This is a genomic window from Hymenobacter lapidiphilus, assembly GCF_013377885.1.
In the GTDB taxonomy this organism is placed as follows: Bacteria; Bacteroidota; Bacteroidia; order Cytophagales; family Hymenobacteraceae; genus Hymenobacter; species Hymenobacter lapidiphilus.
Genome location: NZ_JABKAU010000026.1, coordinates 1 through 57671 on the forward strand (window position 1 = coordinate 1; position 57671 = coordinate 57671).

The following is a 57671-nucleotide window of genomic DNA, read 5'->3' on the forward strand; positions in this document are numbered from 1 at the left end:
ATTGAGTAAACTGCTAGCAGCTGCCCAGCACCAGGTGCTCGTAGGCCCTTGCGGGGCTGGAGGAGTCTAAGAAACTCGTCTACGATTCAAAGTTTACGAAACGCGCCGAGGGGATGAGTTTCGTAAACTCGAAACAGACGCCTTTCCCGGGCGTGAGCAAACAGGATTTTGGGCGCATTAGGAAAGAGCGAATAGTCCCGACCTCATCTGGGTTGTGTCCTTTCACATAATTCATCTTATAATCCCGACCTTGGAAAAGTGATAGTTTTAAATTTGTTACTAGTCCCCTTTTAACATAGCATTTTATCGGAATATTTTTTTATAGGAGCAAACTTCTAACTACCAGCTCGGGAGACAAGCAACCTTATTACCTGCGACGAATCCTTATCATCAATTAATCACTCGACCTAGCTCTCAGTAGCCTTTTCCGCATGAAGAAATTATTACTGCTGCTTGTTCTTCTGGTAAGTGGGACCGCTCAGGCCCAACAGCCGCTGGGGGTGCCCGCTCTAGATCAGCTCGTGACGGCTCTCAACACTAAGTCTGTAGCGCCCCTTCAACCTTACCTGACGCCCGAAACCCGCATCGGTACTCTACCCGCCGCTTATACGGGCCAGGTATTGGCTCAAGTGTTAGCACAGGGCGCACCGGTTGAGAGCAGCCGCCTAGTGAGCCAGACGCCGGAAGGGGGCAACATGCGCTACGTGTGCGCCTTTACCCATAGAGGGAAATTGGTGCCAAAAGAAGTTGATATGCTGCTCTCGCCGGAGGGCAAATTTCTGGAACTTAACTTGGTAAAAGCGGAAGCCAAGCGGATTGACACTCGCTTTGGTCCCCAGGACTTGACAACTCCGCCTAGTGTTGAGGCACCCATGCGGTTAGTCGGTGGGCTTATCGTTGTGGAAGCTGAAGTAAATGGCCGGCGTGGGGCCTTTGTGTTGGATTCGGGGGCCCCGTCGCTACTGCTCAACCAACGGGAGTTCGCGGCGCCTGGTAGTCAGGCTACTCTCTCGGTGGGCGGCCCGCAGGGGGTTAATGGTACGGTAGGTGGGGCCTCATACTGCGCCGTTCAGCGCTTTGACTGGGCCGGCATCAGTTTCCAGAATAAGGAGACGTTAACGCTTGACTTGGCTAAGATCGAGCAGAAGCTAGGCGGCACCGTGCTATTGGGCATCATCGGCCAAAACCTACTCAGCCAGTACGCCCTCACACTAGATTACCGCGCCGGCCGGGTGCAGTTGCGCAAGCCGGGCACTCCTGATACCACCGTCGCCCAGCCTCTCTTGCGCTTGCCGTTCACGCTACGCGGGCATCTGCCAGTGATAGAAGCCATGGCGGGGTTCTCGTTACAACGGGGCGAAAAATTACGCTAAGCCATTGCAGCCGTCGGCGCGACCGCCTGTCCTGGTTGGCGCAAGGGGCGTAAGCCGTTGCGGAGCAAGGTTTCCTGCTCGGCGAAGGTGTATTTGCCCAGCCGGTTGATGTGCTCGAAGCGGGCGGGGGAAAGATGGACCAAGTCCTCGTCGTGCACGGGATAGCCTTCGGCCCGCAGCTGCGCAATCACTTCCTGCATGTACACGGTGTTCCAGACGACCACGGCGTTGGTGAGCAGATTCAGGCAGCCCACCACTTCTTGTTGGGCTTCTTCCTGTTTGCGGCGCAGTACCCCGTCGCCCCCGAACCAGAGCCAGCTGCGCAGCGCGTGCAACTGCTCGCCTTTGTTGAGCTGCGTGTTGATTTTGCGGCGCAGGGGCTGGTGCAAGAGGTAGCGCAGGATGAAAATGGTTTTCACCAGCCGGCCGTATTCCTGCAAGCCGTAGGTCAATTGATGCTGCCGGGGATAAGCTTGAAGCTTACGGATGAAGAGCGAAGCCGTCACGTAGCCCCGCTTCAGGGAGCCGGCGACGCGCACCAAGTCTTCCCAGTGGCGGGCCAGGTAGTCGGGATTTACCTGCCCGGTAAATTTAAGGGGTGGGTAGGCCACGTCCAGACCCTTGACTTTGCTCAGCTTCTGGTCGGCAATGTCGCGCAGGCGGGGCGTGAACTCCAGGCCCAGCAAGTCGAAGAGGGCAAACACCAGGTCGGTGTAGCCGGCCGTGTCGGTGGTGTGCTCCAGGATTTCGAGCTCCGTTTCGTTGCCCAGGATTTCGTCCAGCACATACGTGGCATCGCGCTCGGTAGCGGCGATGACCCGGCTGCCGAACTGGGCGTATTGGTCGGCCGTGTGGGTGTAAAATGTGACGCCGCGGCCGTAGCCGAAGTACTTGGGCAGGGCCCGGGCGTTGTGCACGGCCCCGGAGACAGGAAAACGCTGGCCGTCGGACGAGGATAAGGTGCCGTTGCCCCAAAAGGCTGCCAGCCACTGCCGGTGCTGGTAATTGACCAGCTGGGTGGTCGCCGGCCGTAGCGTTTCCTCCCGCAGGCAGCTGCGGGCCGTCCACCACAGCGCCTGGTAGTCGAGGCCGGTGCTCTGGGCCATGTCGGTGAGTGGAATCGTGCAGCCCAGGGCCAGTAGGCTGGCGTAGCGCAACGTGGCGTGCTGCACCTGGCGCGGGGCTTGGCCCTCCAGCGGCCGCAACTGGGGCGCAAACTGGGTCCAGCCGTCCACTTCCACCAGCAGGTCGGTGAGCTCGACGCGGGGCAGGCGGCGCGTGATTTCCTCCTGCAAGGCCCTGACCGAAGCCGGTAACTCTTCGGCCTGCAGGCGGGGCACGACCAGGCGGCCGGCGGCCTCGTCAAGGTAACTCCCGTGGCCGCTGCCGAGCAGGGCCTCGACCTGGGGCAGGAGCTCTTGTAACTCGGCGATGCGCTGGGCAATCCGCTCCACGGGCTGGGCGGGTAAATTGAGTTGCTGGCAGGCATCGGCCCGCACGGCCGCCCATTCGTTGGCCGGGAGCAGGTAGCTTTCCAAGGGGGCGTACTGACGCGAGTCGGGTAAGTACACGTCCCCCGAGCGCAACCGCTCCCGGAGCGTTGTGAGCACGCCCAACTCGTATGCTTGGCGGTGGCCACCGGCCGTCGCCGTTTCGGCAGCCCACACGAACTTAGAGCGTGTTTGGGAATTGGCTAGGGCAAAAAGAAACGAGCCAGTAAGTTGCGACGGGAGTTCCTAGGCTCCGATTCGCATTATGGTTGACGGCTATCAACCCCTTACTGACTCGCAGTGGCAAGTTATTGCGCCGCTGCTACCGCTGCAACGTAAGCGGCACTTGTGTTTGCGCCAAGTCGTTGATGCCTTGCGCTACATATGTCGCACGGGCTGCCAATGGCGCAGCCTGCCGGCTTGTTTTCCGCCCTGGTCGGCGGTGTACTACTATTTTGCCCGTTGGCAAAGCACCGGCATGCTGCACCGATTGAATGAGGCCAGCAACCGCGCTGACCGGCTGGCGAGTAAGCGTTTGCCCACCCCGTCGCTAGCCCTGGTCGACGCGCAAAGCGTCAAGTTGGCCCCGCGCCTGGGCCAGCAGCGGGGCCTCGACGCCCACAAGCGTGTCAACGGGCGCAAACGGCAGGTGCTCTGCGACACGGGCGGGCGCATCTGGTGCGTGCATGTGCACGCGGCCAACGGCCACGACAGCCGGGCAGCGGTGCCCCTACTACCCCGCCCCACGCAGCTGCGCCCCGCCTGGGCCAGCCGGTTACGCAGGGTGCTGACCGACAAAGCCTACGGTGGCCAATTCGCGCAGCACGTGCAGGAGCTGGGCTGGCAGCATCACGTGGCCAGTCGGCCGCCTAGTGCCACGCGTGGGTTTGTCCCAGTGGCCCAGCGCTGGGTCGTGGAGCGTACCTTCGCCTGGCTCAATTGCTTTCGCCGGCTCGCCATGGATTACGAGCGCACAACGGCCAGCCATGCTGCGTGGCTGCTGGTCGCCAACTTGACCATGACCTTGCGCCGAGCAACAGCCAACTAATTCCCAAACACGCTCTTAGTCCAGGTAGGTGTTAGAAAGGCTTGCGGCACGTCTTCGGGCAGCTTGCGCCGCTTTCCGGCTTGCAAGTCGGCCACCAGCGCAAGCGCTTGGGCGAAATCGTCGCCCTGGTAGGCGTGGGCAAAGTGGAGCTGCGCGAGCAGCTGGCCGGAAAACTGCTTGACGCTGGTGTAGCGTTCGGCGAGGAAGGCCAGATGGGAATGGCGGCTGGGCTGCAACAGGGCCTGGCTCACTTCCAGGGCTGTGAGCAGGGCCTCGCGGGAGAGGGTTTTGTAAATCATGGCCCGTAGGTCCGGCCCCGGTACGTCCTCTTCGTCCACGACCAGGCGGGCCGCTTCGCCCAGGGTCAGCAGGGCCTGGTCTTTGGCGGCGGCCATGCGCTGCTGGTAGGCGTCGAGGTCGCGGCGCGCTTTGGCGGTGGCCCCTTCCCAGTACTGGTCAAATAACTCGACAACGGCGTCGGTCAGTGCCAGCAGGCTCTCGCGCAAAAAGGCCACCAAGGCGGGGTAGCGCTTTTCCGGGCTCAGGCGCTGTAAATAGCTGTTACGCCGCGCCCGTACCAAGCGGGCCAGGCGCTTTTGCCGGTTGATGTGCAGGCCGCTGGTGTCCCAGGCCGGCACCCCCAGCTGCTGGAGAAAGGCTAGTTTTGCCAGCGCCTGCGTCAGGGCGAGGGGGCTGGCCGTGGTTGCGGCCTGGCACAGCCAGCGGTGCCGGGTGCGGGCGGCGGGGGTGTCGTCGGGCACCAGCAGCGCGTCGAGCGTGGCCAACAGACCGGGTTGGTCGAGCAGCGGGCGTAGGCGGCGGAACGATTCGCGGTGCGCCTGCTCGGCCAGGCTGCCCACCAGCCGTTCCAGCGTGCCGATGGCCGGGCGCAGCAACCGGTGCTGGCGCAGCTTTTGGCAGGCCAGGTCCAGCAAGAGCCGCTCGTTGTCGTGTTCGAGGGCCCGCTCCAACAGCCACGGTTCCAGCCACCCTTGTTCCAGGGGCGTCCACTTGCTCCAGCCCAGGTGCTTGAGGGCCGCCTGCAGGTGGGCCGTGCGCGTGGCCTCCCGGCTGCCGTACCCGACCAGGTCCACGAACGCGCCGTCGGCGAGCTGCCCGGCCACGAAGGTCCGCAGCTCCGCGGGCACGTGCATCGCCCACTCATCGGGCAGGTAGCCCAGGTAGCGCAACAGGCCCAGGTGCAGGGCCACCCCCAGCCGGCTCGTGGCCCCGCGAAAGGTGGCCACAAAGTCCCGGTCCGCTTCGCTCAGGTGAAAGTGCTGGCGCAGGTCGCGCTCGGCGATGGTGGCCGGCATGCGCTGGTAGCGTTGGCGCTCGGCTTGGGTAAGAAAATCAACAGGCATGTGAGATGGCAACTCGTCGCGGTACTACGGCGCATGCTCTTTTACTTCGGGGCACTTCCGTTCCGGACTTTCAATGAGGGTCCAATCGTGCCCATGCGTTGCCGAATTAGACTACGCGGGAGAAGTTTTTGTCGCTTTACCGCGCCGTCTATACAATTGTGGGGTCGTGAGCCAGTGTTTGAGCCGGGGCACCGCCCCAAAACCCATGCAGGGCACCAGCAGGCTGGTGACAATCAGGCCGGGCCGCCTAGCCGCTACCGCCGGTGGACCCAGCGATTAGCACTATTTTGTCCGCGAACGTAGGCAGGCGTATTCGCTCGAAAAGGGCGAAGGAAGCGGGCGGCTACAATGCTTTTTGCACGAAGACGTCGTTGACGGTGATGCCTTCTAGGGCCATGCCGTGGCCGAGCTGCTCGGTGAACTTGCGGCGCAGCTCCCAGTTGAGGGCCTGCCGGGTGTAGCGCAGGGTAAGGGGCGGCAGCTGGCTAAGGTCCTGGGCGATGGCCCGGGCCCGGGCCAGGAGCGCCTCGTGGCTCGGCAGCACCTCGGCCACGATGCCCCACTCCAGCAGCTGCTGGGCCGTGAACTGCTGCTGGAGCCACAGGTAGTGCTTGATGCGCACGGGCCCCAGCAGCTCCTGCCAGATGACCTGCACGCCGTCGCCGGGCACGATGCGGCCGGGCAGGTGCCCGGCGTCGCGGAACAGCACGTTGTCGGTCGCCAGCAGCACGTCGCAGAGCAGGGCCAGCTCGTTGTGAAACAAGACGGGGCCGTTCAGGGCCGCGATGATGGGCACCTCGAGTTCGAGGTGACGCAGCCCCAACAGCTTGCACCGGGAGTAGTACTCATCGAATCCTTCGGGCGTGCCGCTCTCGGCCGGGTTGCCCAGGTCGGCCCCGCCGATGAACGCGTCGCCGGTTCCGGTCAGAATCAGCACCCGGTTCTCGCGGTCGGCCCCGATGTGGTAGAATAGGGACAACAAATCCTCGTACACCGACAGCGCAAAAATGAGCGGCCCGCCATCGGAATGAAGTTGCGCGGTGAGGATGCCGTTGTCCGTGCGCGAAAGGCGCACGTGGCGGTAGCGGTGCTGGTACTCGGCGAGCGTAACCCGGCTGCTGCGGGCGTGCGGGGAATCGGCAGACGACATGGGGGACAGCGAAGAAGTGAAAAGAAAAAGGAGACGGGAGAACAGCTTCCGCCGGCCGCAACGGGACCCGGCCGGCCTAGGGGTAGTGGATTTCCAACGGCTTCACGGCCAGCTGCATGTGCGGAAAAAAGGGCAGGGTGGCGAGGACGGCCGCGGCGGCCTGCTCCGTGGGCGCCCGCACCACGAGCCAGCCGCGCGAGCGGTCCGTGGCCAGCAGGACCTGCTCCAGGTGCGGGCCCGCCAGCAGGTGTTGCGCCTGGGCGCGTTCCGCCGGCGCCTTTGCGGGGTCCGGGAGGGTTTTCCAGGTGAAGGCAAACAGGTAGCGTTCCATGCGGGCGGGGAAGGGCGGAAAGGCGAAACGGACACGCGGGTGCGGGGCGCGGCCAGAAAGAGGCAGGGAGGTCGCCGTTTCCAGCGGGCCGAAAAAAAGGCTTTTCGCTCCGCCCAAGCGCCTGGTTGAGTTCAAGCCGAGAAGGCTACCCTGGCGTGGTGAGGACCAGTTTGCCCCGCACGTGCCCTTGCCGACTCAGGTCCAGCGCCTCCGCCGCGGCGCTCAGGGGAAAGGTTTGCTGCACGTGTACCCGTAGCTGGCCGGCGTCCAGGAGCTGGCCTATTTGCTGCAGCTGGCTGGCATCGGGCACCACCAGGAAGTTGGCGGCCCGCACGCGGTGCTGCAGGGCCTGCTGCTCGTTGGCTGCGCCTACGGCGGACACGAAAAACCCGCCTTTTTTCAGCACCGCCCACGACTTGTCGGCCGTGGCCCCACCCACCGTATCCACCACCACGTCCACCGCGGGCAGGGCGCGTTCAAACGCGGTGCGGCCGTAATCGATGAACTCGTCCACGCCTAACGCCCGCACGAAGGCTTCGTTGCGCCCGGAAGCGGTGCCGATGACGTAGGCCCCCTTCCATTTGGCCAGTTGGGCGGCAAACAGGCCCACCCCGCCCGCCGCCGCGTGCACCAGCACCCGCTGCCCGGCCTGCACGTTGGCGTAGTCAAACAGGGCCTGCCAAGCCGTGGTCGCGGCTACGGGGACCGCCGCCGCCTGCTCGTGCGACAGCGAGCGGGGCTTGCGGGCCATAAAATCGGCGGGCCCCGTGATGTATTCCGCAAACGTGCCGTCGGCCACCACGCCCAGGCTGCCGTACACCGCGTCCCCGAGCTGGAAGGCGTGGACGCCTGGCCCCAGGGCGGCCACCACCCCGGAAAAATCGCAGCCGGGGGTTCTCGGCCGGGTGGAGGAGGCGTGGCTGAGCATTTTCCAATCGACCGGATTCACGCCGGCCGCCAGCACGTGCACCAGCACCTGCCCCCTGCCCACGGCAGGCATGGCCTTGTCGGCGTAGTGCACCGATTGCGGCCCGGTAGCGAGGATGGCTTTCATGACCGGGTCAGCAAGGGGGTGGTGGCAAAGGGATTCACGGGTTGGAAGGCCTCGGCGTGTTCCAACAGAAAGGCCCCGAGCTCTTTCGGCGGGCGCCCCAGCAGGCGGCCCAGGTCGGGGCGCACGCGGTCCACGACGCCCCCGGTCCGAATTTCCTGGTTGAATCCCTGAATGGCTTCCTGCAGCCACCGGGGCACGCCCGCTTCCTGTAACTGCGCGGCCACCTGCTCGTCGCTGAGCGGTTGAAAGGCAACGCGGCAGCCCAGCAGCAGCGTGAGCAGGTTGGCTACCTCGAACCAGGAATAGGCCCGGTTGCCGGTCAGGGCGTAGGTTTTGCCGGCGTGCCCTTCCGTGGTTAGCACCGTAGCCGCCGCATCGGCGACATCGGCGGCATCCACGAAGGCCTGCCGCCCGTTGCCGGTCGCGGCCCGCAGCAGCTGGTCGTGGCAAATGCTCTGCTGGTGGTCCCGGAACAGGTTTTGCATAAAAGAGGTGGGGCGCAGGATGGTATACGCCAGGCCCGACTCCGCCAGCTGCCGGTCCGCTTCGGCGTGCCAGCGCGAGAGCCGGATGCGCGGCTGGTCGGCCCCGCCTTCCGAATGCCGCACGATGTACGGCACCCCGGCGGCGCGGGCCTGCCGGAGCACGGCTTCGGCCACTTCTGCAAACTGCTCCACCACGGGCATGACCCAGAAGAAGCGGCTCACGCCCTGGAATACCGCCCGGGGAAGCTCACTCGTCGTCATATCGGCTTCGGCCTGCTCAATGCCGAGGGCGTCCCATTCCGGGTGGGGCGTGGCGGTGCGGGTAAGCACCCGCACCCGGTGGCCGGCGCGAGCGAGCTGCGGGGCAAGCAGGCGCCCGACCACGCCAGTGTTAAGCAACAGGACGTTTTTCATGACACGCAGGAAAAAAGATGAGAAAGGAGTTGAGAAGCTTAGCGATGGGGCCGCCTAATTCGCCGGGCCGGGTGGTCCGGCCCGCATTTACCGATTGGCCAGCATTTGCTCGTAGCTGTGCGAAAACAGCTCCAGCACGTTGCCAAACGGGTCGTAGCAGTACACCAGCTTGAACTGGTCCTGGTCCTGAATGGGGCTCCACACCTGGCTGATGGGCCGCCCCCCGGCCGCCAGAATGCGGGCCAACAAGCCTTCCACGTCCGGGTGGGTGAAGGCCAGGTGCCAGGGGCCCGGCTTGTAGTACAGCTCCTCAATGGGCGACGCCGCCGGGGTGGCCGGGTCCAGGAACTGGAACATCTCCAGGCCGATGCCATTGCCCATGGCGACCTGCGCGACGCGCGTTTTGCGCATGGTGGCCCCGGCAATGTCCACGTATATCTGGCCGGCCAGGCCCGCCTGGCCCTCTACTTCGTAAGGGCCCATCAGGACCGTGAAGCCGAACAGCTGCTGGTACCAGGCCAACGCCTGGTCCAGGTCCGGTACGTTCAGGCCCACGTGGTTGAAGGCGACGGGATACGCCGCCCGGGGCGCGTCGGGGGTATTGGATGGATTTTCCATGGGTATGGATAGGAGTAAAAAAAGGGTGAAGGCAGTGGATGAATCGGCCTTACAGGCCTTCGATGAGCTGGACCACGGTGCCGTCGGGGTCGTGCAGGCAGACGGAGCGGACCCCTTGGCCAAAGGCGGCGATGTCGCTTAGAAATCCAATGCCCTGGGCCTGCAGCTGCTGCACGGTCTCGTCCAAACCTTGCACCACCAGGCACAGGCGGGCCCAGCCCACGTGGTTGAGGGTGGAATAGGGCGCGCCCACCGGGGTGGGGTCCAGCCACTGGCACAGGTCGATTTTCATGTTGCCCGTGCGGCCGGGTGGGGCTAGGTGCACGACCCGCAGGTGCCCGGCCGGCAGCTGAAACGCCTGCGCAATGCCGGGGGCATTCAGCTCGCCGACGTCCCGTAATACTTCCAGGCCCAGGGTCTGATAAAAGGCGACGCTCCGCTCCAACTCGCGGCAGTTGAGCGTGATGTGGGAAAAGTCGGTAATCATGGCAGCGCGGGGTTAGGAGAATGAGTGAAGACAAATTCAGGGCAGCAGGCAGCAGCAGGAAGCGCTTCCCAGCGAGAAGTGCGCCGGTCCTATTAGCGTGCTTGGGGCCAGGTGCCGAGTCGCTCGCCATTGTCCACGTCGACGACGGCGTTGGTGACGGCCGGATTGCTGAGCACGGCTAAAATCATGGCGGCGACATCCTCCGGTTGACCGGCGTGCTCGGTTAACTGCCGGTCTGGTCGCATGCCAATTCCCCCCGGTGACACCACGTTCACCCGGATGGGGGCTAGTTCCAGCGCGGCAGCCCGGGCCAGGGCTTCGATGCTCCCGTGCAGCGTACTCCAAAACCCGAACCCGACCCCCGGCCGCCGGCCGCTGCTACCCGAAATCAAGGTAACCGAACCCGTTGGACGCACGGCCGTGGGGGCGTAATGCACGGCGTGGTACGCCATCCAGAACCGTTCGAATGGCTCTCTGGCGTCGGAGGGCTCGGTGTTCACCAAGCTTCCCGCCGAGCCGGAGCTGGAAGCCGTCAGCACGAGGTGGTCCAGCGGGGCCAAAGCGGTCAGCATGGCGGCCATTTGCCGCGCGTCGGCCGCATCGGCGACGTACGACTGCACCGCTGTAGGCAGCGTTTTACCTGCTTCGGCCAGCCGGGTGGCTGAGCGGCTTGCAATAATGACCTCTGCCCCAGCCTGCAGGGCCAAATGAGCCACGGCCAGCCCCATTCGGCTGCCGCCACCGACGACCAGCACGCGCTGGCCTTGCAATGCGTGGTTCATGTGTTTAAGATTGGTGGATGTATGGAAGGATTTTACAGGTGCCGAAGCAGCGGGCATCTTTAGCGTGGTTTGGCTACTGCGGAGCCAGCTAAAGGTCTAGCACTGCTTTGCCATTGATGTGTCGTGCTAGCAGCAATTCGGCAGCGGTTGGGAACCGCTGCCAATCCCTACGCCAGACAATTTGCGTATCCAACTGTCCTTGGGCGACCAATACCAGTAGGCGCTCCAGGTCGGCTCGCAAGTGGGTGCCTAACCCAAAGCGCAGGTATTGGCTTGGCGCCAGCGTCGGGAGCTGCGCCTGACTGCCGGAAATGTGAACCAGTAGGCCCGTCGGTTTAAGCAGCCCCGCCGCCGCGTGCAGCAGGTCATCTCCGCCGCATTCGAGCACGGCATCCACCGGGGCCAGGTTGGCGGGCAGCGTTGTCACCACCTCCTGGGCCCCCAGCGTTTCTAATCCTGCCGTACGCGCTGAGGTGCTGGCCTGTGCTACCACGTGCGCCCCGGCGAGCCGGGCCAGCTGCACCGCGAACCGGCCTACGCCGCCCGCTGCCCCGGTGATGAGTACGCGCCGCCCGTGCACGTTGCCACAGGCTTGTAGCGCCCGCCACGCCGTGCCCGCCGCCACGGGCAGCGTACTGGCCACCCCCAACTCCACCTCGGCCGGCACGACGGCCAGGTCGTTCAGGTTTACGGCGCGGTACTGCGCCCAGCCGCCGCGCCAGCCGAAGGCTACAACCCGGGTTCCGGCCGGAAACTCGCCCGCGGGCTGCAGGAGTACGCCGGCCGTGTCCCAGCCGAGTATCGTCCCGGCTGGCTGCTGCCGCAGGTCGCGCACTTCGCCGCGGTTCAGCGAAATGGCCCGCACGGCAACCAACGCTTGCCCTCTACCGGGCACCGGAATGGGGACCTCCCGCAAGGCAATGCCCTGGGAAACCTGCGGGTCGGTGACCCACGCTTGCATGGTATTGTTCATAAAGAAGATGGTGTGGCATGGTTAAACCAAGGCCAATCCCCCGTCAACCGATAGAATGGTGCCCGTGGTGTAGGAATTGGTCATTAAAAACAGGATGGCGTGGGCCAGCTCGGCGGGCTCGCCGAGGTGACGCACCGGCAGGCTTTCCCGCGCCCAGTGCGCCTGGCGCTTGCGTTGCTCCTCGCTCAGGTTCTGCCATACCCCGGTGTTCACAACACCAGGGGCTAGCACGTTTACCCGGACCGGGGCCAGCTCGGCGGCCAGCGTGCGCCCAAAAGCTGCCACGGCAGCGCTGGCGGCCGACATCACTGAAATGCCGCTCTTCGAGGGATTGAAGATGGACGCGCTGGCTACAAAGGTCATGGACCCGTCCGGTGCCATGTGGGCCGCCGCGGCCCGGGCCACGAAGAAGGTGCCCCAGAATTTTTCCATGCCCCGCTGAGCATCGGCCGTGGTAAGCTGGGTGATGGGCGCGCTCAGCTTGGTTTCGTCGGCCACGGCGGTGACCACCAGGTGGTCCACAAGGCCAATTTCCGCGAAAAGACGGACAACGGAGTTTTCGTCGAGCATGTTGACCGCGAAAGCCTCCACTGCGCCAGGCAGCTGCTGTTTGACCTCCAGCAGGCGTGCCAGGTTACGGCTGGCCAGCACCACGCGGGCACCGGCCACGGCGGCCGCTTCGGCTACGGCCCGGCCCATGCCGGAGCTGCCGCCAACCACGACCACCCGTTTATTCTTTAAAGCAGCATATTCCATGGGACAATTGAAATAGGGTTGAGTCCTTCAAGGCAGAGCGTTATCGGGTGCCTACTCGCCGTTCACCTGAAATTCCTTAACCAGCCCATCCATACTCAGCTCCATCATGTCGGGCTGCCCGCCGGGGCGGCCTTTGCCCGGGTACTGCTGGTTGATTTGGGCCGTCAGTTGTTGCTTTTGCACCGGATTAAGCGCCTTTTTACCGTTTTTCAGGTACGCGTCGTGTACCGTTTTGCGCACGTATTGGAAGTAGTCCAGCTGGCGAGCAATAAGGGGCGCGGCCGGCCCAGAGGCTCCGTGGCCGGGGTGAATGATTTTGGCCTGCGGAAAGCGTGACGGCAGGTCCTTTAGCGTTTTGAGCAGCTGCGCCGAATGCAGTTCCAGGAAAAAAGGCTGCATCTCATTGAGCACGATGTCGCCTGTGAACAGCTCGCCGGTTGCGGGCAGGTAATAGGCCGTGGCACTGGTGGTTTCGCCGTTGCCCAGCTCCTTGGTTTGAATAGTGACGCCGGCAAGTGTGAGGGTCGCGTTATCGGCAAACACCTTGTTGGGCAAGGGGATGGTAGCGGGGTTAAACGTTTCGTTGCCCGGGATGGACTTCATGAATTTCATGTAGCCATTTGGGTCGTTTTTGATGGTGGCCGTCGTAACCTGGGAGGCATAGATATCTACTTGCGGGTAGGCCCGGCGAAACAATTCCAGCCCGGCGAAATGGTCCGGGTGGCCGTGGGTGATGAGGATAGCCCGCACCGGTTTGCCCAGCGCCTGTACCTTCCGTAACGCTTCCCGGGCATGGGGCAAATCCCGTTGCACGTCGATTACCACCACTTCCTTGGGCGTTTCGATATACCAGGTGTTGACCGTGCCGGGCCCCGCGTAAGTATAGACGCCCACCTTGTAAGCACCCGCTGGCACGCGTGGTTTGGCGCTTGGTTGCCCCAATGCCAATTGAGCCAGCAACACCAAGCTCAGCACCGGAATGACGGAACGGGAGGCTGCGACGCAAACGCACCGGATGCTATTCCACGCAGCAACTAAAAAAGACAAAGCTTCCATGGTCAGGGAATTAAAATGAATGAATGGAAAGGAGGTGCTACCCGCCACAAGAGACCAAGGTCCAGAAGTCAGGTCTGCCTTGCCACCAGTATTCTATCAGAGGGAGTAGGTGACGAAGGCGCGGAAGAAGTACATGCCGTCCCGCACCCCGGGCAGCTCGGCGAGTAAGCCGTCGGTGCGAAATTTGGCGTACTTGGCATAGGCATTCCAGTGACGGGAGGCGTACCAGTGCACTTCCATATTCAGTTGGGTGCCGAGGTAGCGGGCGGAACGGTCGACCTCCACGGGCCGCAAAAACAAGTGGTAGGGCCCGTACAAACCATCCCGGCGGCTCGCCCGCCACAGAAACTGGTAGTCGGCAAATATTTTCAGCCTCGGGGAGAAAGCCACGGAGGCTACGGGCTGCACGGTGACCATATTGCCTCCGGCCGGAATGCCCGCGCCGACAAAAATCTTTTGAAATGGGGCCTGAAAGGTGTTTAAACGCCCGTCTCCTACCCGCGCATCACCGCTGAGATAAAGAAAGTTGATGCCCAAAGTGGGCATGGGATGCAGGGCAGTGAAATTGCGATACAGGATGGAGCCCGCCATCCAGGCCGATACCCGCTGGTTGCCAAATTTTCCCCACTGGTAAGCCGATTCCAGGTCGAAGCCCCACGTGTCGCGCTGGCCCGTAAGCCGGGCCCCCACGGCGTGTCGGGCCTCATCCGCCGTGCCCGCCTGGTACATGGCCTGACGCCGCGTGTACCCCACATAGTAGGCATCCAGATGAGACGTGGGCAGAAGCTTGAGGGCATATTCGTTGTAAGTGCCCCACAGCCGCGTGGAGGAAGTGAACAAGCGGTTGTCGAAAACGCCGGGCTGGTTGAGCACCGGCCGCGAGAAAAACGCGTGCAGTTTGGCTCGTCCCCACGCCGTATGCGCCGAGACGCCGTCGTGCACCTGGCGCAGGTTGGGACCGCCCTGCACCGACACCATCAAGCCAGTGCCGTAGTCGAGGACCTGGCGGCCAACCCGTAGGATAAGCCCGCTGTCGGGCAGCGCCCGTAGGTCAGCGAAGCCTTGGAAAATGTACAGCTTGTCTTGGTCGATAAATCGTGGGCCGCCTTGCCGCGCAGCCCAGGCGTTGCCAATTTCGGTGTACAGCCGCAGGCGTGGCGTGGCCTCCAGGTCGGCAAACAACTGGTTTAGGGACAAGACATACGGCCGGCCTACTTCGGCGCTCCATCCTTCGTAGCGGAACCGTTCCAGTATCTGACGGCTATCGCCACCCACTGAAAGATAGGCCCCCCGATGCACGCCAAGCGGACGGTATTTCAGCCGGTCGCTGTAGTCCAACTGCACGGTAGGGTCTTGCAGGTAGCCATAGGACTGTTCGTGACGCAGGTAGCTGTAGGCAGGTCCTTTGGTTGCCACGAGTGGATTCAGGCCCTGGGCGAAGGCTGGGCCAGTAGAGCTACTCAAGCCTGCTGCCCAGCAGAGCAGCACGCTTAATATTTTAGGCCAGTGCAAGCAAGGTGGTTGCAGTGTTGAAGCGGTGGGCATTTCCCCACACCAGTGAGGCGTCAGCCTGCTCTTCTGCTTGAATGAACAAGCCAGCAACCGTTGGAGGCAATGAGCTGGGGCGTAAAACATGGTTGATGGTGGACTAAATCCCTAAACGGCCCCGCCAACCGGAATCAACCTCAGTTTTGAGCTAGCCGTTGCGGCTTGCCAGGTGGCGGTGGGGTGAAAGTCCGAACAAGGGTTGGCCGTGCCTGTCACGACAGGCCAAAAGGTGTTCCGAATTTTGAGTGTAGCGTGCGTGGCGCGCAAAATCCGCTTCAGCGGTTAGTACGGCTACTAAATAAGCCGAGGCCCTTTCTGCTTGGGGCACCTGCGCTATTCACTTCTAGTCCGGCATGCCGGAGAAACGAGAATAAATACGGTATGCCGGAGCTTTTGCCGGCCTACTTATCCCGGGATGACTAGCGGAAAGGACAAAAACATTCTCCCAATTAGAGCTTATACCGACTAACGGAGTATTGCTGACCTTTGCAGAATGACCTATGACGCTGTTGTGGCCCGCAAAGGCCAGCTGCAAGCCGTAACGGGCCTGCCCGAAGCTGCGTTTGCGCACCTGCACACCGTGTTTGCCGCCGTGGTAGAGCATGCCCGTCGCCACTACACGCTGCAAGGCACCGTGCGCCAGCGGGCCTTGCGGGCGCTGCCGCGCGACAGCGCTTTTGCCGCCACCGAGGACTTGCTACTGTTCGTACTCAGCTACCTGAAAAGTAACCCGCTGCAAGCCGTGCACGCGGCCAGTTTCGGCCTGAGTCAACCGCAGGCCAACGCTTGGCTGCACCGGAGCCTGCCTTGGCTGCGCGAAGCGCTGGCCCGGCTGGGCGAGTTGCCCGCCCGTGCGGACCAGGCCCTGCCGGCCGTGCTGGCCCGCCACCCGCGCGTGCTGCTCGATGCCACCGAGCGACCCGTGCCGCGCAGCACCGACGCCGACACGCAACGGGCGCACTACTCGGGTAAAAAAAAGACACACGGTGAAGAATAACCTGTTCTGCTCACCGAACAAGCGCGTCCTGTTTCTGAGCGCCACCTATCCCGGCAGCGTGCACGACAAAGCCATTTGCGACGAGGAGGCGTACGCCTTTCCCGAAGGCATCGTGCTGGACCAAGACGCCGGCTACCAAGGCCATCAGCCCGCCAACGCGTGGTGGTGGAGCATGCCATTGGCCTGTGCAAGCGCTGGCGGGTGGTGCGGGACGTGTTTCGCGGCCGGGTCGACGAAATGCGCGATACCGTGATGCTGCTCTGCTGTGGCTTGCACAATCTATTACTCACCCAAAAACAACTCCTAACCCCCTAATCGGTATAAGCTCTATTAAACTTTTGACAAAGCCATCGGGTGGAAACGGTGTCAATTCGGCTGTAATGCCCCAGAAAAATCACGGATTTATGTCCGGAATACCGTATATTCAGTAGCATTTTATCAGCTTTGGTCGCCGACTTGCAGGCTGCTTCCTGCAGTTGTTATCCCTCCTCGCCCTACGTTACTTCACCGGCCACGTGCTGCAATGGCCATTTTGGTTCTGACATGGCTGTTACCCGCGAAAAAGCACCTAGCCTAAAAGCCAAAAAATACGGGATGCACTCCAAAATGGAGGTGAACCCGGCGAATAAGCAATCGGCTGCTTCGCTTGAGCTGCTGCTTGATTTAAGCACGACCATCGCGACGCTACGGGACCGCACGGCGTTACTGCGCAGCCTGTTTGAAAAGCTTCAACCCGTGTTTGGCTTTCACGACGTGGGGCTCTTTGTGCTCACGCCGGACGGGAGGTTTATAGCCGACTGGGCCGCCCGTGATGTAGCCATCAGCCCTTCTTTCGACAACGAAGAATACCACAAGCTCTCCTGGCAACGACTCGCCTACCCGGGCCCCGGGCTAGCGGTGCTCGTCGACCGGTTCAAGCAGGCCGGCCAGCCCGTTGTTGTGCCGTATGACGACGCATATGTTGCCCTGTTTGAGAATGAGCTAGTCCGGCAGGAGTGTGAGCGAGTCATCACGGCGAGCGGTTACCGCGAGCTGATGGGCACGCTCCTGCGAGCCGGCGGACAGGTTCTTGGCTACGTGTGCTTCAACTCGCTTACCGCCGGACACTTTCAGGCCGCCCAGTTCGACTTATTCCAAGGCGTGGCCGACCAACTGGCCGCTTCGGTCGCCAACATCTTGGCCCATGAGGAACTGCAGCAACGCGAGCAGGAAAAGACGACGCTGCTTTCCATCAGCCAAGCCATTGCAACGGCCCGCAATTCGGTGGAGCTGTTGACCGTCATTCGCGAGAAGGCCCAGCGCCTGCTGCCTTTTTACGACACCGGCGTTTTGCTAGTGGATGCGCAGGGGCAGTTCCACTACGATTTGGCGGTCAATTTACCGGACTGGGACCCTTCCGCGAGCAACAACGCCCTGCACGCAGCGGGGCTGCACCGGGTGCCGCATGCCGGTTCTTACGTTGAGTACGTGATGGGACTGCTCGCGCAAGACGGTGGTCCGCTTATCGAGGATTATACCCGGCGGTACGACGAGTTTGACTACCCCTTTTTTCCCATCCTGCGGGAGTTGGGATTCAAGGAGGGCATCGTAACCGAGCTTCGTTCCGGGGGCAAGGTCTTGGGAACTTTGTGGTTGAATGCCCTGGCCCACGGCACGTTCAGCCCCGCTCAGTTCGGCGTTTTCCAGAACCTTGCCGACCAGGTAGCCAGCGCCGTGGCCAACATCCTCGCGCAGGAGGAGATTTTGGCGCGGGAGCAGGAAAAAGCCGCGTTGCTCAACATTACCGAGGCGCTGAGCCGCAGCAGCAACCGGCGGGAAGTGCTGCAAGTAGTCTACAACCACCTGCGCCAGCTGCTGCCCTTCGACGGTTCGGGCCTTTTCATCGTCCACGAAGACGAAGACTTTCACCAATTGCTCATCCACTCCGACGAGATGGCCGGTGACCCCACTTGGCCCATCGGCACAGCCGCTGCCCTATCCTACCGCGGCTCCGCCGCCGAGTGGATGGCGCAAGGGGTCGGCGTAAGCCCACTCCGCGACCTGATGGCGCGCTTTCCCAACCATCCCCATTACCCGGACCTGCAGGCCGCCGGCATCCAGGAAATGATGCACGGGCCGCTCAGTAGCAACGGCCACATTATCGGCCTGTTTTGCCTGAATGCCCGCCGGGTGGGCACGTATTCCTCCGAGCACCTGCGCTTGTTCCGGCACGTAGCCGACCAACTCGCGGTGGCAGTGGCCAACATCCTGGCCCACGAGGATATCGTGGCCCGCGAGCGGGAAAAAACCCTGCAGATAGAGGCCAACCACGCGCTGAGTGTCAACGCGGACTGGGCCACGCGCCTGGGCCGGTTGAGCCTCGTGCTGCAGGCGGCGGTCCCGCACGACTACCTCGTGTTTTGCATCGGCGACCCGCAGTTTCCGGCCGTCGAGCACATGTACCGGTTTGAGCGCATCGGCCACGAGGAGTACCGCTGCCTCGACGCGGCCGCTTTTTGCCGGATTAGCGGCTTGTCTCTGGCCGAGCACGAAGCCTTGTGTCAAGCCGCCCGCATGAGACAGGAAACCCCGGAGTTGTTGCAGGGAGCTGAATTCACGGCTTTTTGCCAACGCCACAAATTGGCGGCTGTGGCCGCCCGGGCCTTTGGCCTGCACAGCCAGTTGCGGCTGCCGGTGCCCCTGAGCCGCGGCGGGCAGTGCGTGATAGCCGCGTATAGCCGTCAGGCCGCTGCCTACCGCCCCGAGCACCTGTCCCTGCTGGTGCGCTTGGCGCCCACGCTCGGCCTGATGTTGGAAAAACTGCTGGCCTACGAAGAAATCCAGTCCCTGAACGAGCAGCTGCAGCAAGAGAAGGCTTACCTCAAGGAAGAGCTACAAACCACCTACAATTTTGGTGAAATTATCGGTTCCGGCCCGGCGCTGCAGCAGGCCTTTCGCCGGATTCAGCGGGTAGCCCCCACCGACGCCACGGTGCTGCTGGAAGGCGAAACTGGTACGGGCAAGGAGCTGTTTGCCCGCGCCCTGCACGAAGCTTCGCCCCGCCGCGCCAAGGTGTTGGTCAAAGTCAACTGCGCGGCTCTGCCGGCCCAGCTCATCGAGAGCGAGCTGTTCGGGCACGAGCGCGGCGCCTTTACCGGGGCCCACGAGCGGCGGATTGGCAAGTTCGAGCTGGCCCAGGGCAGCACTATTTTTCTCGATGAGATTGGCGAGCTGCCGCTGGAGCTGCAGGCCAAGCTGCTGCGGGTGTTGCAGGAAAAGGAATTCGAGCGGTTGGGCGGCAGCAAGGTGTTCCGGGCCGACGTGCGGGTGGTGGCGGCCACCAATCGGGATTTGCAGCGCGAGGTGGCCGAGGGCCGCTTCCGGGCCGACCTGTTTTTTCGGCTGAACGTGGTGCCGGTGCGCCTGCCGTCCCTGCGCGAGCGGCCCGAGGACATTCCCTTGCTGGCCCAGCATTTCCTGCGGAAGTACGCCGCCCGCTTTGGCAAGGCCCTTCACGGCATTGCCCCCGCGGCCCTGCAGCAGATGCAGCACTACCACTGGCCGGGCAACGTGCGCGAACTGGAGCACCTGATTGAACAATCCCTCATTTTAAGCGAATCCCGGCTGTTGGAACTGGCCCAGCCGCTGGCGCCCCCAACGTCCAACTCGGTGGCTTTTCAGGGAGAATGGCCCGTGCGCACCTGGCAAGATGCGGAGCGGGACAACATCCTGGCCGCCCTGCGCCTCACCGAAGGTCGCATTCGCGGCCCGCGCGGGGCCGCCCGGCTCCTCGACATTCACCCCAACACGTTGGATACCCGCATGCAGAAGCTCGGCATCAGCAAGGCCTTTATTCAGCAGCGCTAAGGAGTCACCTCTTGTTTGTTGCTGCAGGTTACACGGGCCGCTTTTTCAGCACCGGGTCTATGTCTGCTTGCCTAGGCCAGTACTGCTTCATCTCGTAGAGTTGCTGGCAGATGGCAGTGGCGCCCGCCCCCGGTCCAAACAGCTTATCGAGTATGGGAGAGCATCAAAAAGTGTGGGGCAGTTGGGGGAGGCCGCTTCTCCGGCTACCTTGGGAAGCCGTAGCTGTCGGCAAAGACCATGACCCAACCACCTGCTGCTTCCACTCCTGACCGCCTAGCTGGGGGCTACCAACTAAAGATTCATCTGCTCGGCATCAGCCCGCAAATCAGCCGGCGCGTGTTGGTGCGGGGCGACACTACCCTGGCCGAGCTGCATCATATTTTCCAGGTAGCGATGGGCTGGGAGAACTGGCACCTGCACTGCTTTCACTTGTGGGGCAAGGACTACGGCCTGAGCTACGCAGGCGGCACATGGTACGCCGATGACGCCCGGCGAGTCCACTTGGGCGATTTCCCGTGGCGGGTCAATGATAAGTTCACCTATACCTATGACTTCGGTGACTACTGGCAGCACCAGGTACGGGTCGAGAAAGTGCTGCCTGCAACAGCAGTCCCCACCGGGCCGGTGTGTCTGAGTGGCCGCCGCGCCTGCCCGCCGGAAGAAGTGGGCGGCCCCCGCGGCTATGACCAGCGCACGCTCGACCAGTTCAGCTGGGCCTACGAAGCGCATGACCGTTTACTGGCCGGCGAGGATATCCGAGAGGACGACGTACCGACCTGGTTCTGGACCTATCGGCCGGAACACTTCGACAAAGACCAGGTTAACCAGAAACTAGCCAAACTGTATCAACTAAAGGGTAATCCCGATTTTCTACTTTCGCAGGGCGGTTACGACTATTTCTTCGCGGATTTAATCTCCTGAAATTTGTATCAAGAAAACCAAGTGGTTTTCTTGATACAGCCCAGGTAGCTTTGCGTCATGCAACAGGCGGTCATTTTCGTGCGCGTCTCCAAGAAGGAGCAGGATTACCAGCGGCAGGTGGAAGACCTGCGCGCCGTGGCCCAGAGTCAAGCCGTGCAGGTGGTGGCCGAGATTTCGGAGAAGATTAGTGGGGCGAAAAGGAATCAGGACCGGGAAGGCATTCAGCAGTTATTGGAGTTGAGCCGTCGGGGCTCCATCCAGAAAGTATTGGTCAGCGAAGTCTCCCGCCTGGGCCGCTCCACGGTCGAAGTCCTGCAAATCGTCGAGGAGCTGACGCAGCTGGGCGTCAGCATCTACGTCCAAAACTTCGGGATTGAAACGCTCAAAAACGGCAAGCGGAATCCGGTGGCGCAGTTCATGTTCACGCTACTGGCCGAATTTGCCCGCCTGGAACGCGAGACCCTACGCGAGCGCATCCTCTCGGGTATGGACGAGGCGCGGCGGCAAGGCGTCACGATTGGCCGCCCGGTAGGTGCGACGGAAGACAAAGCCGTCTTTCTGAAAAAGTATGCGTCCGTCGCCCGGCAGCTGCGTTCGGGCCTGAGCGTACGTAAAACTGCGAAGCTGTGCGACGTGGCTATCAACACGGTTCGTAAAGTGAAGGCCTTGCTGTAATCTTTAATCCTCTGTTGCCATGAACTTCAAACTACAACTGGTGGCGTGCCTGTCGGAAGGCGAAGAGCCCCTGCTCGAAGACGTGTTCACCTGGAGCCGGGAGGACCTGAGTTTAGCTAGCGTGGGCCTGACGCTGGCCGAATCGAAGGAGCTGCTGCAGCGCATCCAGCAGCAAATGATTGCGCAGCAGGTGGCGACGCATTTGCAGCTGCAGCATCTGGTCGGCTTACGGAAGAAGGGCAGCTATCCGCTCCAACTGAAAACCTTGTTTGGGAACGTCACGGTCGACAGCCCGCGCTACTATCTGCCGCCCACCGAGGCGGGGCCTAAGACCTTCAGTCCCCTGCAGCACCTGTTTCCGCAGCACGTGACGCCGGAGTTGCTGTATCTGCAAACCAAATGGGCCAGCCTGATTCCCTACCAGAAAACGGCCGATTTGCTCCACGACGTGCTGCCCGTGAGTGCGAAACTATCGGGCACGACCATCCGGCAGCACCTGCACGCCGTGGTCGAGGCGCAGGAACGGCAGCTGCCGCAGGAAGTGGCCCCTTTTCACGGCGTTTGCCAGCGCGACCGCGAGGCCTTGCCGTGCCCGCCCCGCCCGCTGGTGGTCGGCCTCGACGGTGGCTACGTCCGGCACTGGCATAAAAAAGGCTGTTTCGAGGTGATCGTGGGCAAAAGCATTCCCGCCGAAGGGGCGGCCAAATGCTTCGGCTTCGTGCAGGAAGTAGATGCCAAGCCGCGCCGACGGGTATTCGAGGTACTGCGTTCGCAGGGGCTGCAGGCCAATCAGGCGGTGGAATTCTTTACCGACGGTGCCGCGGTGCTACGGTCGCTGACCAGTTATTTGAGTGCAGAGTCCACCCACATCCTGGACTGGTTTCACCTGACCATGCGCCTGACGGTGCTCCACCAGTACGCGCTGGGCTTTGCTCAGGTCGACGTGGCCGGGGCAAAAGCGCTGCAAGACGGCTTGACTAGCATCAAATGGCACCTCTGGCACGGCAACGCCGAGCGGGCCCTGGAAAAAATAATGGACTTGGATGACTTGCTGGCTACGCACCAAGACGACCCGCTCGTAGCCCAGAAATACAGCAAGTGCAAGCCGTTGGCCCGGCTACTGGCTGATTTTCACACCTACGTGGAGCAAAACAGCGGCTTCATCGTGGACTACTCCGAGCGCCATCACTACGGCGAACGGGTTTCCACGGGCTTTGTGGAGTCGGCGGTGAACCAAGTGCTGGCCAAGCGAATGGTGAAGCGGCAGCAGATGCAGTGGACCAAAAAGGGCGCGCACCTGCTTGTGCAGGCCCGCACGAAGGTGCTCAACGAGGAATGGGAAGACTGTTTCCGGCAGCTGTATCCCGGCTTCCGGTCAGTGCCAGCGGAACCGATGCAGATGGCCGCTTAGCCCCATTACCCCATTACCCCATTGCCCCACACTTTTTGATGCTCTCCTGTTACGGGCAATGTTGGCCTCGATGCCGCCCGCCGCGCATGCCTGCCGCAACTCGTTTGTGTCAAAGGCTTTATCAGCGTTCAAAAACACGCCGTCCAGGCTTAGGCCGGCTTGGGTCAATAGGAGAGCAGAGTTCGGCGAACACGCGCCCGAGGCCAAAGGTGTCGTGGTGATTACCGGCCTGGGGCGTGGCCACGGCCAGTGGCTGGCCCGTGTTGTCGGCCAGGAACAGGGCGTTGGTGGTGCGGGCCGCTTTGCGGCCCTGATAGCCCACGGCCGCCCCGCCGTTTTTGGCCGGCGTGTGGCTGCCGTCGAGTTGGACGCTGCAGAGGTCGAGGTGCCGCCGATGTTGGCGCAAGACGCACAGCCAGACCCGTTTCCAAGCCCCTTGTTTGCGCCACTCGTTGAAGTGGTAGAACACGCCCTGCCAACTCAAAGGCCGATGGGCCAGCAACTGGCGCACGGGCAAAAAGCGCCATTGGCAGCCGGTTTTGAGCTTATAAAGAATTGCGGCGACGACTTCCGCCGGTTCAGCAGCCAAGCGTCGCCCGCCCGAGCGAAACGGCAAATGAGGCAAAATCCAAGTCACGATGATATCTTTGGAGAGGACTTCCATGGCGGAGCGAAAAGAGATGGGTTGCACCTCAAATTTCGCTCATACTTTGGGAGTCCTTTCTGTTTTAACCTGTTGCCACCCTTCCTAAACAGCTTCCATACCACCGGCATGCACGTCCAGCAGCACCGCGTGGCTTTTGCCGATGCCCAGCTTCTTCATCCGGGCTTCCAGCGTGGTGGCTTTGATAGCAAGCAGCTCGGCCGCGCCGCCGGCCCCGCGGATGCGGCCGTTGGTGTAACGCAACGTAGCCACGATATGCCGGCCCTCCAGCTCGGCCAGACTTTGCCGGCGGAACGCTTCGGCCTCTTCGGGTGCGGCCGGCGGCGCGGGCGTGGCCGGGCGCAACGAGCGGGCCAGCTGCAGCAGGGGTTTGGTGGACACGATGACGGCCTGCTCCAGCACGTGCTGTAGCTCGCGGATGTTGCCGGGCCAGTCGTGGGCCATCAGCTCGCGCAGGGCGGCCGGGGCCAGACCCTTGTGGGGCTTGCCCATCTTGCGGGCGAACTGAAACAGGAAATGGTTGGCCAGGGCCGGCAGGTCCTCTTTCCGCTCGCGCAGGGGCGGCAGCACCAGCGGAAACACCATGAGGCGGAAGTACAGGTCCTGGCGGAAGCGGCCGGCCTGCACCTCCTGGGCCAGGTCGCGGTTGGTGGCCGCGATGATGCGCACGTCGGTGCGAATCGGGCCTTTGCCGCCCAGGCGCTCAATTTCTTTCTCCTGCAGCACGCGCAGCAGCTTGGCCTGCAGTTCCAGCGGCATTTCCCCGATTTCATCCAGGAAAATGCTGCCGCCGTCGGCCAACTCAAACTTGCCGAGGCGCCGGTCGTGGGCCCCGGTGAAGGCGCCCTTTTCGTGGCCAAACAGCTCGCTTTCGATGAGCTGGGCAGGCAAGGCGGCGCAGTTCACCTTTACCAGCAGGCGGTCGTGGCGGGGCGAGAGGTTGTGCAGCGCCCGGGCCACCAGTTCCTTGCCCGTGCCGGTTTCGCCGCCGATGCACACGGTGGTATCGGTGCCGGCTACCTGGCTCACCTGCCGGAATACCGCCAGCATCGGCGGGCTGGTGCCGATGATTTCCTCGAAGTTGTGGGTGGTTTTGATTTCGTCCTGCAGGTAGCTGTTCTCCTGGGTCAGCTGCTGCTGTAAGGAAGCAATTTCGGCAAAAGCGAAGCGGTGGCCCAGGGCCAGCGCCATTTGCGCGGCTACGGCTTCGAGGCAGGCCCGGTCGCGGTCGGTGAAAGCGTAGGCGAAGCGGTGGCCCAGCAGCAGGCCGCCCACCAGCTCGCCGCCCACGCGCAGGGGCAGCAGCAGCAGCGCCCGCACAGCCTGCTGCTCGTAGAAATAACGCAGCAAGGGCACCGCGTCGATGGCCGCGGGCAGCTCGTCGCCCACGTAGAGCCGGGGCACGGCCGCCAGCTCCTGCAGCTGCATGCAGGAGCTGGTTAGGGCCTCGGCCGATAACAAGGGCTGCACTTCGGCGCGGGTCAGGGGCCGAAACTGACCGTTTTCGCGCACCACGGCCACGTCGGCATCGGGTACGGCGCGGGGCGGCAGCAGGCACAGATGCACCAGGTCGCAGCGCACCAGGGCTTCGAGCTGCCTGGCCAGGGCCGGCACTAGCTCGTTGAAGGTTAGGGCGCTGGTCAGCACGTTGGTGACGGCCACCTGCGCGGCTTTTTCGCGGCGCTGTTGGTCCAAGTTCTCGAAGGCCAGCAGGTTGTCGAGGGCCAGCGTAATCTGGGGCACGAGGTGGTGCAGCTTGTCGTAGTCGGCCGGCTGAAAATCGTGCGCGCCGGTGCCCGACACCACGATGGAGGTGTGCACGCCCGTGCGGCTGCGCAATGAGAGGCGCAGCTGCGCGTGCAGGCCAAAATGCTCCCGCACAAAGTGGTAGAGCGGGTAGCGGGCGCACAGGGTCTCGTAGTCGGGGCCGGCGTACACGCCGGGATGCGCAAACAGCTCGTCCCGCTCCGTTTGGGTTAGTTCGGGCGGGGCCAGCTGCAGCACCTCGCGGCGCACCGACGTGAACTCCCCGTCCGGCTGGCGGCGGAGTGTGAGCTGGTAATTGGTGGCTTCCGCCGGATTCCAGGTACAGAGCACGAAGAAAGAGAAGGGCACGAGCTGGCTCATCTGCCCGGCCAGGGCCCGGCACAGGCTTTCGCGGTCCTTGCTGCTCACCAGGGCGTTGTTGACGGCCAGCTCCAGCTCTTTTTCGTGGACGCGCCGGGCAATGTCTTCGGTGGCCAGAAGGTTGGCCACCGCCACCGCCAGTTGGTCGGCAATGGTGCGGTAAAGCCCGTAGTGGGCAGCCTGAATGACGGCCGAGTGCGTGAAGTGAAAGTTCAGGAACCCAATCAGCTCGCCCGCCCAACTGAGTTTTAGGTACACGTTGTGCAGCAGACCGTTGTCGCGCAAAAAACCACCGATGAAGTGCGTAGGGTAGGCCGTGAGCATGGCCTCTGTATCCCAGCGCAGCAGGCCGTGCTGGCGCAGTTGCGCCAGCACATACTCGTCGGGGTTGCCGGCCACGGGCAGGTACTGGCCCACGATGTCGGGATAGAGCGGATGGGCCAGGCGCTCCGGCGGGGAGGCCGTCACGAAATGCTTGTAAGCCGTAAAATCGGGTGAGTAAACCGACACCACTGCGTCCTCAAAGCCCACCAGTGGCTTTATCTTGGTGAGTATCACCCGGAACAGGTCGTCCCGGTCGCGGACGGTGGCCATGTCCTCGCTCAGCGACAGCAGCAAGCTCTTTTCCCGCTCGCGGGCCACGATTTCCTCAATGGCCAGGATGTTGGCCACCGCCACCGAGAGTTGCTCGCTGATGCTTTTGAACAAGGAAAAGTGCTTTTCGGCATACGGCTGCTCCTGCCCGGAGTTGAAGCACAACGCCCCCAGCCGCCGGCCCCGGCTGAACAGCGGCCCCCCAATCAGGTGCCGCAGGCCAAAGGCTACGCCGGCCGTCAGTTGTGCGTCGCCGGTGTGGTGCCGGGCAATGGCGGCTTCCTCAGTGAACGTGCGAATGACGGTGTGTTCCTGCATCCACCAACTGCGGGGCGAGGAGGCGCTGAGCGGCCACGGTCCCAGCTCCAGCGCGTGGTCGAGCTGCTGCTGCAAGGCATCGGGCGAGGTGTGCCGGTTCAGGATTTCGTACAGTTCGTCCTTTTCGTCGTCGAATACAAAGAGCCCGGCGTTATCGAAAGGCAGCACCGGCCGGATGATTTCGTAAATGACCCGCAGCAGCTCCCCCCGGCTGCTGATGCGCGAAATGGCTTCGGAAATGGACAGCAGCACGCTGTTCTCGCGCTCCCGTTCTATAATTTCCTCATTGGCCAGGATATTGGCCACCACCACGGCAATCTGGTCGGCGAGGGCACTGAAAACGGGTAGTTGGGCCGGGGCAAAATGCCCGGCCTGGCGGGCGTGAAATTCCAGCTGTCCCAACAGTTGCGGGCCGTTGCGCAAAGGCATTATCACTGACTCCTGCAATCGCAAGCGCTGCATCACGCGGATGCCCGGGTGCCCAGGGTACTGCGCGGCCATCACCGCCAAGGGTACAATCCGGGGCGTGGGGTACGTTTGAAAGACTTCGTGCGGGCCACCGGCCACCGGCAGCCCGGCCGTGAGCACCAGCTTATCAGGCACTGTCATCGGCTGTCCGGTAGCACTGCCGCGCAGGTGTTCCACCGTGGCCAGGTCGGGGGAATAGAGCGAAAGCACGACTTCATCGTAGCCAAAAACCGTTTTGAGGTTGGCCAATAATTCCTCCCGCAGCTCCGTCCGGCTGCGAATGCCGGCCAGCTGCTGGCTGATGGAGAGCAGTAGGGCCTTTTCCTGTTTCCGCGCCAGAATATCCTCGTTGGCCAGGATGTTGGCTACGGCAGTAGCAATCAGGTCGGCCAGGGCCTTAAATAGCGTCAGGTGGGCCGGGGTGTAGGTGCCTTCCCGCTCCGTATCGAAGAAAAGCACGCCCAATTTCCGGCCCCCGTTCACCAGGGATGTGAACATCAGCTCCCGCAGCCCGGCGTCCCACATCACCGGGCCGAAGGGATGCTCCGGGTACTGCTCCTTAAATTGCGCCATCGACATAATGCCGGAATGGTGCAGGGTGTATTCCATCAAGGCATCCACGGGCTGCCACTGGTCATACCCGAGCTGCTGCAACTGGGCGATGGTGTTGGTTCCCTGGTAATTATCAACATTCGTCCAGTCCTGCCAGTCTTCGCCCGTTCGGCTCAGAATCGCAATGCCGGTGTCATCGATGGGAATGACGGGCTTGACCTGGTTGATGATGGTGGTGATGAGCTCCTTGCGCTCCCGCACCGTGGCAATGGTTTCACTCACGGCCAGCAGCATACTTTTCTCCCGTTCCCGTTCCAGAATTTCTTCATTGGCCAGCAGATTGGCCACGACTACGGCAATCTGGTTGGTTATGTCTTCAAACAGCGGAAAATGCTGTTCGGTGTAAAAGTTGGGTTGGCAGCTATTAAACGAAAGCATCCCGATTACCTCCGGCCCGCGCTTGATGCCCATCGCCAACAATTGCCGGATACCCGCTTCGTTCATCGCCGGATAGAAGGGGTGGCCGGGGTAGGCCTGCTGCAAGGCCCTGAAATCGACCAGGCCCGGCGCGTCGGTGGCGGCGGCCCGCACGCCCTCCGTGCCTTCCGGCACCACGTACAAGCCGGCAGTACTAAGCAGCTTGTTGAGGTCGCTGCCTACGTCATCAGTAAGGTGGATGTGGCAGGTGCCGGCCGGGTTGGGCGTGCCATCGGGGTCGCAGAAGTAGAACAGGCCCACGTCGTCGAAGGGCAGAATGGGGCGTACCGTGTTGAAGACGACATCGAGCAGGTCTTTGCGGCTGTGGATTTTGGTGATTTCCTTGCTGATGCTCAGCAGCAGCGACTTTTCCCGCTCCCGCGCCAGGATGTCCTCGTTGGCCAGAATGTTGGCTACGGCCACGGCCACTTGGTCGGCTAGGGCCTGAAACAGGCCAAAGGACGCCGGCTCGAAATGGTTTTTTTGCAGCGCATTGAGCCAGAAAGTGCCGAGCGTTTTGCCGCCCACCCGCAGCAGCGTCCCCAGGCCCTCGTGGTAGCCGTGCGCGGCCATGATGGCGAAAAACGGGTAATCGAACTGCTGTATCCGGGCGCGGTAGTCCTCAATCTGCGGGCTGCCAGACGCTTCCATCTCCTGCATCACAACGTCGATGTAGGAGCCCGGATGCGGAATGCGCAACAGGTTTAGCTCCTGGAGCCGCCGATTGCCGGCCGAGGAGTCCCAGGTAGGTTTGGTGACGGCCAAATCGTAGTGGAACTGGCCGTCAGGCTCCACGATAAGGATGCCCGTGTCGTGGAAGTCAAAGAGCAGCTTAGCCTTTTCGCGCACCGTGGTCAGCAGCGCTTCCGCACTGGTGGCACTTGCAATGGCCGCGCTGATGCCGAGCAAGGTGGTTTTCTCCCATTCCCGGGCCAGCATTTCCTCGTTGGCCAGGATGTTGGCCACTGCCCCGGCCACCTGCTCGGCCAGGGCCTGAAACAACGGAAACTGCGCCGGCTGAAAGTGGTCCTTCCGCAAGGCATTCAGGCAGAACATCCCGAAGACCCGGCCCCGGCTCTGCAGAGGTGCGGCCAGGCAGTCGTGGTAAGCGCTGATGCCCTCGTAATCGAATTGCGGGTAGTCCGGGAACTGGGCGCGCAGGGCCTGAAAATCGAACACCCGCGGGCTGCCGTGGGCCTGTAGCTCGGCCAGCATAAACGCCACGGGCGAGCCGGGGTGAGCCAGCTGCGGGGCGTTGTGGGCGCGCAGAAAGTCGTTCCAGCCCGACGCACTGACCTCGGGCATCACGGCGGCCAGGTCGCGGTGGTGCTGCCCGTCGGCGCTGACGACGAAGATGCCGCAGTCCTCAAAATCAAATAGGGGCTTGATTTTTTCGACCACCAGGGCTAGCAGCGCGGCCTGGTCGCGCACCGTGGCCAGGGCCGTGCTAACTTCCAGTACCTGGACTAATTCCCTTGCTTTCATGACCGTGAGAGACGCGGGGTGCCGCGCTGTTGGTTTTGGTTGTCCGAAAATACGAAATCAGAACAAGCCATTCCCCGCTTCGGCCCAGACTCCAATATAATGGAGACTAGAAGTGGAGAACCCCACTATAATGGAGCAATAGCATCGGTGTCGCCAGGGGGCAGCACACAGAAATTCGGCGTCAAACAGGGCAACAGAGGCGATACGTGAGGAAAAACGGGGGATGCTGCACTGGTCCGGCGCGCCTTGGCATAGCTGTTGGCCTACCGGCAACTACGCGGTGTTTGCTGCGTCCCGCATCGCCAACCCTCATCCCTCACCTTATGAAATCCCGTTTTCTGTTTTCCGCCCTGCTGCTGGCTGGTGCCGGCCTGCTCACCCCACCGGCCGCCCTGGCGGGTGACCCGCCAGTGAAAGCCGCTCCCCAAGCCGCGCTGCCGCCCAACTACCTCGAAAAGCTCACCCCGCAAAACTCCGTGCTGGTGATGGTCGACTTTCTCACCGGCTTCGACCCCGGCCTGAAAACCATCGACAAGAGCCTTTTCAACAACAACGTGACGGCCCTGGCCAAACTCGGCAAGCTCTTTAAATTGCCCACGCTGGTCATCGGCGACGAAGGCGGGTTTCGGGGCAAGTTTTACCCGTCGCTGGCGCAGTACCTGCCCGATGCCCCGCGCATTGAGCGGCACACCGTCAGCGCCTGGCAGGAGCCCAAGTTTGTAGAGGCCGTGAAGAAGACCGGCCGCAAAAAGCTGATTCTGGCCGGCATTTCCATCGACAACTGCACCACCCACCTGGCCCTCGATGCCCTGAAGGCCGGCTACGAAGTGTACGTGGTAGTGGACTGCTCGGGCTCGAACGAGAAGCTGGTGGAAGAAGCGGCCATGACGCGCCTTACCCAGGCCGGGGCCGTGCTCACCTCGTGGGTGTCGCTGGGCTCGGAGCTGCTCGGCGACTGGCAGAAGCCGGAGGGCGCGGCCCTGGGCCAGATTTACCAGGAGCACAGCGCCTGGGGCGGCTTCTACTCGGGCTATTCCGGCGAGGTGGGCAAGAAGTAAGGCGCGTGTTTGGCTGCCTTTCATTCTCAACGTTCATTCTTACCGCTTCCCTCATGCTTGCTTACTCCAAATTTGACCACGGCCGCGCCTACGTGAACGGCGGCGTGAAGCTGCACTACCGCACGGCCGGCGAAGGCGAAACGGTGCTGCTGCTGCACGGCTGGCTGGGCACGTCCTACACCTGGCGGCACGTGGCCCCGCGGCTGGTGGCGGCCGGCTTCCGCGTGGTAGCCCCCGATATGCGCGGCTACGGCGACTCCGACAAGCCCGCCACCGGCTACGACGGCCTCACGCTGGTGGAGGACCTGCGCCAGATGCTGACGCAGGTCGGTGCTCAAGGCCCCGTGCACGTGGTGGGCTGGGACATGGGCGCGCTGCCTGCCTTCCTCTTCGCCGCCCACCACCCCACCGAAGTGGCCACGCTCACCTACCTCGACGAGCCGCTGCCGGCCGTGAACCTGGCCGAGATGACCACCTTCCGCAAGGAAACCTTCGGCGGCTACTGGCACTTCGGCTTCAACCACGCCGCCGACCTGCCCGAGATGCTGATAACCGGCCGCGAGCGGGAGTTCTGGCAGTACCTGCACGGGCTGATGCTGTTCAACCCGGCCAGCATCACCGACAAGGACCGCCGCGAATACCTGCGCACCTACGCCGCGCCGGGCGGCATTCGGGGCAGCGTGGGCTGGTACCGCGACGCGCTGACCACCACCGACCAGTTTGCCGACGTCATTGCGCGGGGCAAACTTACGCTGCCCGTGCTGGGCCTGGGCGGGCAGTACGGCACGTCCTACACGCACGAGCAGCTGAAGTCCGTGGCCGAGCACGTGGAGGGCGGCATCATTCCCAACTGCGGCCACATGGTGGCCGAGGAAGCGCCGGAGTTTCTGGCCCAGGCACTGGTGGCCTTTTTCCGGCGCGAAGCCCAACCAAGCGAACCCGTTCCGGCCCATGCTTCTCTCACCCTTTAAGCTTTACCCTAATGTCCAGTGATTCCCTGCACAACCAAGTTATTCTCGTGGCCGGTGGCACCGGCGGAGTGGGCGAGGAAATTGTGCGCTACCTACTAGAGGCCGGGGCCATCGTGGCCGTGCCGTCGCGCTCGGAAGCCAATCTGCAGCGGCTGCGCGACTATTGCGCCGATGCCGGCCCCGGCCAACTGCACACGCTGGTGCAGGAAATGAGCACCCCCGACGGGGCCGATACCGTGCGCCACTGGCTGCTAGAGCGCACCGGCGGCCGGCTCGATGCCGTGGTAGCCGCCCTCAACGGCCGCTTCTACGGCAAAGCGTTCCACACCCTGAGCTGGGCCGAGTGGCAGGATTTCCTGGCCAATTACATCACGGCCCACTTCCTTACGGCCCGCACGTTTCTGCCGCTGCTGCTGGAACGCGGCGCGGGCCGCTACCTAATGATAAACGGCGGGGCCGCCACGCAGGTGTACCCCGGCGTGGTGGAATTGTCGGTAGCCGCCTCGGCCCAGCTGGCCATGACTAAGGGCCTGGCCTTGGAATCGGCCCATTCGGGCGTGCAGCTAGCCAGCCTGGTGCTCTATTCCCGCGTGGCCACCCGCCACGAGGCGGCCACTCAACCCCACCAGCTGACCTCGCGCCAGGTGGCCGAGCGGGCCGGCCAATTGCTCACCAGCACCGAATACGACCCCAACCACGTGGTCCACGACCTGAAGCCATGAGTCAGAACCCTGCCATCGAAACCGCCCGCCGGGCGCTGCGCCTGCTGGCCGCCATCCACCAGGGCGGGCCGGTGGAACCCTACCTCGACCTGCTCGCCGACGACTTCGTGTTCTACATGCCCGTGGGGCCGTTCAAAGGCCGCAATGTGGGGCGGGAGCGGGCCGGCGAATGCTACCGGCAGATTGCCGCCTCCGAGCCGAACATCGCCTACGAAGAACCCTACCGCACCACCGCCAGCGGCGAGACTGTAGTATTCGAGTTTGAGGACGGCGGCACGCTCTTCGGCAGCGTGCCCTACCACAACCGCATTGCGGCCTCCTTCGACGTGCGCGGCGGGCAGATTGCCGCCTACCGCGAATACTTCGGCGAAATCGACGTGCCGCTCATGGCGAGCATGGCCCAATCGGGCTAGCCCACCCAGGCGGCTATGCCCACCCAGCCACGTTACTCACCACTTTTATGGACGACTATTTCTCCGTTGGCGGCCTGCTGAGCGCGGCCTTCCTTAGCTTTTCGATGGCGCTGGCCCCACCGGCCGCGCCGCCGGCCGCGCCGCCGGCCGCGCCGCCGGCCGCCCTGGCCCAGCGCATTTTCAGCGCCTGGCAGCAGGGGGAGAAAACCGGCGACTACGCCGCGTTCAAAGCCTTTCTGGGGCCGGAGCTGCGGCAGTTTTCGCACCCACTGGCCGGGCAGGCGGCCGATGCGGCGGCCCTGGCCAAGCTGCAGGAGCTGATTGCCGGGCGCGAAAAGGACCCCAACCACCTTACGTTTTCCCGCGTCGAGCTGACGAGTAGCGCCACGCTCTTCACCTTCCATTTCGACTCGCAGGGCACCGTGTCCGGCGCCTTCCCCTACGCGGGCTACAACGTCATCAGCCTGCGCCTGGAAAACGGCCGGCTGACCGGCTTCCGGGAGTATTTCGGCTACGTGAACCCGGCCTGGTTCCAGAAGTAACCCCCCTTCACTTTTTACCACTTACTACATGAACATCGGAGTAATCGGAGCCGGCAACATGGGCCTGGCCCTGGCCACCATCTGGAGCAAGGCCGGCCACGCCGTGTGCCTGAGCTTTGCCCGCGACCCGGCCGCGCTGCAACAGCAGGCCGCCGCCTTGCCCGGTGCCCACGCCGGCACCCCGGCCGAAGCCGCCCGCTTTGGCGAAGTCCTGCTGCTGGCCGTGCCGTACCCGGCGCTGGCCGAGGCCCTGGCCGGCGTGGCCGAAGCCGTGGCCGGCAAGCCGGTGCTGAGCTGCGTGAGCGGGCTGCTGCCCGATTTTGCCGGCAACACCATTGGCCTGCCTACGGCCCGCACCGAGTCGGTGGCCGAGGAGCTTGCCCGTCTGCTGCCCACGGCGCACGTGGTAGAGGCCTTCAACACCACGTTTGCCGAAGTGCTGCAAGCGCCCGACCGTCACTTCGGCGAGCTGAACCCCTCGCTGCTCTACTGCGGCGACGACGACGCGGCTAAAACCGTGGCCGGCCAGCTCATTGCCGAAGCCGGCTACCAGCCCCTGGATGTGGGCCCCCTACGCCAGGCCCGCAGCCTCGAAACCCTGGCCAGCGTGTGGGTGCAGCTCGCCGCCGCCACGGGCTTGTTTCCGCAAGCCGGCCTGCGCATCCTCACCCGCTAGCCGCGGGCCACTTATCCACTTCATCCCCCCGTTCTCATGGATATCCAGCAACTACAGGACGAATTCGCCATCCGCAAGCTGGCCGAACAGTATTCCGACGCCGCCAACCGCGTGGACGCGGGCCTTTTCCGAGCCCTGTGGACGGCCGATGCGGAGTGGATAATTGGACCGCCTATCAGTCGGCAGTTCGTGGGGCTCGACAACATCGTGACGGCCTTCGACCACCTGCTCAACTCCTGGGACTTCTTCGTGCAGCTCTCCACCAGCGCCCACATTCAGGTGACGGGTGCCACGGCCACGGCTAATTTCTACGTCAACGAAATTGCCCGCAGCCAGCCCGACGGCACCAACAGCAACTACAACCTCGCCCGCTACACCGACGAGCTGGTGAAAGTGGACGGCGCTTGGCTGTTCCGCAAGCGCGACTACCGGGTGCTCTACCTCGACCAGACCCCGCTCACGGGTACGGCCTTCCACGTCCGGTAGCGCCCTTACCCCACCTTACCGCCGCCTTATCCTTCCGCCATGCCTCTGAGTTTGCCCACTCCCGGCCGCTACGTTTCCTTCGACCCGGCCGCCGAAATCAACGGCGACAGCGTACGGGCGGTGCTGGCCGGGCTGTTTTTGCCCCACCAGGGCCGCGACCTGCTGATTCGGCACGGGCTGCCCGCCCCGCCGGTGCCGGGCCAGTGGTACCCCATGCAGGCCTGGCTCAATATTTTGGCCGAGGCCGAAGACCGGTTCGGGGCCGGCACCCTCTATCAGACCGGTCTGCTGATGGTGGATAATGGCGTATTCCCGACCGGTATGCCCACGCTGCTGGAGGCCCTGGCTGCGCTGGACGGGGTGTACAACGCCAACGTGCGCGGCCGGCACATGGGCTACTACCGGGCCCACGCATCCGGCCCGCGGGAGGTGCGCATGGAGCGCTGCACGCCCCACCCGCAGGAGTTTGAACTGGGCGTGATAACGGGGCTGGCCCGCCGCTACAAGCCCGCCGAAGCCGTGCGTCTGGCCGTGGAAGTTGACCGTCGGGTGCCGCCCGAAGGCTTGTACAAAACCACGTTCCACATCAGCTGGTAGGCACAACCCCACCTGGACAGCCTGCTTTTCTTTTCGGTTTCCTCCATTGAATTCCATGCGCCTCGATAAGAAATACGCCCCCTACCTCAACGGTTTGCTGATGGGGTTGTCGATGGGCTTCCTGATGTCCTTCGTGATGACGGCCCTGAACGTGGGGCTGGGGCCGGGCTTTGGGCGGGCGTGGCTGGCGGCTTTTGCGGTGGGCGGGGCCGTGGGCATTCCCACGGCGCTGCTGCTGGCCCCGCGCGTTGGGGCGCTGGTCCAACGCCTAACGGCCTGAGACAATCACCCCGGAAGCGTCCTGAATCTTCTTTCTCCTTGTAATCACTACGCTGATGCGCCTGTTGTTCAGCCCTTTCTCTGCTTGCCATCCCGCCCGAAGGTGGCTGCTGAGGCTGGGCTTGGTAGCCGGCTTAAGGGTGGGCGCGGTGCCCGCTGTCGCCCAAACGCCCGCCGTCGCCCAAGCGCCAGCGACTGCCGCGACGACCGCGCCACCGAAAACCCTGCCCCTGCGCTACGACGAGGACTACCGCTACCTGCGCGACCCCGACCGCCGCACCAACGGGCTCGACCCGCTCAAGTATCAGTCCCTGCGCGGGGCAGCCCACCCCGACTGGTTTCTGACGCTGGGTGGCGAGGGCCGGGTGTTTTTTGAGCGTTACCGGAACGAGCAGTGGGGCCGGGTGCCCACCGATGCCAACGGCTACTGGCTGTTTCGCACCATGCTGCACGCCAGCGTCCGACTTGGCCCGCACGTACGCCTGTTCGCAGAGTTGAAAAGCGGCCTGGCCGCCGGGCAGCGCAACGGCCCCCGCCCGCCCGACGTGGACGAGCTGGACCTGAACCAGGGTTTCGTGGACCTGAACATCGGCCCGGTGAGCGACGCGGACGGCACGACCCCGCTGGTACTGCGCCTGGGCCGGCAGGAACTGGAGTACGGCGCGGGCCGGCTGATTTCGGTGCGCGAGCTGCCCAACGTGCGCCAAACCTTCGACGGTGGCCGGCTGCTGCTGCGCGCCGGGGCGTGGCGGGCTGAGGCCTTTGGGCTGCGGCCGGCCGCTACCAAGCGGGGTGTCTTCGACGACAACACCGACCGCACCCAGGCCTTGTGGGGCGGGTACGCCACGCGCCCGTTGGGCACTGCCCCCGGTTCCGGCCTCCACCTCGACCTGTTTTACCTGGGCAACCAGCGCGATGTGGGCATTTTCGCCGAAGGCCGCGCCGCCGAAACCCGCCACTCCGGCGGCGGGCGGCTCTGGTACCGCACCCCGGCGCTGGCCTCCGACCTGGAAGCCACCTACCAGGCAGGCACCTTCGGCCCGGGCCGCATCCGGGCTTGGTCGGTGTCATCGAGCACCACGGTCAGCTGGCCGCAAGCCCCGCTGCACCCGGCCCTGGGCCTGAACCTGGGCGCCAACAGCGGCGACCGGGACCCGACCAACCCCGACAACCAGACGTTTTTCCCGCCCGCCCCCCGCGGGGCCTATTTCGGGGCGGTAGGGGCCAACGGACCGCCCAACATCCTGGGCTTCGCGCCCACCCTCCGGCTCACGCCCGCGCCGGGGCTCACGGTGCTGGGCTACTGCTATTTCTTCTGGCGGCAGAGCCTGCGCGACGGCGTGTACAACGTGCCAGGCTTCCCCATCCGGTCCCCCGGGCCGGGCCGGGCGCGCTACATCGGTACCCAACCCGAACTCGATGCCAGCTGGCAGTTTTCGCGCTACCTGTCGCTCACGGCCAGCTACGCCTACTTCGGCGCCGGACAATTCATCCGGGACGCGCCCCCGGCCGCGGACATTCAGTACCTAGCCACCTGGCTCACCTTCAAGTTTTAACCGTTTTTTTTCATCCTAACATAGCTCGCCATGCCCGCTTCCAAAAACCCCATTACCCACCACCGCGCTCAGGTGGGCGACGTGAGCCTGCACTACCTGCAGGCGGGCCAGCCGCAGCCGGGCCGGGCACCGCTGGTGCTGCTACACGGCTTTCCACAGCATTCACATATGTGGCGGCGCATCATGCCCGCCCTGGCTGAGCACTACCTGGTTATCGCGCCCGATTTGCGTGGTGTGGGCGGCAGCAGCATTTTGCCCACCGGCTACGACAAGCGGACGCTCGCCGCCGATGTCTACGGGCTGATGACGCAGCTCGGCCACGCCGAAATCAACCTGGTGGGCTACGACCTGGGCGCGGGCGTGGCCTACGCCTTCGCCGCCGCCCACCCCGAGGCCGTGCGCCAGCTGGTGTTTATGGAATTTGCGCTGGCGGGCTTCGGGGTGTGGGAGCAGGGCATCACCCCCGGCCCCGACTGGCACAACGGCGTGAACTGGCACGCGGCCCTGTTCACGCTGCCCGACGTGGCCGAAAGCTTCATGGGCGGGCAGGAGCGCAAGTTTCTGAGCTGGATATTCTGGCACCTCTCCTGCAACCCCGACGCCATCAGCCAAAAGGATTTTGAGCTGTATGCCCGTCAGCTGAGCAAGCCGGGCGCGTTTCGGGCCGGCATCAACCTCTACGCCGCCGTGTGGACGGACGGGGCGCACAACCGCGAAAACGTGCAGCAGGGCAAGCTCTCGATGCCCGTGCTCGGCGTGGGCGGCGCGTGCAGCGGCGGCCCATACATCGCGCAGTTCCTGGCGACGGTGGCCGACGATGTGCGCCCCCTGGTGCTGGAAGGGGCCGGCCACTGGCTGGTGGAGGAGCAGCCCGCCGCCCTCACGCGTGAGCTGCTGGACTTCTTCGCAGAATCACACGCTGCCGCGCCGAAGACGGGTGAATACGCCCATTCGGCAACCGGCACCCTTTAACCGGCTTTCATCACCTCAAGCCAATGCCCCACAGCATGCACGCCATCGTCGCCGAAAACGGGCGGTTGACCTACCGCCAGGTGAGCCGACCGGGCTGCGGCCCGGCCGAACTGCTGCTGCACGTTCGCGCGGCCGGGGTGCAGCCCCGGCACGAGTGGCCCGCCCATCCCCCGGCAGCCGGGCTGCCCGTGCCGGGGCTCGACGTGGCCGGCGTAGTAGTGGCCGTGGGCGCGGCAGTGAACCAGTTTCGCGTGGGCGATGCCGTGTGCGCCCTGACCGACCCCGTGCGCCGGGGCGGCTTTGCCGAATACGCCGTAGTGCCCGCGCGGGCTGCGGCTCTCATTCCAGCTGGCTTGTCCTTCCTGGAAGCGGCTGCCCTGCCCGTCGCGGGCCTCACGGCTTGGCGCGGCTTGTTTGACTGTGCCGGCCTGCAGGCCGGGCAGCGCATCCTGATTCACGGGGCGGCGGGCGGGGTGGGCTGCCTGGCAGTGCAGCTGGCGCTGTGGCAGGGGGCCGAAGTGTTTGGTACCACAACCACGCCCCACCTGTCCTACGTCGCCTCGCTGGGCACCCTCCTCACCATCGACAGCGCCCACCAGCGCTTCGAGGCCGTGGTGCCCGACGTGGACGTGGTGTTCGATGCCGCAGGCGGCGAGTGGCTGAACCGCTCCTACGCCGTGCTTCGGCCCGGCGGAATGTTGGTTTCAGTGGTGGAAGAACCCGACCCCGCGCAGCTGCTCGGCCGCCAGCAGCGCGGGGTGTACTGCCGGCCGCAAGCCGACGGAATTGCCCTGACCCGCCTACTCCAGCTGGCAGCGGCCGGCAGCATCTGCGTGAAAGTGGGCACCACGTTTCCCCTGGCGCAAGCCGCCGATGCGCTGCGGGAAGCCGCGAAGCCGCACGCGCTGGGCAAGGTCCTGCTGACCGTGTCCTGACCATCTCTACTTCAGTTATCCAGGTAGCCCCGGAAGTAAAGTCTACTGTTCCTCACCATGAAAAAAGCCTTACTCATCGGTATGACACTGTTTTCAGTTGCCGTCGCTTATTGGCGATGGGGGATGACCCCTGCTCTGGTTGCGGCGGCCGGCGTTCCTACTTCTCCGATAACTGATTCGCTGCTGCTCACGAGCACGGGTCTGGTCAGCGCGGGCGGGGCAGAGCCGTTGCTGGCACGCACCCGCGGGCGCATCAAGCGGCTCTATTTCACCGGGGGCGAGTACGTGCACCGGGGCGACGTGCTGGTAAAGCTGACCAACTACAGCTTTGTCATTGCGCCGCGCGACGGATTTTTGGGGGCCAACCTGGTCACTACGGGCCAGTACCTGACGGCCAGCACGCCGGTCACGACCATCTCGCGGCGGCGTACCCTGGCTGTCACCTTGCTGCCCCCGACCGGCTACCCATGCATTCTCCGGCCCGGCGACTCGGTGCGGGTGTGGGTGGCCGCCCGGCCGACCCGCGTGGTGGCTGGGGTAGTAGGGCCCGCTGCAGATTCAGCGCTGGAGATTCTTCTGGGGCCCGGCGCCCCGTTTCGCATCGGGGAGCGGGCGTGCGTGGGGCGTCATTCGGTCCGGCAACTGGCGGCCATCGGTGCAGTAGCTGCCCGCCCAACCGGCCGTGAATGAGATGCGGCCCCTTCAGAAAACAGGGCCCTGGGGCCTGGCTCATCATCTTAGCGCTGGTATCATGACTTGCTCGGCTGGCTATTCTATCACTGCCTACCTTGGTTTTTGTCCTGGCTCGGCTAGCTATCGGTGGCCGGGCAAAATGACAGGTTGGCTGCTGACGCTGGCGCTGTGCGCCATGGCTTTAAAGACGCCGGCGCAGCCCACCCCCGCGCTTTCCGTGTTTCTGCTGGGCGGCACGGGCCACGCCGAACCGGGGGCTCCGCTGGCCGTGTGGCCGGCCCTACTGGCCCAAGCGCGGGCCGCTGGACCCGGGAGCGTGCTGGTAGTACTTGGTGACAACCTGCTTAAAAAAGGCCTGCCCGCCGAACATGAGCCCGGCCGGGCCGCCGCCGAACAAGCCCTGCAGCCGCTGCTGGCCGCTCTGCGTGCATTCCCCGGGCGCGTGGTGTGCCTGCCCGGCGAGGCGGAGTGGCAGGCCGGCGGCAGCCGCGGCTGGGAGCGGGTGCGCGCCCAGGCCGCCTACCTCGAAGCGCAGCTGGGGCGCGGCAACGTCTTTCTGACCACGGGCGGCTGCCCCGGCCCCGTCGAAATCAACCTCGATGCCACCCACACGCTGGTGATGCTCGACACTCAATGGTGGCTGCACGCCTGGGACAAGCCGGGCGACGAATCGGCCTGCGACGCCAAAGACCCTGCCGCTGTGGTGGTGCAGCTCGATGATATTCTCAGCCGCAACCAGGGCCGGCACGTGCTGGTGGCCGGCCATCATCCGTTGTTCAGCTCCGGTTACGGCACCGCCCTGGCCGTGCTGCCCAATCCCCGCAACCGGCTGCTGCGCCAATCCTTGCTGAGCGTGCTCGACCGCTACCCCAACCTGACCTACGCCGGGGGCCATGAGTGCAGCCTGCAATACCTCGAACCGGGCAACCAAAATCACTACCTCGTGAGCGGAGCCGGGGCGATGGGGGCCGGCCGTACCCCGCGCCGCAACGCCGTGTTCACGGCCCGCGTCCCCGGCTTTGCCCGCCTCGACTACGGCCCGGCCGACAGCGTGACGCTAACGCTCCGCAGTGCGGCGGGGGATGCGTTGTTCCGGCGCGGCTGGGTGGAGCCTGTTACCACCGCATTAGTGCCCACAACCACGCAAAGCCGCATCCGGCCCGACAGCGTGGCCGTGGTGCGGGCCGGCCCGCAGTACCGCGCCGGGGCGTTGCACACGTGGCTGCTGGGTGCGAATTACCGCGCCGAGTGGACGCAGGCCGTGCCCGTGCCGGTGCTGAATCTGGAAACCGCGCACGGCGGCCTCACGCCCCTCAAGCGCGGCGGCGGGCTGCAAACCAAGTCGCTGCGGCTGCGCGGGGCCGATGGCCGCGACTACGTACTGCGCTCCATTAGCAAAGACGTGGACCGGGCCGTGCCCACCTTTTTGCAGCACACGCTGGCCGCCGGCGTGGTGCAGGACCAGATTTCGGCCGCGCACCCCTACGCTGCCCTTACAGTACCTGCGCTGGCCGAAGCTGCGGGCGTGCCCCACACCACCCCGCAGGTAGTGCTCATCCCCGACGACCCACGCCTGGGCTCGTACCGGCGGGCCTTCGCCGGCACCCTGGCCCTATTAGAGGAGCGCGACCCGACCCCGCCCAAAGCCTTTGCCGGCCAGCTGCTGCCTAAGGCCTACAGCACGGAGGAAGTTCTCGACCAGCTCCAGGCCGACCCGCGCCACTGCGTGGACCAGCGCCAGGTGCTACGCGCCCGCCTGCTGGACATGGTACTGGCCGACTGGGACCGGCACGAGGACCAGTGGCGCTGGCTGGCCTACCGCCGCCCCGACGGCGGCCGCCTGTTCCGGGCGGCCCCCCGCGACCGGGACCAGGCGTATTTTGTGAACCAGGGGTTTCTGCCCCGCCGGGCCAGCACCGACTACACCCTGCCCAAGTTTCAGGGCTTCGACTACTCCTTCCGCAACGTCAACACCTTCAACTTCCAGGCCCGCTACTTCGACCGTAATTTCCTCACCAACCTGAGCGCCGCCGACTGGCGCGTCATAGCCGACTCGGTGCAGACCAGCCTGACCGATGCCGTGCTGGAACAGGCCCTGCGCCAACTGCCCGATTCCGTTTATCGCCTGTCCGGTTCCATCATTTTGGCCAAGCTGAAGGCCCACCGCGAGCAGTTGCCCCGGTGGGCTGAGCAGTACTATAAATTCCTGGCCCGCGACGTGGATGTGGTGGGTAGCAACGGGCGCGAGCTGTTTGAAGTGGAGCGCCAGCCGGACGGGCCGACCCGCGTGACGGTCGCCGCCCTGTCGGCCACGGGGCAGCGCGGACCGGTGCGCTACGTGCGCACGTTTCAGCCCGCCGAAACCCGCGAAATCCGCCTCTACGGCCAGGGCGCCAACGACGTGTTTCGCCTACGGGGCCAGGCCGCGCGCGGCCCGCTGGTGCGCGTCATCGGCGGCGAAGGCGTGGACAGCGTGGCCGATGCCACCACCGTGCGGCACGGCCCGCGCCGCACCCGCGTGTACGACGAGCCGCCGGGCATGCGCCTGGCCGCCGGCCCCGAAACCCGCGACCTGCGCTCCAACGCGCCCGGCGTGAATGCCTACGACCGCCGGGCGTTTCAATATGACTACACCGGCCCGGTGTACCCGCTGGCGTACAGCCTCGATGACGGGGTTTTTCTGGGCATTGGCGTACTCTGGAAAAGGCCCGGCTTCCGCCAGACGCCCTGGAAAAGCACACAGCGCCTCACCGGCAGCGTGGCCCTGGCCACCGGCGCGTTTTCCTTCGCCTATGCCGGGCAGTTCAACCACGTGCTGGGCCCTTATAACGTCCGGCTCACGGCCGATGTGCAGGCGCCCAACTACGTGCGCAACTTCTTCGGCCTGGGCAACGAAACCCCCTACGACCAGGACCGGAACATCCGCTACTACCGGGTGCGCTTTCGTAACCTCGCCTTCGGCGCGCAGCTCCAGCGCCGCCTCGGCGACCATTGGCAATTCTTTGGCGGGCCGGTGTATCAAAACGTCGAAGTAGAGCGCACCCCCGGCCGCTTCCTGGCCGAAACCACCGACACGCGCCTGTCGCCGGGCAGCTTGTTCGCCAACAAACCGTACGCTGGCGGCACCGTGGGCTTGGCTTTTGACCGCCGCGCCGACAAGCTGCTACTGCCCGAGGGCGCCACCTGGCGCACCGAGCTAAGCGCCGTGCGCGGCCTCACTGTCGCCGCCCGCCCGCTCACGCAGCTCAGCACCGAGCTGGCGCTCTACCGCAGCCTGCGCGTGCCCGTGCGCCTCACGCTGGCCACCCGCTTAGGCGGCACGGCCGTGCTCAGCCGCGACTACGAGTTCTTCCAGGCTGCTACTCTCGACGGCCTTTCCAATCTGCGGGGCTATCGCCGTACCCGCTTCGCCGGCCGTCAGAGCGCCTACAACAACACCGAAGCGCGCCTGCAGGTAGGCCAGTTTCGCAGCTACCTCTTCCCGGCCTCGTTCGGCGTGCTCGCATTCCACGACATCGGCCGGGTATGGGTGCCCGGCGAAAGCTCCGAAACCTGGCACCGCGGCTATGGCGGCGGCCTGTGGCTGGCCCCGTTTCAGCAGCTGGTTCTAACGGCCATGTACGGCATCTCATCAGAAGACCGGCTGCCGCTCATCCGGCTCGGGTACTTTTTTTAATGGGACAGGAAGTCTTACCTGCTTTTCTCTCAATTTAGGGTGTTGTCAAACGAATAGGGGGAAACCTCCGACTCGAGAGCGAAGCAGCCCGAATGCTGCTGATAAGGTGCAAATTGGCCGTAAGAATAGCGAGCGATGAAAGTCGAGCGATGAAAGTTTTACACGCGTCTTAACGCAATCGAAAGGCGATGCTGAAAACGGACGTTAAAGCTATAAATCTTGCCCCATGCTAAGTAATCCATTGTAAGATAATATATTAATCAATAAAGCAGGCAGGTGCGCAGCCGAGTCGGAGGTTTTGCCCTATTCGTTTGACAACACCCATACTTGTCCGACCTCGGGCAATACCCTTTTGCTTATGCTTGCCGAACTACCCGATATGCTGGCGGGATTTCCGCTTTTTGCCGCCGTGCCCCGGGCGCAGCTGGTCTGGTTCGTCGCCGCATCTTCGCTGCGGGAGCTGGCCGCCGGCCAGCGGCTGCTGGCGCCCGGTGATGCCATCGAGCATACCTACGTGCTGCTGCGGGGCACCGTGCACCTGTTTGAGCCGCTGCGACCGGCCGTGGATATTCTGCTGCTGCAACCGGGCGACGCGACGGGTTACCTGCCTTTTTCGCGCATCAAAACGGCGGGCGGCGTCATGCAGGCCTCCGAGTCGAGCACGGTGCTGGCCTTCCCCAAGATCCGCACCCAGGAGCTGGCCGCCCAGCACTTCGAGCTGACCCAGGCGCTGGTGAGCGTGATGACTTCGCGCGTGCGCGAAACCACCGCGCAGCAGCAGCAAAACGAGAAAATGATGGCCCTGGGCAAGCTCTCGGCCGGGCTGGCCCACGAGCTCAACAATCCCATCGCGGCCCTGGCCAGCACCACCGAGGCCCTGCGCCGGCAAGCCGCCGGGTTGCCCGCCGTGCTGGGCCAGCTGCTGGTGCTGGCGGCTACGCCGGCGCACGCCGAAGCGGCGGCCGGCTTGTTCGCTGGCGCCACCGCCGCGGTGCTCGCGCGTCTGGTCCGGGCGGAGCTCGAAGACGAGCTGGCCGACTGGCTCGCCGAACACCGCGTGCCGGAAGCGGGCCCGCTGAGCGAACTGCTGGCCGAGCGCGGCGTGGCCCTGGCCGCCCTCGACGCGCTGGCGGCGCGGGTGCCGGCCGCCGCCTTGGGGCCGCTGCTGCAGTGGGCCGGCGCCCACGAGCACACCCGGCGCCTGCTCGACGAGGCCCGCGAGGCAACCGGCCGCATGACGCAGCTCATCCGTTCGGTGAAAGTGTACACCCACATGGACCAGGCCCCGGATAAAGTACCGGTGGACCTGCACGAGGGCATCCGCAACACGCTGGCGCTGCTGGCCCACAAGTTCCGGCAACTGGGCGTGCGCCTGGAAGAGGCCTACGAGCCGGCCCTGCCGCCCGTGCCGCTGCTGGTGGGCGAGATGAACCAGGTCTGGACCAATCTGCTCGACAACGCGCTCGACGCCGTGGAGGGCGTGGCCGGGGCCACCGTGCGGGTACACACGCGCCGGGACCGGGAGTTCGCGCACATCATCGTCAGCGACAACGGCGGGGGCATTCCGCCCGCCGTGCAGGCCCGCATCTTCGACCCCTTTTTCACGACCAAAGCGCCCGGCCGCGGTACCGGCCTGGGCCTCGACCTGGTGCAGCGCATCGTGCGCCAGCATGGCGGGGCCATCAAAGTGCGTTCGCAGCCCGGCCACACGGCGTTCGAAATTCATCTGCCCATTGCCGCGGCTCCCTGAGGCAGCTTCCTGAAACGACACGTTAGAAAAGCTCTTTATCGATGACCAAACCCGTTATTCTTTGTATTGACGACGACCCGCAGGTGCTGCGCGCCATTGCCCGCGACCTGAAGGAGCGCTACCGAACCACGTACCAAGTGCTCAGCGCGGCCACGGGGGCTGAAGCGCTGGAGCTGCTGGCCGAGCTCCGGAAAACGGGCCGTGCGGTGGCCCTGCTGCTCTCCGACCACCGCATGCCCGACCTGAACGGGGTGCAATTCCTCGACCAGGCGCGGCAGCTCTTCCCGGAGGCCCAACGCGTACTGCTGACCGGCTACGCCGACACCGAGGCAGCCATCAAGGCCATTAACGAAGTCCAGCTACACTACTACCTGCTCAAGCCCTGGGACCCGCCTGAGGAAAAGCTCTACCCCGTGCTCGACGATTTGCTCGAAGCCTGGCAGTTTACGCACACCGCCGAGCTGGTGGGCCTCAAGCTCATTGGCCACCCGTTTTCACCCAAGGCCCACGCGCTGAAGGACTTTCTCAGCGGCAACCTGGTGCCCTACCGCTGGCTGGAGTACCAGACGTCGGCGGCGGCCCAGGAGCTGGTGGCCCTCAACGGCCTCGACCCGCTGCAGCTGCCGGTGCTGTTTTTTGAGGATGGCAGCTACTTGCTCAGCCCCGGCATTGGGGAGGTGGCCGCCAAAATCGGGTTGCACGCCACGGCCGGGGCCGATTTGTACGATGTCATCATCATCGGAGCCGGGCCGGCGGGGCTGGCCGCTGCCGTGTACGGCGCGTCGGAAGGCCTCAAAACGCTGCTCATCGACAAGCGCGCGCCGGGCGGGCAGGCCGGCACCAGCTCGCGCATCGAAAACTACCTGGGCTTCCCGGCGGGCCTGAGCGGCGGCGAGCTGGCGCAGCGGGCCACCGTGCAGGCCACGCGCCTGGGGGCGGAATTTCTCATCCCGCAGGAGGTGGGCCACATTGCCCTGCAGAACGGCTACAAAATCCTGCACCTGCTCGACGGCACCCAACTGACGACCAAAAGCGTGGTCGTGACCACTGGCGTAGACTACCGAAAACTGGATGTGCCGGGCGTGCACGACTTCACCGGGGCCGGGGTGTACTACGGCGCCGCGACCACCGAGGCCAGCGCCTGCCGGGGGCAGGACGTGTACATCACGGGCGGGGGCAACTCGGCAGGGCAAGCCGCCATGTACCTCTCGCAAGTCGCCCGAAGTGTTATCATCCTGATTCGGGGCGAAAGCCTCGCAGCTACCATGTCGGCTTACCTAATTGAGCAAATCCGGACCACGCCCAACATCACCATTCGGGGCTTTACCGAAGTGGTAGCGGGAGCAGGCACCGACCGCCTGACCCATTTGACCCTGCGCAACAGCCGCACGGGCCAGCAACAGACCGTGCCGGCCCCCACGTTGTTCGTTTTCATTGGCGCGAAGCCGTTCACGGACTGGCTGCCGGCGGAAGTGCTCAAGAACCCGCACGGCTTTGTGCTCACGGGTCGCGACGTGCAGCTGCAGCCCGATTTCCGCCAACGCTGGCGCTTGCCCCGCGAGCCGCACCTGCTCGAAACGTCGGTACCCGGCATCTTCGCCGCCGGCGACGTGCGGGCCGGGGCCATGGCGCGGGTGGCGTCGGCTACGGGCGAGGGGGCTACGGCCATCAGCTTCGTGCACCGCTATCTGGCGGAGGTGTAAACGGATTTCGTTTGCAACTAATCGCTTTGGTTTTCTCAAAACCATCCTGCCTGACGATGCGCGCATAGGCCAACGACCAAAATATCTTCTAAACGGTGCTTTTTGCGCCAACCTATTCGGCAATCGGGCACTCCCTGAACGAAATTTTGTCGGTCCATGCCCCAAAGGGCGAACCCGATTTAAAGGTATTTCGCTCAGTCGTTCAACATCGCGACGCGAAGAGCCGCGTTTCTACAAGGCCAATGAATCGGGAAACCGTCATAGATTGTACGACACAGCGCCTTCCAAGCTTCCACCGTTTAGAGGTCCTCCGGCCGGGAATCGCCTAACTTGCTTCAGCACTTTGCTTCCCTCGTCTCTTTTCTATGGCTCGTATTCTGATTCAGTTCGCGCATCCGGCCTTAGAGAAGTCGCGGGTAAATCGGCGGCTAATTGCGGCGGTGGAATCGTTGGATTTTGTGACGGTAAATGATTTGTACGAGCAATATCCCGACTTTGACATCAATGTCCAGCGGGAGCAGGAGCTGCTGTTGGCCCACGAGGTTGTGGTATTGCACCACCCATTTTACTGGTATAGTTCGCCGGCGATGATTAAGCAGTGGGAAGATTTGGTGCTGGAACACGGCTGGGCCTACGGGCGCACTGGTAATGCCTTGGCTGGCAAGCGCATGTTAAACGCTATTACCACCGGCGGCCGGCAGGATGCCTACCAGGAAACGGGCGCCAACCGCTTTACAATCCAGCAGCTGTTGGCCCCCTTCGAGCAGACGGCCCGGCTCTGCCAGATGCAGTACCTGCCGCCCTTCGTGGTGCACGGCTCCCTGCGCATTACGGATGCCGAGATTGATGCCGCGGCCATTCGGTACCGCGAGTTGCTTACGTTACTGTCCATGGGCCAAACCACCGATTATGCCAGCTTACAAGCGCCATTTCTTAACGATTTGGCCAACTAAATCACAGCTTTATGAGTCAGTCTGTTTTGCTCCAAGCGTTGGTGTACCTGGCGGCGGCGGTGCTGTTTGTGCCGCTGGCCAAGCGCTTCGGGTTGGGCTCGGTGCTGGGGTACTTAGTGGCCGGAATGGTCATTGGGCCGGCCGTACTGGGGCTGGTTGGGGCCGAGGGCCAGGACGTGATGCACGTGGCGGAGTTTGGCGTCGTGATGATGCTGTTTCTGGTGGGTTTGGAGCTGGAGCCGGCGTTGCTGTGGAAGCTCCGCACACCGATACTCGGCCTCGGCGGCCTGCAAGTGGTGATGACGTCGCTGGCCTTGGCAGGACTGGCGATGGTGGTGGGTATCGAGTGGAAACCAGCCGTGGCGTTGGGCCTTATTTTGGCGATGTCATCAACGGCCATTGTGCTGCAGACTTATAAAGAGCAAAATCAGTTGGGCACACCGGCCGGGCAAGGCACGTTCTCCGTGCTCCTGTTCCAGGATATCGCCGTCATTCCGATACTGGCCATTTTGCCCCTGCTGGCTATTCAGCCCGCCGCGGCTGGCGAGGCGTCGGCTGCCAATCATAATTTATTAGCGTCAGCACCGGGCTGGCTGCGTGCCCTGGCGTTGGTGGCGGCGGTAGCTGGCGTGGTGGGGCTGGGCAAGTACGGCATGCGGCCCATCTTCCGCTTGGTGGCGCGCAGCGGCCTGCGCGAAGTATTTATTGCCACGGCATTGCTGCTGGTGGGCGGCGTGGCTGTACTGATGGAGCTGGTGGGGTTGAGTCCGGCACTGGGGGCCTTTGTGGCGGGCGTGGTGCTGGCTACCAGCGAGTACAAGCACGAGATTGAGAGCGACATCGACCCGTTCAAAGGCCTGTTGCTGGGCTTGTTTTTCATGTCGGTGGGGGCGGCCATCGACTTTGGGCTAATCCGGGAAAATCCGTGGCTGATAGCCGGGGCCGTAGTAGCCGTTATGCTAGCCAAGACGGCCGTGCTGTTGGTATTGGGCCAACGCTTCACCGGCAACCGGGCCCAGAACGTAACGCTGGCACTGGGATTAAGTCAGATTGGAGAGTTTGCCTTCGTGCTGCTGTCCTTCACTACCCAGAATGGAATTTTAACTCAGCGCATTACCAGCATTGCCACGGCCGTGGTGGCTATTAGCATGGCCCTTACGCCGCTGGTTTTCTTGCTTAACGAGCGGGTGATTCAGCCCCGCCTGGGGCCAGCGGCGGCACCGGAGCGGGAGGCAGATGCTATCGAAGAGAAAAATCCCGTCATTATTGCGGGATTTGGACGGTACGGCAACATTGTGGGGCGTTTTTTACGCGCCAACGACATTGGCACCACCGTCCTGGATTTTGACGCGGACCGCGTAGAAACGTTGCGTCAGTTGGGCCTGCGGGTGTACTACGGCGACGCCTCCCGCTACGATTTGCTGCACTCGGCCGGCGCGAGTCAAGCCAAAGTCATCATCATTGCCCTCGATTCGTCGGCGCGGGCGCTGGAATTAGTAGCGCTGGTGCGGCGCCACTTTCCCCACCTGCGCATCCTGGTGCGGGCCCACGACCGGCCCGACGCCTACGAATTCTTTGAGGCCGGCCTGACCGACGTGTACCGCGAAACCGTGGACAGCTCCCTGCGTCTGGGTGTGGATGCGTTGCGCCTGCTGGGAGTGCGCGCCTACCATGCCCAACGGGCCGCCCGCACCTTCCTGCGCCACGACGAGCTGGCCCTGCGCGAGCTGGCAGCCGTGCGCAAAGACCGGAAAACCTACTTCAGCACCGCCCGCCAACGCATTCAGGAGTTGGAACAACTGCTCCATTTCGACGCCGCCAACGAAAATTTAGGGGAAGTGAACGAAGGCTGGGACAACGAGTCCTTGCGCCAGGAGGTACCGCCCGGTTCCCCAGCCCCCACCGCGCCCCAAGCGCCCATCGAATAGCGAGGCTCCTAATTTGACCGAACTCTAGGTGTATAGTCCCAGCGTAAAGTGGGTCGAATCTCGGGTCAAGATAGCCGGGTTCTTTTGCCACTGAGCACAGACGAATTCGTGCGGGGTTAGCCCGCGCAAGGTCCTCAGGCGCTTGGCATGATTGTAGGCCAGCAAAAAGGCTTGCAGGTGTTCGTTGGGCTCGTCGGTGCTCTGGTAGTGGAAACGCTTGACCGTGGCTTCTTTGCTGGTGCGGTTCATGCGCTCGATTTGGCCGTTGGTCCACGGGTGGGCGGGCTTGGTGAGGCGGTGTTCCACGCCATACTCGCGGCAAATGCGGTCAAAGCTGTGCCCGCCCGGCAGGAATTGGTGCGCTTGGGGCGTAAACTGCACCCCGTTGTCCGTCAGCACGGTATGGGCTTTATAAGGCAGCTTGTCGAGCACCCGCCGCAGAAAGTCCGCCGCGACCGTGCGCTTGGCTCGCGGGTGCAGCTCGGCAAACGCCACTTTGCTGGCTGAAGTCAATGACGACGAAAAGGTACTGGCGGCCTTCTTCGCTGCGCACTTCGGCGACGTCAACGTGCAGGTAGCCCGGGGTGGGGTAGTGCTTGAATCTCTTTTTCGGGGGGCACTGCCCGTCCTCGTTCAGGAGCAGGCGGCTGATGGCCACCGTTTTCGGGTTGATGCTGTAGCGCGTGGCTAAGCTTTGTAGACTTTGCTGGCGGTGTTGGATAGCACGCCGTATCGCCGCCGCTCAAGCGGGCGCTGCCGTAAAGTACTTGTCGCATAGGTCTGTGCGAAATTCCAGCCCGAAAAATACACCAGCACTCTTTGGGACTATACACCTAGGGTAGAGATGGCGCGGTAAAGCGACAAAAAGTTCTCCCGCATGGCCTAATTCGGCAACGCGAGAGAATCAAAAAGTGTGGGGCAGTCCTGTTTTTCGGTCGGCCCCAGATAGAAATGAAGCGACTAGCTGCTTCGCCTAGAACGGGATTGCCCAAACTTTTTGGTGCTCTCCAAAGTAGGGCAAACACCTGAAACTAGGAAGGGAAAACAACGCTAAAATCAATTAATCGCGTTTCGGCATCGGGCGGCGTATTCCAGGATATAGCGAATTTACACGGGCTGGGGTGCCACCGGGTGCCGCCGCCGTCCCACCACGGATGAGGCGGAAGCGGTGCGGGCTTTGTGGCGGCGGCCCCACCAAATCAGGAAGCCCGTGACGGGCAACGAGGCGCACACCAGCGTGGCCAAGCACACCAGCACCCGCGTGGGCCAGCCGAAAATGGTGCCGATGTGGATGGGGTAGTTAGAGTTGCGCCACTTCTCGCCCGTGGTTTTCTGCACGAATGGCTCGGCGTACGTGACGGTGCCAGTGGCGGTGTGGTAGAAGTAGGTGTCCGACTCGTTCCAGGCCGTGCCGCCGTCGTAGTCTACGTAGCCTTCCAGCTCGTGCGGGTTTTTGCTAGCGGCTTCGGGCAGAGCGACGTAGATATTTGTCCAGGTAGGGCGTTGGGTTTGTAGGTGGCGCAGGGCCGCATCCAGCGGCGTGGCCGTGGTGCGGGGTCGGGCCGGGGCGGCGGCGTGGGCTCCGTAGCCGGGCTTGGTCGTTTGGCCCAGCAGGCGGTAAATGCCCATTTCCCACCAGTCAAACGACCAGACCAGGCCCGACGTGGCAAGCAGCAAAATGACGGCGTAGGCATAAAAGCCACCCACGTTGTGCAAATCGTAGTTGCGCCGCCGCCAGCGTACGTCGCTTTTGATAGTGAGGCGCTGCCGGAGCGCCGCCCGGTTGCGGGGCCACCACAGCACCAGCCCCGTGAGCACCGCGGCCAGCAGCGCCAGCGTGGCCGTGCCTATAATAAAGTGGCCTACGTCGTAGCGCAGCAGCAACTGCTGGTGCATCACGCGCAGGTTTTCAATCCAGTTGCGGGTCACGTCGACCATGCCCAGCACGCGACCGGTGTAGGGGTCCACGTAAATCTGCTCCCAGTACTGGTGCTGCGAAAAGTATGTCCAGCCCGGTTGCGGATTGTCCTTATAGGTCTGGAAGATGTAGGCGCGGGCGGCTCCCGGCGTCAGCTCCAGCGCGCTGACCACATGCCCGGCCGGCACGGCGGCCTTGGCAGCGGCCAGTAGCTCCGTGGCCGACCGGGGCCTCGTGCCCACTTCGGGCACAAACACCAGGTCGTGGTAGTACCAGTCGGTCAGCTCCGGCTCCCAGGCGTAGAGGGCTGCTGGCAGGTAGCTCAGCAGCGCCACCGCCCCTAGGGCCAGGCCCAGCCACAAGTGCAGCCGGCCGGCCCAGTACTTGAATCCATGTTTGGTGGCCTTGGGCATTATGAGTTATGAATCATGAGTTGTGGGTTAAAAAATCTGACCGTCAAATTCATACCTTACAACTCATACCTCTTTAAAGTACATAGCCTACCGTGAGGCGGAAGCTGCGCGGGTTGCCGGGCCACAGGTTGGCCGGGCCGTACACGCCGTGGTAATACCGGGTATCGGTCAGATTGTTGAGCGTGAGGTTGGTACGAAGGCCGCCGCGTTGGTAGCCCAGGCTGGCGTCGAAGGTGGTGTAGCCGGGCACCACCAGCGCCGGGATGAAGCTGGTCCGCTCGCTGAGGTAGTTGAAGCCCGCGCCCAGGTGCAGGCCGCGCAGGACGCCGCCGGTCAGCTGGTACTTCGCCCAGGCGTTGGCATTGTGGTTGGGCGCGTTGGGGAAACGGCCGGCGGCGTTAAAGTCGAAGCCCGCGTCGCCGGGCGTGCGCGTGTCGTTGTAGGCGTAGTTGGCAATGATGTTCAGTTGCGGCGTGATGCTGCCTTGCAGCGTCGTTTCGATGCCCTTGCTCACCACGTTGTCAATCTGGCGCAGGCGCAGGCCGTCGGCGTCGGTGGGGTCGTTGGCCAGCACGTCGTACTTCTGAATGTAGTAGGCCGCCACCGAGCCGATGAGCCGGCCGCCCAGCCAGTCGGTTTTGGTGCCCACCTCGTACTGGCGGCTGCGCTCGGGCGCAAACGGCCCGCCCCCGCCCCGGTTGCTGCCGTACTGCGGCAGGAAGCCCTGCGTGTAGCTGGCGTAGAGCGATACTTGCTGGCTGGGCTGAAACACCAGGCCCGCCCGCGGCGAAAACACGAAGGCCCGCAGCGTGTCGCGGCCCAGCAGCTCGCCAGTGCCGGGGTTGTTGCTGCGATTATGGAAAAAGTGCCGCTCCAGGCGGCCGCCCACCAGGGCTTTCCACTTGTGGCTGAACGTAATCTGGTCCTGCACGTAGCCGGCCAGCAGCGTGGTGCGCTCCCGCACCGAGGTGGCAAATTCGTCCTGGGCTAGGCCGACGGGACTGCCGTCGTAAGTGGCCCACGAAAAATCCTGGTTCAGCAGGCTCACGCGCTGGCTGGCCACGGTGGCGTAGGTGTAGTCGCGGCCGTCGCTGGTGAGGTCGGCCCCGGCAACCAGCTGGTGGCGCACCGGCCCGGTGCTCGCGTCCCAGGTCAGGTACGTGGTGCTCTGGTAGGCCGCGTAGTCGGGGGTCCAGAGGCGGTTGTTCATGGTGATAGAGTCGTTCACGGCCCCGGTGCTGAAACCGCCCGGCGACACATCGAACTGCCGCTGGCGGGTATGCATGCTGCGGGCCAGCACGTTCAGCTTCAGCTTGTCGGTGAACGCGTGGCTGAGCATGAACTGGTTGGATACGGCGCGGCTGCGGCTGTAACCGCGCGGGTCAATCATCGAAAAATCGCGCGGGTAGCGGTCCAGCTGCCACTGGTCCTCGCCGATTTTTAGCGCCGGTACGCCTCGTTGAAACCCCATGGTGCGGTCGTCATACGAATAGTTGAGCTCGTAGTTGAGGGAGGTTTTCTCGGAGAAATTGTACTGCAGCTGCGGGGCCAGGAAGATATTTTCAATTTTCTGACGGCTATCCAGCTGGCCGGTGTTCTCATAGCCGACGATGGCGCGATAGAGCAGCTTGTTATCCTTCGACACTGCGCCTGTGGCATCGAGCATGGTGCGATACTGATTGAATGAGCCGACGGTAAACTCGGCCTCGTAGCGCGCCGCCGCCTGGGCCCGCTTGGTGACGTGGTTAATCACGCCGCCCGGGTTGCCGGCGCTGAACAGCACCGACGCCGGCCCCTTGATGGCCTCAATGCGCTCCAGATTATAGGTCAAAGCCGCCTGGTCGAACTGGTAGAAGTCGCCCCGGATGCCGTTGTAGGCAAAGTTGCCGGGCGAGGAGCGAAACCCGCGCAGCACGTAGTCGCTGTACTGGCTTGACGAAAACGCATTCACGCCCGCCATCAGCTTGGTGGCCTCGGCCACGGTCTGGATGCTGCGGTCCTGCAAGAGTTGTTTGTTGATGACCTGAATGCTCTGCGGCACGTCGCGTAGCGGCGTGGCCGTGCGCGTGGCCAACGAACTGACGGGCTCGGCATAGGGCCGGTTCTGGCCCACGCCCTGCACCACCACCTCGTTGAGTTGCTCATTCGACGCATCCAACTGCAATTCCAGTGTAGTTGTCTGGCCAGCCGTTACGGTAAGGGCCTGCTCCACGGCGCGGTAGCCCACCATGCTGGCCACCAGCGTGTAGCTGCCGGCAGGGGCCTTGAAGATGAAGCGCCCCTTGCCGTTGGTCATCTGGCCCAGGCTGGTGCCTTTTAGGGCGATGCTCACAAACTCGGCGGGCGGGCCGTCCGGTGTGCGCACCGCGCCACTGATGATGCCTTTGTTCGGCGCTTCTGAGGCCCGTGCCATTACGGCAGACACCAGCAGGCAACTCAATAATACAAAACGTAGAAAAGCAGACAGGCGCATCACTATTTAAAATGGTTTTAAACAGTGCAAAGAAACGGCGATGAACAAACAATTCCAAGCCTTGTTCATAATCATTATAAATAAGGCTGTTTTTTTTCTCTTTCTTATTTTGTGCATCGGTTAAACAAACAGGGCAAATCCTCCAACTCATGGATGCTGCTCATACCCTCGTTTCGCTATTTGGACCCTTTCGCGGAACGATGAGTTAGCATTATGTTTCCCCGTGGAAAGCGGACGGGTTTGCTCCTTTACCTTAGTGGCATGAAAACGACCCTCCTGGCCCTGGCCCTGTGCGGGGCCCCGGCCTTCGCCTTTGCCCAATCGGCCCCCGTGGCGGCCTACGAGTTCCTGACGGTGGCGGAACTAAAACAGGACAGCGACGCCAAGCTGCTGTTCGCGCCGGCTTTTGACGGCAAGACCGAAGTCCAGCTGGCGCGGTTGCCCGGCGCGACCACGAACAACCGCGCCAAGTTCGTGGCCACCTACCGGCAAAACCTGGAGCTCGTCAACCAGCACCTGGCCGCGGTCACCGCCGCCGGCTGGGAACTGGTGCAGGCTTCCCCCGGCACCGCGGCCTCCGGGCACGAGTACTTGTTTCGCCGGCTTAAAAAGTGAGCGGGGGCTTCATGTGAGGGCGGCGGATTCGGGCAGCACCCGCGGGTAGCGCGCGGGTGGCGCCCGTCTACGAAAGGCGTGCCCACCACGGGGGTGTTTGGCTCCGGGCAGGACCGTTAAAATGAACTGTGCATGGCTAATGCTTCATGCCCTTCACGCCCCGCATTCCTTGCGCTTTGCCCTTGCCCAACTGGTCGAGGGCCGCACGAAAGCCCTGGGCCAACTGCGCCGCGGCCCCCCGGCCGTAGTAGTGTAGGAACATCATCCGGGGCTGGTCGAACAGCATATGGTTGTGCACCGCCACCACTTCCAGGTTATGGGCCCGCAATACCTTAATGACCGGGTTTACTTCGGCCTCCAACATGGCAATGTCGCCGGCAATGTGGCTGTCGGCCTGCGTGCCAGCAAAAGCGGCCCAGGAGTTCAGGCCGATGGCAGCCGTCATCTCGGTTCCCATCATAATGGATTGCAGGTCGGTTCGGCCCACGGTGTACTTGTAGGTGGGGCCGTTGACCACGCCTTGATAGCCCACCAGCTGGTCCAAGGCTGCAATATCGAACCGCTCCTTGCCAGTGGGCGGGCCTGCGGCGGGCGTGGCATTGTTGCCGGGCTGGGCAACAGTGGCCGCGCCGCCGGGTTTCGGCTGATTGGCGGGCAAGAGTTTGGAGTCTTTCAGCGCAGCGGCAAACTTCCTGGCCAGTTCAGCCGGGCTACCCATGCCGTGGATGTGCATGTAGAAGATACGCGGCTCCTCGTAAAAGAAGTGGTTGTGCACCGCCCCAATTTCGAGCCCCTGAGCCAACGCGGCCGACATAAGGGGATTGACTTCCTCCTGCAGCAGCACGGTGTCGCTCATCAGCATGGCCGACTTGCCATCCAGCGTGTGCTTGATGGCGACCCATCCCCCAAAGCCGAAGGGAATGGGCACCGATTCGCCTTTAATGGTGACTTTTAAATCGTTGCGCGGCAGCAGCGTGGAGTGGGTGGCTTGGGCTTCCACGTACGTGCCCTTCTTGCCCATCGCTGCTTCAACGGCTGCAATTTCCGCCGCCGTCAGGGCCGGGGTTTTGCCCGCAGCAGGAGCCGTGGTGCCAGCCCCGGCAGGCAACGCACCGAGCAGTACGGGGGTGGTAGCTAGGGCGGCCGTCTTGAGCCAGTCGCGGCGGGAAAAGCGGGAATTAGTCATTAGAGCGAATGAGGTAGGATTATCGAACGTTGAAAATTACTCTCTTTACTTTGAACGAAGCCTGTTTACCTTCGGACCGTTTCGCTGAACGGTTTTACTCTTTGGGTCTAACGCCCAGCAACTGGTACTGGGGTGGTCCAGTAAAAACGGACAGTACGCTAAGGTAGGGTTGTTTTCAGGTCCTGTTCAAATTGGTGGGGGGAGCAGTAGCCTAGCGCAGAATGGCGGCGGTGTAGGTTAAAGTAGACGTCGAGGTAGTGGCCCACCTCCAGGCGGGCTTCTTCAAGGGAGGCAAACGCGGTGCTATGGGGCAGCAATTCAGTTTTGAGCGAGCTCCACCCGGCCTCTGCCTGGGCGTTGTCGTAGGGGTTACCGGGGCGGCTGAAGCTGGGCATGCCCCCTGCCTGGTCGATGCGGGCCCGGCAGGCAAAGTTGGTGTATTGGCGTCTGCGGTCGGCGTGGACTGCTGCGCCGCCGCCTGGGCCGGCAAGCGGCTGGCGAGCACAAGCCCCGCATTGCTGATTGGCGGCTGGTTCCGGGCCTCTACACCTGCCTGCTGCTGGCCGGTCCCACGCAGCTAGCTACGCGCCTGGTGGTGCAGTAGCGCCGCGCAAGTCAATTCTCGTGCTGGTGAGGATGCCCGGTCGTGGCCGGAGCATAGGCGGGGCACGATGCTGGGCCGGTTGGAGAAGTGGGGTGAGTTGCAGCGGGCGGCTGAGACGGGCGCGTTTGGTCTGGTTTGCCTTGATTGGCTACTTTTGAGTTGCGCTACTAATCCTCCGTGAGCCACCTGACCCGCTACATAAGCAAGTTGACCAAGCTCAGAGTTGATGCCCGCACAGCGGGGGGATATGACTGGAGGCTCCGAACAAGCCGGCGTTGCTGCTGGCCGTGTTGGAAGGCGTGGAAGACGGCAGCATTCGCGACAATCAGATCCGGATTACGTCCGAGCTGATTGCCACCTTCCGGGCGTACTGCCGACTGCTGAGTCCCGGACCGGAATATTCGGCCTGCCCGTTTTACCTGCCTTTTTACCATCTGCAAAGCAGTGGCTGCTGGCATCTGCAGAGCCGGGCGGGGCAGGAGCTTGGACTAGGTTAAACAACGCGAACCAAGCACGCAGCCCACGCGGCGAAGTAGCTTCAGACCATCTTGCGCAGGGCCCACAGGCTCCAGAGTATCACCATCATGCCCACGCCCAGGAACATCCAGCGGACGGGAATGCGCCCGGCAAGCTTGGCCGCTATGGGCGCCGCGGCCACCCCGCCCACAATAAGGCCGGCGACAATCTGCCAGTGCGAGATGCCGATGAGCGTGAAAAAAGTGAAGGCGCTGGCGAAGGCGACAAAGAACTCCACCAGGCTCACCGTGCCGATGACGTACTGGGGAGTGCGGCCGTTGGCAATGAGCGTGCTGGTGACCAGCGGCCCCCAGCCGCCGCCGCCAAAGGAATCGAGGAAGCCCCCGGCGCCCGCCAGCCAGCCGGCGTACTTTACCCGGCGCCGTTTTTCCCGCTGCCGGCGCAGGGCTTTGCTGAGAATGCGCCAGCCCAGAATCAACAGGTACACCGCCAGCAGTGGCTTTATCCAGTTCGCATAATGCTCGCCATAGTGGGCCAGCAGCAGGGCCCCCGCCACCGAGCCGGCAATGCCCGGCAGCAGCAACACCCGGAACAGGTGCTTGTTGACGTTG

47 protein-coding genes and 2 pseudogenes (1 of these 49 running past the window's edge) are annotated in these 57671 nt (G+C 63.5%); 28 read left to right on the forward strand and 21 right to left on the reverse strand.

Annotated elements, in window-relative coordinates:
- The first annotated feature begins 431 nt into the window (after positions 1 to 431).
- Complete coding sequence (locus HW554_RS13600; RefSeq protein WP_176909132.1) at positions 432 to 1373, forward strand: pepsin/retropepsin-like aspartic protease family protein; 942 nt, start codon at positions 432 to 434, stop codon at positions 1371 to 1373.
- On the opposite strand, the gene HW554_RS13605 is transcribed toward HW554_RS13600, so the two are convergent.
- Complete coding sequence (locus tag HW554_RS13605; protein ID WP_176909133.1) at positions 1370 to 3040, reverse strand: Tn3 family transposase; 1671 nt, start codon at positions 3038 to 3040, stop codon at positions 1370 to 1372. The genes HW554_RS13600 and HW554_RS13605 overlap by 4 nt on opposite strands.
- Before the next feature lie 88 nt (positions 3041 to 3128).
- Here HW554_RS13605 and HW554_RS13610 point away from each other — a divergent pair, with 88 nt between their 5' ends.
- Entirely contained in the window at positions 3129 to 3911 is a 783-nt protein-coding gene (locus HW554_RS13610) for an IS5 family transposase (protein ID WP_176898300.1), read from the forward strand.
- Here HW554_RS13610 and HW554_RS13615 read toward each other — a convergent pair.
- The 12 genes from HW554_RS13615 to HW554_RS13670 all read right to left on the reverse strand — a co-directional run bounded on the left by HW554_RS13615 (position 3908) and on the right by HW554_RS13670 (position 14845).
- Complete coding sequence (locus tag HW554_RS13615; protein WP_176909134.1) at positions 3908 to 5275, reverse strand: DUF4158 domain-containing protein; 1368 nt, start codon at positions 5273 to 5275, stop codon at positions 3908 to 3910. The genes HW554_RS13610 and HW554_RS13615 overlap by 4 nt on opposite strands.
- 343 nt (positions 5276 to 5618) lie before the next feature.
- Entirely contained in the window at positions 5619 to 6425 is an 807-nt protein-coding gene (locus HW554_RS13620; protein WP_176909135.1) for an enoyl-CoA hydratase/isomerase family protein, read from the reverse strand.
- Between the two features lie 76 nt (positions 6426 to 6501).
- Positions 6502 to 6891, reverse strand: a complete 390-nt coding sequence (locus HW554_RS13625; protein ID WP_176909136.1) for a muconolactone Delta-isomerase family protein — start codon at positions 6889 to 6891, stop codon at positions 6502 to 6504.
- Positions 6892 to 6901: 10 nt separating this feature from the next.
- On the reverse strand, positions 6902 to 7810 hold the full coding sequence (locus HW554_RS13630; protein ID WP_176909137.1) for an NADP-dependent oxidoreductase: 909 nt from the start codon (positions 7808 to 7810) through the stop codon (positions 6902 to 6904).
- Positions 7807 to 8709, reverse strand: coding sequence for an NAD(P)H-binding protein (locus tag HW554_RS13635; RefSeq protein WP_176909138.1), 903 nt, complete (start codon positions 8707 to 8709; stop codon positions 7807 to 7809). The genes HW554_RS13630 and HW554_RS13635 overlap by 4 nt, the downstream gene beginning before the upstream one ends.
- Before the next feature lie 87 nt (positions 8710 to 8796).
- Positions 8797 to 9327, reverse strand: coding sequence for a VOC family protein (locus HW554_RS13640; RefSeq protein WP_176909139.1), 531 nt, complete (start codon positions 9325 to 9327; stop codon positions 8797 to 8799).
- A 49-nt stretch (positions 9328 to 9376) separates the two neighbouring features.
- The gene (locus tag HW554_RS13645; protein WP_176909140.1) at positions 9377 to 9814 is read right to left on the reverse strand and encodes a VOC family protein; all 438 of its coding nucleotides are present in this window, start codon (positions 9812 to 9814) and stop codon (positions 9377 to 9379) included.
- A gap of 92 nt (positions 9815 to 9906) precedes the next feature.
- Positions 9907 to 10596 (reverse strand): SDR family oxidoreductase, encoded by a 690-nt coding sequence (locus HW554_RS13650; RefSeq protein WP_176909141.1) that lies wholly within the window; start codon positions 10594 to 10596, stop codon positions 9907 to 9909.
- A gap of 88 nt (positions 10597 to 10684) precedes the next feature.
- A complete protein-coding gene (locus HW554_RS13655; protein WP_218134722.1) occupies positions 10685 to 11569 on the reverse strand; it encodes a zinc-binding dehydrogenase in 885 nt (294 codons plus the stop codon).
- Between the two features lie 21 nt (positions 11570 to 11590).
- Complete coding sequence (locus HW554_RS13660; RefSeq protein WP_176909142.1) at positions 11591 to 12325, reverse strand: SDR family oxidoreductase; 735 nt, start codon at positions 12323 to 12325, stop codon at positions 11591 to 11593.
- 51 nt (positions 12326 to 12376) lie between these two features.
- Positions 12377 to 13240 (reverse strand): MBL fold metallo-hydrolase, encoded by an 864-nt coding sequence (locus HW554_RS13665; RefSeq protein WP_176909143.1) that lies wholly within the window; start codon positions 13238 to 13240, stop codon positions 12377 to 12379.
- A 237-nt stretch (positions 13241 to 13477) separates the two neighbouring features.
- Positions 13478 to 14845: an alginate export family protein gene (locus HW554_RS13670; protein WP_176909144.1), complete on the reverse strand. Its 1368-nt coding sequence runs from the start codon at positions 14843 to 14845 to the stop codon at positions 13478 to 13480.
- A 577-nt stretch (positions 14846 to 15422) separates the two neighbouring features.
- Here HW554_RS13670 and HW554_RS13675 point away from each other — a divergent pair.
- The 7 genes and pseudogenes from HW554_RS13675 to HW554_RS13700 all read left to right on the forward strand — a co-directional run bounded on the left by HW554_RS13675 (position 15423) and on the right by HW554_RS13700 (position 22779).
- On the forward strand, positions 15423 to 15926 hold the full coding sequence (locus HW554_RS13675) for a helix-turn-helix domain-containing protein (RefSeq protein WP_176909145.1): 504 nt from the start codon (positions 15423 to 15425) through the stop codon (positions 15924 to 15926).
- A pseudogene (locus tag HW554_RS21095) lies at positions 15916 to 15963 on the forward strand (hypothetical protein); the annotation flags it as partial. The gene HW554_RS13675 and the pseudogene HW554_RS21095, both read left to right, overlap by 11 nt.
- Before the next feature lie 122 nt (positions 15964 to 16085).
- A complete protein-coding gene (locus HW554_RS21100) occupies positions 16086 to 16241 on the forward strand; it encodes a transposase family protein (RefSeq protein ID WP_394354320.1) in 156 nt (51 codons plus the stop codon).
- A 279-nt stretch (positions 16242 to 16520) separates the two neighbouring features.
- Positions 16521 to 19772 carry a sigma 54-interacting transcriptional regulator gene (locus HW554_RS13685; RefSeq protein ID WP_176909147.1) on the forward strand — a complete coding sequence of 1084 codons (3252 nt, stop codon included), beginning with the start codon at positions 16521 to 16523 and terminating at the stop codon, positions 19770 to 19772.
- 237 nt (positions 19773 to 20009) lie between these two features.
- Positions 20010 to 20693 (forward strand): plasmid pRiA4b ORF-3 family protein, encoded by a 684-nt coding sequence (locus HW554_RS20675; RefSeq protein ID WP_088464385.1) that lies wholly within the window; start codon positions 20010 to 20012, stop codon positions 20691 to 20693.
- Between the two features lie 57 nt (positions 20694 to 20750).
- Positions 20751 to 21368, forward strand: a complete 618-nt coding sequence (locus tag HW554_RS13695) for a recombinase family protein (RefSeq protein ID WP_176909148.1) — start codon at positions 20751 to 20753, stop codon at positions 21366 to 21368.
- Between the two features lie 19 nt (positions 21369 to 21387).
- Entirely contained in the window at positions 21388 to 22779 is a 1392-nt protein-coding gene (locus HW554_RS13700) for an ISKra4 family transposase (RefSeq protein ID WP_176909149.1), read from the forward strand.
- Between the two features lie 121 nt (positions 22780 to 22900).
- Here HW554_RS13700 and HW554_RS13705 read toward each other — a convergent pair whose 3' ends face one another.
- Complete coding sequence (locus HW554_RS13705; protein ID WP_176909150.1) at positions 22901 to 23443, reverse strand: transposase; 543 nt, start codon at positions 23441 to 23443, stop codon at positions 22901 to 22903.
- 84 nt (positions 23444 to 23527) lie between these two features.
- Positions 23528 to 29464: a sigma 54-interacting transcriptional regulator gene (locus tag HW554_RS13710; protein ID WP_176909151.1), complete on the reverse strand. Its 5937-nt coding sequence runs from the start codon at positions 29462 to 29464 to the stop codon at positions 23528 to 23530.
- A gap of 323 nt (positions 29465 to 29787) precedes the next feature.
- Here HW554_RS13710 and HW554_RS13715 point away from each other — a divergent pair, with 323 nt between their 5' ends.
- The 18 genes from HW554_RS13715 (at position 29788) to HW554_RS13800 (ending at position 49374) form a co-directional block, all read left to right on the forward strand.
- Positions 29788 to 30522 carry an isochorismatase family protein gene (locus HW554_RS13715; RefSeq protein WP_176909152.1) on the forward strand — a complete coding sequence of 245 codons (735 nt, stop codon included), beginning with the start codon at positions 29788 to 29790 and terminating at the stop codon, positions 30520 to 30522.
- Positions 30523 to 30575: 53 nt separating this feature from the next.
- A complete protein-coding gene (locus HW554_RS13720) occupies positions 30576 to 31493 on the forward strand; it encodes an alpha/beta fold hydrolase (protein WP_176909153.1) in 918 nt (305 codons plus the stop codon).
- An 11-nt stretch (positions 31494 to 31504) separates the two neighbouring features.
- Positions 31505 to 32215, forward strand: coding sequence for an SDR family NAD(P)-dependent oxidoreductase (locus HW554_RS13725; RefSeq protein WP_176909154.1), 711 nt, complete (start codon positions 31505 to 31507; stop codon positions 32213 to 32215).
- Positions 32212 to 32628 (forward strand): nuclear transport factor 2 family protein, encoded by a 417-nt coding sequence (locus HW554_RS13730; protein WP_176909155.1) that lies wholly within the window; start codon positions 32212 to 32214, stop codon positions 32626 to 32628. Before HW554_RS13725 ends, HW554_RS13730 begins: the two co-directional genes overlap by 4 nt.
- Before the next feature lie 47 nt (positions 32629 to 32675).
- Positions 32676 to 33170 (forward strand): hypothetical protein, encoded by a 495-nt coding sequence (locus tag HW554_RS13735; RefSeq protein ID WP_176909156.1) that lies wholly within the window; start codon positions 32676 to 32678, stop codon positions 33168 to 33170.
- A gap of 28 nt (positions 33171 to 33198) precedes the next feature.
- Positions 33199 to 33846: an NADPH-dependent F420 reductase gene (locus tag HW554_RS13740; protein ID WP_176909157.1), complete on the forward strand. Its 648-nt coding sequence runs from the start codon at positions 33199 to 33201 to the stop codon at positions 33844 to 33846.
- A gap of 36 nt (positions 33847 to 33882) precedes the next feature.
- The gene (locus tag HW554_RS13745; protein WP_176909158.1) at positions 33883 to 34332 is read left to right on the forward strand and encodes a nuclear transport factor 2 family protein; all 450 of its coding nucleotides are present in this window, start codon (positions 33883 to 33885) and stop codon (positions 34330 to 34332) included.
- Positions 34333 to 34371: 39 nt separating this feature from the next.
- Entirely contained in the window at positions 34372 to 34929 is a 558-nt protein-coding gene (locus tag HW554_RS13750) for a hypothetical protein (protein ID WP_176909159.1), read from the forward strand.
- 55 nt (positions 34930 to 34984) lie between these two features.
- Positions 34985 to 35209 carry a DUF2798 domain-containing protein gene (locus tag HW554_RS13755; protein WP_176909160.1) on the forward strand — a complete coding sequence of 75 codons (225 nt, stop codon included), beginning with the start codon at positions 34985 to 34987 and terminating at the stop codon, positions 35207 to 35209.
- 121 nt (positions 35210 to 35330) lie between these two features.
- Positions 35331 to 36764 (forward strand): alginate export family protein, encoded by a 1434-nt coding sequence (locus tag HW554_RS13760; protein ID WP_176909161.1) that lies wholly within the window; start codon positions 35331 to 35333, stop codon positions 36762 to 36764.
- 30 nt (positions 36765 to 36794) lie between these two features.
- A complete protein-coding gene (locus HW554_RS13765) occupies positions 36795 to 37736 on the forward strand; it encodes an alpha/beta fold hydrolase (RefSeq protein ID WP_176909162.1) in 942 nt (313 codons plus the stop codon).
- Positions 37737 to 37771: 35 nt separating this feature from the next.
- Positions 37772 to 38671: an NADP-dependent oxidoreductase gene (locus tag HW554_RS13770; protein ID WP_176909163.1), complete on the forward strand. Its 900-nt coding sequence runs from the start codon at positions 37772 to 37774 to the stop codon at positions 38669 to 38671.
- Between the two features lie 123 nt (positions 38672 to 38794).
- A complete protein-coding gene (locus HW554_RS13775) occupies positions 38795 to 39361 on the forward strand; it encodes an efflux RND transporter periplasmic adaptor subunit (RefSeq protein ID WP_176909164.1) in 567 nt (188 codons plus the stop codon).
- A 142-nt stretch (positions 39362 to 39503) separates the two neighbouring features.
- Positions 39504 to 43040 carry a metallophosphoesterase family protein gene (locus HW554_RS13780; protein WP_176909165.1) on the forward strand — a complete coding sequence of 1179 codons (3537 nt, stop codon included), beginning with the start codon at positions 39504 to 39506 and terminating at the stop codon, positions 43038 to 43040.
- A 358-nt stretch (positions 43041 to 43398) separates the two neighbouring features.
- Positions 43399 to 44790: a sensor histidine kinase gene (locus HW554_RS13785; protein ID WP_176909166.1), complete on the forward strand. Its 1392-nt coding sequence runs from the start codon at positions 43399 to 43401 to the stop codon at positions 44788 to 44790.
- A 41-nt stretch (positions 44791 to 44831) separates the two neighbouring features.
- Positions 44832 to 46493, forward strand: a complete 1662-nt coding sequence (locus HW554_RS20995) for an FAD-dependent oxidoreductase (RefSeq protein WP_176909167.1) — start codon at positions 44832 to 44834, stop codon at positions 46491 to 46493.
- A gap of 365 nt (positions 46494 to 46858) precedes the next feature.
- Positions 46859 to 47446 carry a glutathione-regulated potassium-efflux system oxidoreductase KefF gene (kefF, locus tag HW554_RS13795; RefSeq protein ID WP_176909168.1) on the forward strand — a complete coding sequence of 196 codons (588 nt, stop codon included), beginning with the start codon at positions 46859 to 46861 and terminating at the stop codon, positions 47444 to 47446.
- A gap of 11 nt (positions 47447 to 47457) precedes the next feature.
- Positions 47458 to 49374, forward strand: coding sequence for a monovalent cation:proton antiporter-2 (CPA2) family protein (locus HW554_RS13800; protein WP_176909169.1), 1917 nt, complete (start codon positions 47458 to 47460; stop codon positions 49372 to 49374).
- Positions 49375 to 49398: 24 nt separating this feature from the next.
- Here the strand turns inward: HW554_RS13800 and HW554_RS13805 are convergent.
- The 3 genes and pseudogenes from HW554_RS13805 to HW554_RS13815 all read right to left on the reverse strand — a co-directional run bounded on the left by HW554_RS13805 (position 49399) and on the right by HW554_RS13815 (position 54118).
- Positions 49399 to 50150, reverse strand: a pseudogene (locus HW554_RS13805) (DDE-type integrase/transposase/recombinase).
- Positions 50151 to 50481: 331 nt separating this feature from the next.
- On the reverse strand, positions 50482 to 51705 hold the full coding sequence (locus HW554_RS13810) for a PepSY-associated TM helix domain-containing protein (protein WP_176909170.1): 1224 nt from the start codon (positions 51703 to 51705) through the stop codon (positions 50482 to 50484).
- A 73-nt stretch (positions 51706 to 51778) separates the two neighbouring features.
- Positions 51779 to 54118, reverse strand: coding sequence for a TonB-dependent receptor (locus HW554_RS13815; RefSeq protein WP_176909171.1), 2340 nt, complete (start codon positions 54116 to 54118; stop codon positions 51779 to 51781).
- A gap of 321 nt (positions 54119 to 54439) precedes the next feature.
- Between HW554_RS13815 and HW554_RS13820 the strand changes: the two genes are divergently transcribed.
- Positions 54440 to 54793 (forward strand): hypothetical protein, encoded by a 354-nt coding sequence (locus tag HW554_RS13820; protein WP_176909172.1) that lies wholly within the window; start codon positions 54440 to 54442, stop codon positions 54791 to 54793.
- A gap of 136 nt (positions 54794 to 54929) precedes the next feature.
- Here HW554_RS13820 and HW554_RS13825 read toward each other — a convergent pair whose 3' ends face one another.
- From HW554_RS13825 to HW554_RS13835, 3 genes are all read right to left on the reverse strand, one after another.
- A complete protein-coding gene (locus HW554_RS13825) occupies positions 54930 to 55979 on the reverse strand; it encodes a DUF1259 domain-containing protein (protein WP_176909173.1) in 1050 nt (349 codons plus the stop codon).
- 158 nt (positions 55980 to 56137) lie between these two features.
- The gene (locus HW554_RS13830) at positions 56138 to 56374 is read right to left on the reverse strand and encodes an integrase core domain-containing protein (RefSeq protein ID WP_246285228.1); all 237 of its coding nucleotides are present in this window, start codon (positions 56372 to 56374) and stop codon (positions 56138 to 56140) included.
- Between the two features lie 747 nt (positions 56375 to 57121).
- Positions 57122 to 57671, reverse strand: partial view of a TSUP family transporter gene (locus HW554_RS13835; RefSeq protein ID WP_176909174.1) — the 3' portion only. The gene runs 866 nt beyond the window's last position; 550 of the gene's 1416 nt are visible here — the last part of the coding sequence; the start codon falls outside the window, past its right edge — the gene reads right to left on this strand; its stop codon occupies positions 57122 to 57124.

Coding starts and splice junctions, on each gene's coding strand:
- HW554_RS13600 (WP_176909132.1), top strand. CDS start 432: ATGAAGAAATTATTACTGCTGCTTGTTCTTCTGGTAAGTGGGACCGCT.
- HW554_RS13610 (WP_176898300.1), top strand. CDS start 3,129: ATGGTTGACGGCTATCAACCCCTTACTGACTCGCAGTGGCAAGTTATT.
- HW554_RS13615 (WP_176909134.1), bottom strand. CDS start 5,275: ATGCCTGTTGATTTTCTTACCCAAGCCGAGCGCCAACGCTACCAGCGC.
- HW554_RS13620 (WP_176909135.1), bottom strand. CDS start 6,425: ATGTCGTCTGCCGATTCCCCGCACGCCCGCAGCAGCCGGGTTACGCTC.
- HW554_RS13630 (WP_176909137.1), bottom strand. CDS start 7,810: ATGAAAGCCATCCTCGCTACCGGGCCGCAATCGGTGCACTACGCCGAC.
- HW554_RS13635 (WP_176909138.1), bottom strand. CDS start 8,709: ATGAAAAACGTCCTGTTGCTTAACACTGGCGTGGTCGGGCGCCTGCTT.
- HW554_RS13640 (WP_176909139.1), bottom strand. CDS start 9,327: ATGGAAAATCCATCCAATACCCCCGACGCGCCCCGGGCGGCGTATCCC.
- HW554_RS13645 (WP_176909140.1), bottom strand. CDS start 9,814: ATGATTACCGACTTTTCCCACATCACGCTCAACTGCCGCGAGTTGGAG.
- HW554_RS13650 (WP_176909141.1), bottom strand. CDS start 10,596: ATGAACCACGCATTGCAAGGCCAGCGCGTGCTGGTCGTCGGTGGCGGC.
- HW554_RS13655 (WP_218134722.1), bottom strand. CDS start 11,569: ATGAACAATACCATGCAAGCGTGGGTCACCGACCCGCAGGTTTCCCAG.
- HW554_RS13660 (WP_176909142.1), bottom strand. CDS start 12,325: ATGGAATATGCTGCTTTAAAGAATAAACGGGTGGTCGTGGTTGGCGGC.
- HW554_RS13675 (WP_176909145.1), top strand. CDS start 15,423: ATGACCTATGACGCTGTTGTGGCCCGCAAAGGCCAGCTGCAAGCCGTA.
- HW554_RS13685 (WP_176909147.1), top strand. CDS start 16,521: ATGCACTCCAAAATGGAGGTGAACCCGGCGAATAAGCAATCGGCTGCT.
- HW554_RS20675 (WP_088464385.1), top strand. CDS start 20,010: ATGACCCAACCACCTGCTGCTTCCACTCCTGACCGCCTAGCTGGGGGC.
- HW554_RS13695 (WP_176909148.1), top strand. CDS start 20,751: ATGCAACAGGCGGTCATTTTCGTGCGCGTCTCCAAGAAGGAGCAGGAT.
- HW554_RS13700 (WP_176909149.1), top strand. CDS start 21,388: ATGAACTTCAAACTACAACTGGTGGCGTGCCTGTCGGAAGGCGAAGAG.
- HW554_RS13705 (WP_176909150.1), bottom strand. CDS start 23,443: ATGGAAGTCCTCTCCAAAGATATCATCGTGACTTGGATTTTGCCTCAT.
- HW554_RS13710 (WP_176909151.1), bottom strand. CDS start 29,464: ATGAAAGCAAGGGAATTAGTCCAGGTACTGGAAGTTAGCACGGCCCTG.
- HW554_RS13715 (WP_176909152.1), top strand. CDS start 29,788: ATGAAATCCCGTTTTCTGTTTTCCGCCCTGCTGCTGGCTGGTGCCGGC.
- HW554_RS13720 (WP_176909153.1), top strand. CDS start 30,576: ATGCTTGCTTACTCCAAATTTGACCACGGCCGCGCCTACGTGAACGGC.
- HW554_RS13725 (WP_176909154.1), top strand. CDS start 31,505: ATGTCCAGTGATTCCCTGCACAACCAAGTTATTCTCGTGGCCGGTGGC.
- HW554_RS13730 (WP_176909155.1), top strand. CDS start 32,212: ATGAGTCAGAACCCTGCCATCGAAACCGCCCGCCGGGCGCTGCGCCTG.
- HW554_RS13735 (WP_176909156.1), top strand. CDS start 32,676: ATGGACGACTATTTCTCCGTTGGCGGCCTGCTGAGCGCGGCCTTCCTT.
- HW554_RS13740 (WP_176909157.1), top strand. CDS start 33,199: ATGAACATCGGAGTAATCGGAGCCGGCAACATGGGCCTGGCCCTGGCC.
- HW554_RS13745 (WP_176909158.1), top strand. CDS start 33,883: ATGGATATCCAGCAACTACAGGACGAATTCGCCATCCGCAAGCTGGCC.
- HW554_RS13750 (WP_176909159.1), top strand. CDS start 34,372: ATGCCTCTGAGTTTGCCCACTCCCGGCCGCTACGTTTCCTTCGACCCG.
- HW554_RS13755 (WP_176909160.1), top strand. CDS start 34,985: ATGCGCCTCGATAAGAAATACGCCCCCTACCTCAACGGTTTGCTGATG.
- HW554_RS13765 (WP_176909162.1), top strand. CDS start 36,795: ATGCCCGCTTCCAAAAACCCCATTACCCACCACCGCGCTCAGGTGGGC.
- HW554_RS13770 (WP_176909163.1), top strand. CDS start 37,772: ATGCACGCCATCGTCGCCGAAAACGGGCGGTTGACCTACCGCCAGGTG.
- HW554_RS13775 (WP_176909164.1), top strand. CDS start 38,795: ATGACCCCTGCTCTGGTTGCGGCGGCCGGCGTTCCTACTTCTCCGATA.
- HW554_RS13780 (WP_176909165.1), top strand. CDS start 39,504: ATGACAGGTTGGCTGCTGACGCTGGCGCTGTGCGCCATGGCTTTAAAG.
- HW554_RS13785 (WP_176909166.1), top strand. CDS start 43,399: ATGCTTGCCGAACTACCCGATATGCTGGCGGGATTTCCGCTTTTTGCC.
- HW554_RS20995 (WP_176909167.1), top strand. CDS start 44,832: ATGACCAAACCCGTTATTCTTTGTATTGACGACGACCCGCAGGTGCTG.
- kefF (WP_176909168.1), top strand. CDS start 46,859: ATGGCTCGTATTCTGATTCAGTTCGCGCATCCGGCCTTAGAGAAGTCG.
- HW554_RS13800 (WP_176909169.1), top strand. CDS start 47,458: ATGAGTCAGTCTGTTTTGCTCCAAGCGTTGGTGTACCTGGCGGCGGCG.
- HW554_RS13810 (WP_176909170.1), bottom strand. CDS start 51,705: ATGCCCAAGGCCACCAAACATGGATTCAAGTACTGGGCCGGCCGGCTG.
- HW554_RS13815 (WP_176909171.1), bottom strand. CDS start 54,118: ATGGCACGGGCCTCAGAAGCGCCGAACAAAGGCATCATCAGTGGCGCG.
- HW554_RS13820 (WP_176909172.1), top strand. CDS start 54,440: ATGAAAACGACCCTCCTGGCCCTGGCCCTGTGCGGGGCCCCGGCCTTC.
- HW554_RS13825 (WP_176909173.1), bottom strand. CDS start 55,979: ATGACTAATTCCCGCTTTTCCCGCCGCGACTGGCTCAAGACGGCCGCC.
- HW554_RS13830 (WP_246285228.1), bottom strand. CDS start 56,374: ATGCCCAGCTTCAGCCGCCCCGGTAACCCCTACGACAACGCCCAGGCA.